This is a genomic window from Rhodoluna miladensis (SeqCode), assembly GCF_965234705.1.
GTDB classification, from domain to species: Bacteria; Actinomycetota; Actinomycetes; order Actinomycetales; family Microbacteriaceae; genus Rhodoluna; species Rhodoluna miladensis.
In genome coordinates this window covers 975439-1031811 of record NZ_OZ248465.1, presented here as the reverse complement: position 1 = coordinate 1031811, position 56373 = coordinate 975439, and the positions used below count along the sequence as shown (strand labels likewise).

Genomic DNA, 56373 nt, shown 5'->3' with positions numbered 1-56373 from the left:
GGCCTACATCCTGGAGCGCAATGAGCGGGCCAGATCTCAAGCGGCCAGTGAATCTAGAAGGCAGAACCTGCTTCGCAAGGAACTAGCCTGGCTTCGCCGAGGGGCCCCGGCAAGAACCACCAAGCCTAAGTTTCGTATCGATGCTGCTAACGAGCTGATCGCAAATGAACCGCCTCCAAGAGACAGTGTGAACCTGGCCAAGCTTGCAACCACTCGTTTGGGAAAAGATGTTTTGGATATCGAAAATCTATACTACTCAATCGATGGTTTGCAGCTGTTATCTGATGTGACTCTTCGCTTAGGTCCAGGAGATCGAATTGGACTGCTTGGTGCTAATGGTGCGGGCAAGACAACTTTGCTGAAGTTGATTCTCGGCTCCCTAACTCCCAGCAAGGGTCGAATAAAACTTGGCAAAACTGTAGTGCCAGCAATCTTGAGTCAGGAGGTTCGCGAGCTTGATGAGTTCGCCGATCAGCGGATTTTCGAACTTATCGCTCGGGAAAAGCGCACCTTTGTTGTTGACAAGAAGGAAGTTGGAATTTCCCAGCTGGTTGAGCAGCTTGGATTTACTAGCCTTCAACTACAAACACCAATTGGTGATTTGTCTGGTGGTCAAAAAAGACGACTTCAACTTCTAAGGCTGCTTTTTGGCGAACCAAACTTATTGATTCTTGATGAGCCCACCAACGATCTTGACACCTACATGCTTGCCCAGGTGGAAGACCTTTTGGATTCTTGGCCTGGGACATTGATTGTTGTAAGTCACGATAGGTATCTACTCGAAAGAGTCACCGACATGCAATACGCATTACTTGGCGATGGGGGACTTAGACATTTACCTCGTGGTGTTGATCAGTATCTTGAGCTGCGTAAATCAGGCGGGATACAGGAAGATACACCTGTCGCTAAAGCAACTTCCGGGGCGCAGGATAGGGCGAGCCAGAAAAATCTTCAGCGGCTCGAGCGGGCAATTGCCAAGGCAGAAGCTGAGGAAATTGAGGTTCGAGCGAATCTGGAAAAGCATGACCCGGCTGACTACGAGGGCTTAGCTGCCCTAGCTGCCAGAGCCAGTGAGCTAGCCACGAAACGGGACCAGCTCGAAGCTAGTTGGTTGGCTGAAAGCGAGAATCGGGCCTAAGGCCTCAAGGTTTCTGGCAGACTTAGGGGGTAATCGGGCCTTGCTTGATTGTGATCCGCCCTAGTGTAACGGCAGCACGGCGGCCTTTGGAGCCGTAGAGTTCAGGTTCGAATCCTGAGGGCGGAGCGAAAACCGATTGGGAGATGTTGATGTCAGCTAAAGGGCTTGTCTGCGTTGTACTTGCAGCCGGCAGCGGAACCAGAATGGTTTCCGCCACCCCAAAGGTTATGCACCAGTTAGCTGGGCGCACTCTAATTGGTCACGTTATGGCAACAGCCACTTCCCTTAAGACTTCGGGAGTCTATGTTGTGCTTCGTCATCAAAAAGAACTCATCAGCGAATACCTAACCAAAAGCTATCCAGCTGCCATTCAGGTAGAGCAGGACGAAATTGCAGGCACTGGTCGTGCGGTTGAAGTAAGTCTTTCAAAAATTCCAGCTGACTTTGCAGGCGATGTTCTGGTTATCAGTGGAGATGTTCCACTGATGGACACCCAAACACTTACCGACTTGGTCGCAGCTCACAGATCCGGAAAAGCCTCGGCCACTATTCTTACTGCTTTATTGGAAGACCCATCCGGCTACGGCAGAATCATTCGCGGAAGCGATGGCCAGGTTGCCAAGATAGTTGAGCACCTGGATGCTACCGAGGCAGAGCTTGCGATTTCTGAAATCAACGCGGGCGTATATATCTTTGACGCTTCTGACTTGCGACAGGCGCTATCTAAGCTTCAATCACACAACGCCCAGGGGGAGCGCTACCTAACTGACGTCGCTGCGTTGCTTGTTGAAGACGGCCATCCAGTGATGGCTGAGATAGTTTCTGATAACTGGTTGGTTCACGGCATCAACGATCGAGTTCAGTTAGCTGAAGTCGCCAAAGAACTAAACAACCGCATCTGCAAAGCTTGGCAGTTATCCGGCGTCACAATCTTGGACCCGGAGTCAACTTGGATTGATGTTCAAGTCACAATTGGCCAGGACGCAACCATTCATCCATCGACACATCTTCGGGGCCTAACTTCCATCGGGGCTAATGCTGAAGTTGGACCATCGGTAGTCATCGAAAACAGTACGGTCCATGAAGCGGCCAAAGTTGGCCCATTTGCTTACCTGCGAGCTGGAACCGACCTTGGCAAGAGCGGCAAGATTGGCTCCTTCGTTGAGACCAAAAATGCCAAGATTGGCACCGGATCTAAGGTTCCTCACCTGTCTTATGTGGGGGATGCTGAAATCGGCGAAGGCTCAAACATCGGAGCGGGAACGATTTTTGCCAACTACGACGGAGTGAACAAGCACACCTCCAAGATTGGCTCGTTCGTTCGAACAGGCTCGCAAAACGTCTTTGTTGCGCCCATTACGATTGGAGATGGAGCGTACACAGCGGCCGGCACAGTGGTTCGTAAAGATGTAGCTCCAGGAGAACTGGGAATGAATGTTTCACCACAGCGCAGCATTGCTGACTGGGTCATAAACAAGCGTCCTGGAACCACCTCCGCAGAAGCAGCTTCCAAAAACAAGTCCAAGTAGAAACTAGGAGCCCGCAGTTGACCATTAAGACCACCGGAGAAAAAAGACTGGCATTGGTTAGTGGAAGAGCCCATCAGGGACTTGCGGAAGAAGTGGCAGCACTACTTGGAACAACACTTGTCCCAACAACTGCATACGACTTTGCTAACGGAGAAACCTTCGTTCGATTTGAAGAAAGCGTCCGCGGTGTGGACGCTTTTGTTATTCAGTCTCATCCTTCTCCAATCAACCACTGGTTGATGGAGCAGTTGCTAATGGTCGATGCTCTAAAGCGCGCTAGTGCAAAGAGAATTACCGTCGTTGCACCTTTCTTTCCCTATGCTCGTCAGGACAAAAAGCACAAGGGACGTGAGCCAATTTCAGCTCGCCTAGTCACCGATCTTTTCAAAGCCGCTGGAGCGAACCGAGTGATGTCGGTTGATCTTCACTCACCTCAGATTCAGGGATTTTTTGACGGTCCGGTAGATCACCTTTGGGCTTTGCCTATGCTTGCTGATTTTGTGAAAGACAAATGGGGCAATGAAGAGCTGACAGTTGTTTCCCCAGATTCAGGAAGAGTTCGAGTGGCAGATATTTGGGCTGATCGCCTAGGTGCTCCTTTGGCCATCATCCACAAACGTCGCGACGCAAACGTGCCTAACAAAGTCTCAGTTCATGAACTAGTTGGTGAGGTTGAAGGCCGCACCTGTGTGCTAGTTGACGACATGATAGATACCGGCGGAACCATCGTGGCTGCCGCCAAAGCCCTAAAAGACAACGGTGCCAAGCGCGTTATCGTTGCAGCTACCCACGCGGTCTTGTCAGAGCCAGCTGTTGAGCGCCTCTCGGATGCTTCGGTGGATGCAGTGGTTGTGACCAACACCTTGCCAATTACCCCGGACAAAGAATTCGACAAGTTGACCGTTCTCTCGATTGCACCTTTGATTGCTAAGGCAATTTCTGCGGTATTTGGCGATGACTCAGTTACCTCACTCTTCCCTGGCCAGTCCTAAGCTCTCACTAGCTGGAGCGTCCCTAATTGGGATTGCTTCCATGCTTGGCGCTGGTGTTTTTGTGGTTTTTGCTCCCGCTGCAAAATTGTCGGGTTCTTACGTTCTGGTGGCAATTGCAATCGCCGGAATTGTCGCCGCGCTCAATGCCCGAAGCATGAGACAGCTTTCAAGAGTTTTTCCTAAGGCAGGTGGAACATATGCTTTCGGGCGTAGGTATCTGTCAGACACTTGGGGGTTTTTGGCAGGAGTTTCATTTATTCTCGGGAAAATTGGATCTGTTTCAGCAATTTCTCTGGCCGCAGCAGCATATATTTACCCGACCGCAAAAGTCCAGGTCGCGATTGCAGCATTACTGGTAATGACTGTCATTAACTTTTTCGGTATCAACCGAACGGCCATGGGAGCGCTAGTACTTAGCCTCCCAACTATCGCCTTGTTGCTTCTGGTGGGATTCACAGGCCTAGTTCAACCCGGCAGCACAATCGACACACAGCCTTCTTTGGTTGGAGTAATCTCAGCCGCCTCACTAATCTTTTTTGCTTTTGCCGGATACGCCAGGGTTGCAACATTAGGCGAAGAGGTAAGAGACCCATCAAGGAATGTGCCTCGATCAATAACTATCGGACTCATCGTTGTGCTCACTCTTTACCTGATGGTCGGTAATGCACTCTCGCTTGGACTTGGCCCAACGCTCGAAAACTCTGTGGCCCCTATCTTGGGGTATACGAATCAAGTGATGCCCTGGATTCCCAGTGAGGTAGTAATTGCTATCGCCGCTTCAGCATGCTTAGGCTCGCTGCTTTCATTATTGGCCGGTATCTCTAGGACTGGTGCGGCGATGGCACAAGACGGTGAAATCCCTAGGGTTTTTTCCAAAAGGAGCAAATCCTTCAATAGCCCTTGGGCGGCCGAAATGGCCATAGCGGCAATTTCAATTGTTTTAGTTAGTTCCGGCGATATTGTCTGGACAATCGGAATCTCATCTTTTTTGGTCCTTTGCTACTACGCCATCGCCAACCTTGCGGCATACAAGCAATTGACAACTGGGATGTTAACTTCAAAAATTCTGGCGCTAGCTGGACTAGCTTCATGCATTCTGCTAGCGGGTTTCGTGCCCCTGCAATCTCTATTGATTGGGATTGGGGGTCTATCCCTAGCCCTTGCATTGAGGGCTGGTTTGAAAAAGTCACGAGTTTCAAGCTAGACTCCAAATAACAACGGCGAGGGCTTCCTTGCGGAAGCCGTTATCGACGGGGTTTCTTCGGACCAGTTCCCAGATCCTCGCGTTCAACGCTTGAGTAGAAAAAAGAATTATCAAGTTCAATTAGGGCTTGCTATCTAGTAAAGGGAATGAAAATGGCAGAAAACAAACTAGTGGCTGAAGTTAGAACCAACTTTGGCAAGGGTGCAGCGCGTAAGTTCCGCGCCGCCGGTAAGACTCCAGCAGTTATCTACGGCCACGGCTCAGAGCCAAGGCATATCACACTTCCAGCTCATGAGGTTGCTCTTGTGCTTCGTCACAAGAACGCGCTGATTGATTTGGACATCGCAGGCTCAGCTCAGCTGGTACTTGTGAAGTCCGCAACCAAGGATGTTGTCACGCAGGTGATTGAGCACGTTGACCTAATTGAGATCAAGAAGGGTGAGCGCGTACACGTTGAAGTTCCAGTTCACGTTGTTGGCGAGTCCCTGTCTGGTACCACCATCGATCTTGAGCACAAGACTCTAAAGCTAGAAGTAGATGCAACCACTATTCCTGAGTACGTTGAAGCTGTCTTCAACAAGGAAGGTGCCGGTTTCCACTTGCTCGCCAAGGACATCGTCATTCCTGCTGGCGCCAAGCTAGAACTAAAGCCAGATGAGCTAATTGCTTCTGTTGTTGTAACCGCAGCTGGCAAGAACGAGGAACCAGCTGCTGCTGCAGCTGAGGCTGCTCCTGCGGCAGCTAAGGCTCCGGAAGCTAAAGCTGAGTAATACCTATTTAGTAGTTGGGCTCGGCAACCCCGGGCCCAACTACGCACTTAACCGTCACAACGTTGGGCAGATGCTGCTCGATGTTGTTGCGGCCAGATTCGGCGAAACCTTCAAGGCCCACAAGTCAAACGCACTGGTAGCTGAAGTTAAAATCATTGGTGGACCAAAGCTCATTTTGGCCAAGCCGCTATCTTTCATGAATCTTTCCGGCGGCCCAACTTCCTCTCTCATGAATTTTTACAAACTAGACCCTGAATCATTGATTGTTGCCCACGATGAACTAGACATACCGCCAGCTACTTTCAGATTGAAGCAGGGCGGCGGACACGGTGGCCATAACGGAACCCGCGACATCATCTCAGCCATTGACAGTAATGATTTTGCGCGTATCCGACTGGGAATCGGAAGACCACCTGGAACTATGGATGCAGCTGATTACGTCCTGAAGAATTTCTCGAGCTCAGAAAAAACTGAGCTTGCTGTGACTCTGGAGATCGCAGCTGACGCGCTTGAAGAAATGGCGCGCAATGGCATCGTGGCCGCCCAGGCAAAATTCCACGCACCAGGCGAGAGCGGTACTACTTAGACTTGAGCTTGTGAAAAAGCACGGGGTACTCGCGCGCCTGGGCCAGGGCTACCCGTTTGCAAAACTTCAGTCAAACCTTGAAAACTCAAGGATTTCCATCGTTGCACCTCAGAGTGCAAATTCTTTTTTGCTCACTTTGTTTTCTGAGCTCAAAGGCGATAAGCCCCCAATTCAACTGATCGTTGCATCAACAGGACGCGAAGCCGAAGACATTGAACAAGAACTTGCCTATCTAGATCCCGCAGCTGAGATTCTGCTGTTTCCATCTTGGGAAACACTCCCACACGAGCGGCTCAGCCCAAGCGCTGAAACGGTTGGTCGGCGCTATCAGACACTAGCCAGAATGCAAGAGTTGTCTTTGAAGGCACCGGTTCACCAGGTATACGTTTTGATTTCAATTCGTGCAGCCCTGCAGCCAATTGTTGCTGGCCTAGAAAAGTTCCCACCGCTATCGCTTGTTCAGGGCAAGGACTACCTGCTTCCTGAGTTATCGCTCAAGCTAGTCGAGCAGGCCTATCAGCGAGTGGACATGGTTTCACGTCGTGGGGAATTTGCAGTCCGCGGTGGAATTCTTGATATCTTTCCGACCACCGCTGAGCACGCGGTGCGGCTAGAGTTTTTCGGCGATGAGCTGGAGGAAATTAGAGAATTCTCTGTCGCCGATCAGCGCTCGTCAACCACGAAACTCGAGAAGTTAACTCTTTATCCCGCCAGGGAACTGATCATCACGCCTGCGGTGGCTTCTAGGGCAAGGGAGATGATGCACGAATTCCCAAACCTCTCCGCGATGCTGGAGAAAATCTCACTTGGAATGCCAGTTGAGGGCATGGAGTCTCTTGCGCCAGCTCTTGCCGATTCAATGGTTTCTATCTTTGATTACCTGCCAAAGAAGGTCACCGTTGTGTTGTTGTCACCAGAAAAAGCAGCTGCAAGGGCTGCGAGCCTGGTTGAAACTAACGAGGAGTTTTTGCACGCAGCCTGGGATGCAGCGATGGATGGAGCATCTGCACCAATTGATTTATCCGGCGGTGGTTTTATTGACTTTGCATCCTTCAGTCAGAAGATGGCAAAGTTTCAGCTTGTTACACTTTCGCCTTTTGGGGAAGATAGCGAAGAAGTTGTGAATCTAGGAATCCTTGAAGTTCCAAACTTCAAGGGGGTAGATGCAACGGCTCTGGAATGGGTAGCAACCCAAATTGACCAAGGTCACCTTGTTGTTATCTCCGCCCAAGGCCACGGAACCGCAGAGCGGCTTCGTGAGGTTTTCATTCATGGAAAGCTTCAAGCAGATCTGGTGGATGAATTTCCAACCGATCCAAAACCCAAGACAATCTATGTCATCCAGGCTCCGATCAAAAAGGGTTTTGTTTCGGAAAGCTCAAAACTTACCTTTCTAACCAACACCGAGTACTACTCAAAGAGCAGCTACGCCTCACCTCAGGTTCGAAAACTAGCTGTCAAGCGAGGCGCTGCCGTTGACCCGCTTACCCTGAAGTCCGGTGACTTTGTCGTTCACGAGATTCATGGAATTGGAAGATTTAAGGAACTGGTTCAAAGAACCAGCGGCATTGGTTCAAGGCAGCATCAGAGAGAGTATCTGTTGATTGAGTACGCGTCTCCAAAGCGCGGCTACCCAGAAGACACTTTGTTTGTTCCAACTGATCAACTAGACATGCTCACTCGCTACGTGGGCGGTGAAGCCCCTGTGATTTCTAAGCTTGGTGGTTCTGATTGGGCAAGAGCTAAGGGCAACGCGCGAAAAGCGGTTCGAAAGATTGCTATTGACCTAGTCAAGCTCTACTCGGCTCGAATGAACTCGAAGGGTTACGCTTTCGCATCGGATACTCCTTGGCAGCACGAACTCGAAGAAGCCTTTCAGTTCCAGGAAACACCTGACCAGCTGACAACGATCGACGAAGTCAAAAGGGATATGGAAAAGCCAGTACCGATGGATCGCCTGCTGGCGGGTGATGTCGGATACGGAAAAACCGAAGTCGCGGTGCGAGCTGCTTTCAAGGCAATTCAAGACGGCAAGCAGGTGGCCATGCTGGTTCCTACAACCTTGCTAGTAAGACAGCACACCGACACTTTCCTTGAGAGATTTGCTGGATTCCCAGTGAATGTAAAGTCGCTGTCGAGATTCCAGAGCGCTAAAGAAGTCAAAGAAACAATTGCCGGATTGGCAACCGGGGAAGTCGATTTGGTCATTGGAACTCATCGACTACTCTCAGATACCGTCAAGTTTCGAAACCTTGGACTGATAATCATTGATGAGGAACAGCGCTTCGGAGTAGAGCACAAAGAAAAGCTAAAAGCTATTAAGACCAACGTCGATATTTTGGCAATGAGCGCCACTCCAATTCCAAGAACTCTGGAGATGGCAATCACCGGTATTCGTGAAATGTCAACTCTTGCAACACCTCCTGAGGATAGGCATCCAATTCTCACCTTCATCGGTGGCTACAGCGAAAAGCAGGTGGCGGCTGCAATAAGGCGTGAGCTGATTAGAGAAGGACAAATTTTCTTTGTCCACAACCGAGTCGCAACTATTGAGAAAACTGCAAATGATCTTGCAAAGCTGGTTCCTGAAGCTCGCATCGCTGTGGCACACGGGCAAATGCCTGAAGCTGCTTTAGAGCAGGTGGTTGTTGACTTCTGGGAAAAGAAGTTTGATGTTTTGGTATCCACCACGATCATCGAAACTGGAATCGATATTCCAAACGCCAACACTTTGATTATTGATAGAGCTGAACACTTCGGCCTTTCGCAGCTTCACCAAATTCGAGGCAGAGTGGGCAGAAGTAGAGAGCGTGCCTATGCGTACTTCTTCTATGACCCTTCTAAGCCACTTAGTGAAACCTCACACGATCGACTGGCAACGATTGCCCAAAACAATGAACTTGGTGCGGGGATTCAAGTCGCCCTAAAGGATCTAGAGATTAGAGGCGCGGGAAATATGCTGGGCGGCGAGCAGTCAGGGCACATTGCAGGAGTGGGCTTTGATCTTTACCTTCGCATGATCGGCGAAGCCGTATCCGAATTCAAGGGCATCAAGCTCGATTCACCGGCAGAGCTCAAACTTGAGATACCAATCGATGCTCACATCCCCGATACCTATCTGGATTCAGAAAGATTAAGGCTCGAGGCCTATCACAAGCTCAGCGCAGCCTCTGGAGAAACCAGCACCAGAGCAATCCTGGATGGCATCCTTGCTGAGCTTGAAGATCGCTACGGGAAAGCTCCTGAGCAAGTGAAAAACCTGATCGAAGTCACCGAACTTAGACAGATTGCGAATCGCGTGGGACTAAAGGATGTGAACTTCCTGACAGCGGTTGCAAGAATCCAACCCGTAGAGCTTTCTGAGTCCGAGCAGGTCAAACTCAGCAGAGCATATGTCGGGCTAAAGTATTTGCAATCGGCAAATTCTCTGCAGTTGCCAATTCCGAAATCCGCTGATGGCGACGTGGTTTCGGGTAAAGAACTGATCTTGTTCGCCAGAGAAGTTTTTGAAGTGATTGCAAACCTTCAAAGGGAAGATAAGTAAATGACAAAAATTGATGAGCTAATTCAAACTGCTAGGCAGCTCAGGGCCCCGGGCGGTTGCCCTTGGGATGCAGAGCAAACTCACCAGTCCTTGGCTAAGTACCTCATTGAAGAAACCTATGAGCTTATAGATGCAATCGAGTCCAATGACCGTCAGCAAATTCTTGAAGAGCTTGGTGATGTTTTCTATCACGTTGTGTTTCACTCGGACCTTGCTGAGTCTGGTTCTCTTGGTGAGCCATTTAGCATTCAGGATGTCGCTGAGCTTTCAATTGCAAAGATGAAGGGTCGACACCCTCACGTTTTTGGAACAGCGGAAGATCTTGAGAAGTACAAAGCTGAAACCGGTGACGATGTAATGAAGAGCTGGGATGCTCACAAGATGAAGGAAAAGCCTGAACGCCAAAGCGTGCTGGACGGAATTCCTAATTCACTGCCTGCGCTACTACTTGCCGACAAAGTAATTGGTAAAGCCCAAAAGCTCGGCGTCTTGGAAACCGAGGCAACACCGGCCATTGTTGTAGAAGACGAAGATCAACTCGGAGGGTTGCTGCTCGCATTGGTTCTGTCAGCAAAGCATCAGGGCTTGGATGCTGAACGTGCTTTACGGGAAACGATTCGAGAACTTCAAGTTGAAATCAGAGCATTCGAGCTCAGCGATGAATTTGATGCTGGAGTAGTGGGTCAGGCTTAGCCCAACAAACCCAGAAGTATCCAGGCTTTTTAGCCCTGGTCTGCCAGACTTGGAACCATGGCATCGCAAATCAACCCACCTCGCGGTATGAGGGATTTTCTCCCAACAGAAAAGACCGTGCGAAATGATTTGCTCTCCAAGATTGTTGGTACTTACGCCTCCCATGGATTCCAAGAAATAGAAACCCCTGCATTAGAAGCCATTGAGCGACTTAGCTCAGGTGATGGCGGGGACAACGAGAAGCTGGCATTCCGGGTTCTAAAGCGCGGCGAAGAACTTGAAGCAGCCCTTGGCAAAGATGCCGATGAACTCTCGGACCTAGGTCTTAGATACGACCTGACTGTTCCACTAACTCGCTACTACGCAACCAACCAGGCAAAGCTACCAAAAGTTTTCAAGGCGATTCAGACTGGACCAGTGTGGAGGGCGGAACGACCTCAAAAGGGAAGGTACCGTCAATTTGTTCAGTGCGATATTGACATCATTGGCGACGCAACAAATTTCGCCGAAATTGAATTACTAAACGCGAGCCTAAACGCTTTATCTGCAATTGGAATCAAAGACGCGAAGATCCGAATCAATCACCGTGAATTACTGTCGCGTTCGATTGCCTCTTTGGGTGTTGCACCGACTGACTTTGGCAAGGCCATGATCACTATCGACAAGCTAGACAAAATCGGCCCTGAGGGAGTCGCACTAGAGATGAAAGAGCGCTTCGGTGAGAAAATTTCCGATGCAACATCTAGCTGGCTCTCTTCGTTATCAAGCGACCCGCAAGTCCCAACTGAGCTCAGTGAGATTTTTGAAGCTGTCGAGCAACTGCACCCGGGCAAGCTTAGGTTTGATCCAACTCTGGTTCGCGGCATGGGTTACTACACCGGCTCAATTTTTGAAATTGAACATCCAGCATCCGGTTCTTCGATCGGTGGCGGGGGACGCTATGACGGAATGGTTGGAAAGTGGCTCGGAACCGAAGTTTCCGCAGTTGGAGTATCAATCGGATTTGAAAGAGTTGCCGAGTTGGTTTCAGGATCTTCCGCCAGCTCTAAATCACTCGTTGTCATTTTCGACCCCAACGAGCAGCAGGCTGCACTTTCAGTTCAGGCTGAAGCAATTGCCGCTGGTTATCTTGTGAGGTTAGAGCCAACACCAAAGAAGTTGAACACTTTGCTGGATTCCTTAAAAGATCAGGGTATGGCTGAATTTGCAGTGCTCGAAGAGCCTAAAAAAGGCTTTCAGGGGCTCAAGATCAAGCCAATCGGCTAGGCACTTGGCTGTCCAAACTAAACTAGGACTAGAGCGAACGACGATGTTTCTTAAGGCCGATCGGCCACTATTTCAACTCTTCTAAGGAGAAACCACTTGTCACTTATCGAAGCTATTGGCGCCAGAGAAATTCTAGACTCCAGAGGAAACCCAACTATAGAGGTAGAAGTACTTCTCGACGATGATTCTTTTGGACGCGCAGCAGTTCCATCTGGTGCTTCAACCGGTGCCTTCGAAGCTCACGAGTTCAGAGACGGTGACAAGGCACGCTACCTGGGCAAAGGTGTCCAGCAAGCTGTTCTCAAAGTCATCGGGGAGATTGACGAAACACTAGTTGATTTTGATGCAACCGATCAGCGTCTTGTCGACACAGCCTTAATCGCACTCGATGGAACTGACAACAAGTCAAACCTTGGAGCTAACGCAATTCTTGGTGTTTCATTAGCTGTTGCTAAAGCAGCAGCAGATAGCAGTGGCTTGCCGCTTTACAGATACTTGGGTGGCCCAAATGCTCACACTCTTCCTGTACCTCTTATGAACATCATCAATGGAGGAGCTCATGCTGATAACGGCGTTGACATTCAGGAGTTCATGATTGTTCCTGTTGGTGCTCCGACTTTCTCTGAAGCCGTTCGCTGGGGTGCAGAGGTTTACCATTCACTCAAGGCATTGCTTCAGTCCAAAAAACTTTCAACTGGTCTTGGCGACGAGGGTGGCTTTGCTCCTGATCTTCCATCCAACCGCGCTGCACTCGAACTAATCTCTGAGGCAATCCAGAAAGCTGGCTACAAGCTAGGAACCGACTTTGGTCTTGCATTGGATGTTGCTGCTACTGAGTTTTTCAAGGATGGAAAATACCACTTTGAAGGCAAGGCTCGCACTTCAGCCGAGATGATCTCCTACTACGAAGAGCTAATCGCCTCGTTCCCGTTGGTTTCAATCGAGGATCCACTTGACGAGAACGACTGGGATGGCTGGGCTGCGATGACAGCAAAGCTAGGGGATAAGGTTCAACTAGTTGGCGATGACCTGTTTGTGACCAACCCAAAGCGTCTCGCGACCGGTATCGAGAAGGGCACCGCCAACAGCATTTTGGTCAAGGTGAACCAGATTGGAACCTTGACTGAAACTCTGGACGCGGTGGCAATGGCGCAGAGCCACGGCATGACCGCAATCATTTCCCACCGCTCAGGAGAAACCGAAGACACCTTTATTGCAGACCTAGCGGTTGCTACCAACGCAGGTCAGATCAAAACCGGTGCGCCTGCCAGAAGCGAGAGAGTGGCAAAGTACAACCAGCTTCTTCGCATCGAAGAAGAGTTAGCCGACGCCGCTTACTACCCTGGAGCCAAAGCCTTCAAAAACTTCCGCTAGGAATCCAAAATGAGAATCACCGGTCGGCTAAACAGCTACACGCTAGCCCTACTGGCAGTTATTCTCGTTGGAATTTTCACACTCGCCCCAAGCATTCAGATTTGGTACGAACAGCGTCAAGAGATCGCTGATTTCAAGGCCCTCGTTGAGCAGGCCAAGGTTGAGCTTGAAGATATGGAAGCCGAGCGACTTCGCTGGGACGACGAGGTATACATCAGAGCTCAGGCAAGAGACCGACTGTATTTTGTAATGCCGGGTGAAGTTAGCTTTCTAGTTATGGATGCCGATGGCATCGATGTGTCTGATACTTCAGGAACGGTTGGTGCGATGCTTGCCGAGAAGCGTAAGCGAAGTGGATTTAGTGCAGAAGTTCTTGCAAGCAAAAGAAATTGGGTTGACTCCTTTTTAGAATCCGCTTTACGCGCAGGACTTGAGCAGCCCAATCAGGAAATAAAAAGTGCCACTAACTAACGTCACTGAACAAGACATCGAATCTGTTTCTAATCAACTCGGTCGCCCAGCCCGCGACATCGTTGCAATTGCGGCCAGATGCGTTTGCGGTAACCCAGTTGTAGTTCAAACCAAGCCAAGGCTTGAAGACGGCACTCCATTTCCGACCGTTTACTATTTGACACTTCCTGCAGCAACTTCCGCTGTTTCAACTCTGGAAGCTACGGGACTGATGATTGAACTTCAGAACAGACTGACCCAAGAACCTGAATTGGCCGCGTCTTACGCGCTTGCTCACCAAAGCTATTTGGATGATCGCGCACAACTTGGCGATGTTGAAGAAATCGATGGCATCTCCGCAGGCGGAATGCCAACGCGTGTGAAGTGCCTTCACTCGCTTGTTGCGCATTCGCTGGCAAAAGGACCGGGGCTTAATTTGATTGGGGATCTAGCTCTAGAAGCTTGTAGTTGGTCACCGAGTCGGTGCGTATGCGAAAAATAGTCGCATCGGTGCTCGTAGCGCTGCTCGTTGCGTTAGTTCCTCAGGCAGCCTCGGCTGATCCAGTTAGAGATCGCCAGTATTGGCTCAACGATTACGGGTTCACCAAGGCTTGGGAGCAAAGCCAAGGAGCAGGAATAAAGGTTGCCGTAATTGATACCGGCATCGACGCTTCGCATCCAGCCCTTGAGGGAGCGGTTGTCGGAGGTATCGATGTCTCTGGCCTTGGTACACCAGATGGCCTAACTCCAGTTGGCCAAAACAGCTATCACGGAACTATGGTTGCCTCCTTGATTGCCGGGCGGGGCAATCCCGAGGATGACGGTGCAGGAATATTGGGGACTGCGCCAAAGGCTCAGTTGCTTTCGGTATCCATGGCTTTTGGAGTAGAGGGCGTTGATACCGACTCGCAAATTGCCGAGGGAATCATCTGGGCGGTAGATAACGGCGCGCGAGTTATCAACTTGTCTTTGACAAGAAACTCGGTGTCTTGGCCCAAGTCTTGGGATGAAGCATTTTTGTATGCGTTTGAAAAAGATGTGGTGATTGTTGCCGCGGTTGGAAACCGACTCGATGGCACCGAAGAAGTTTCAGCACCTGCCACGATTCCCGGTGTTATTGCTGTTGCAGGAGTGGATAAGAACGCCAACGCCAGTGAGCTTTCTTCAACCAGCGGCTTCACAATCGGAGTCACTGCACCCTCCGAAGAATTAGTTGCCGCTTATCCAGGCGGGGAATATCGAATCTGGTCTGGCACCAGCGGTGCCGCTCCGATTGTTTCCGGGATGGTTGCACTAATTAGATCTTTGTATCCGGATATGGATGCGGCAAATGTTGTCAATCGAGTTATTCAATCGGCCACTAAGGATGGATTTGAAAACTACTCGAGCACCTATGGCTACGGATTAATTGATGCGCAAGCCGCCTTGAATATCGAACTTCCAAACGTAAACGAGAACCCGCTTGGCTCGCTTTCGGAATGGATAAGGCTCTATCGCAAGCAAGCTCCTGAAGAGGCAAACCCTGGTGAGATTGTGACCCCATTCGATACGCCGGTAACTGAAATTGTCGGTGCCGCTGGCTACGAACAGAGCCTTTGGCTCCCGTTGGCTGGCTATGCTGGTGTAGGGCTGTTAGCCACCTTTTTGTATTTAGCCTTTCGGCCAAAAGCCAAGGGCCCAAGAAGCCACAAGCGAAAGTAGTAAATTAGACCAATGCCTAGAATTCTGATCGTCGGCGGCGGCTACGCCGGTTTCTACACCGCTCGCAAGCTCGAGAAGTACCTGCGCAAAAATGAGGCAGAGGTCACCATGATTGACCCGCTTCCATACATGACCTACCAGCCCTTCCTTCCTGAGGTTGCAGCCGGATCAATTGAGCCAAGGCACGCGGTGGTCTCTCACCGCAGGCACCTAAAGCGCACCGAGATTATCACTGGAAGAGTCACTGACGTTTCTCACAACAACAAAAAGGTGACAATCGAGGTTCCCGGCCTTGCCCCATTCGATCGCGAATACGATCACGTGGTTGTGACTGCTGGTGCAGTGTCTCGAACATTCCCGATTCCAGGAGTTGCCGAAGTTGCAATTGGAATGAAGACCATCGAAGAAGCCATCGAAGTCAGGCACAGAATTCTGATCAACTTTGACAAGGCTTCGAACTTGCCAGAAGGTCCTGAGCGTGCTCGCCTCATGACATTTGTTGTTGTGGGTGGAGGTTTTGCCGGTATTGAAGCTTTTGCTGAGATGCTCTCGCTTGCTACCTACCTGCTTCGCTATTACCCGAACTTGAAGTTTGAAGAAATCAACTTCCACCTGGTCGAGGCAATGAGTCGAATCATGCCTGAGGTTTCGCTAAAGACCAGCCACTGGGTAATCAAAAATCTTGAGGGCAGAAACGCCAAGATTCATCTCGATACCCAGTTGCTTTCAGCCGACCACGGAATGATTGAGCTTTCCACCGGTGAAAAGTTTGGAGCCGACACAATTGTTTGGACTGCTGGAGTTATGGCCAACCCAGTTGTTAAGCACACTGATCTTCCAACCGATGAGCGTGGTCGTATCACAGCGAATGCCGCTCTTCGAGTAGTCGATGGCGAGAGTGTGATTGAAGGTGCCTGGACTTGCGGCGATGTGTCAGCGGTGCCTGATCTTTCAGGTGATGGCGTTGGCGGTTACTGTGTTCCAAACGCACAGCATGCAGTTCGTCAAGGAAAACTGATGGCTAAAAACCTTGTTGCCGCTCTTCGAGGCGAAGGACTTAAAAATTACAACCACAAGAACATGGGAGCGGTTGCCGGCCTCGGTGTTGGCGTTGGCGTATTCCAATACCGCAACCTAGCGGTCACCGGTTTCCTAGCTTGGCTCATGCACCGCGGTTACCACGGTCTTGCTATGCCGATGTGGGAAAGAAAGATTCGCGTATTTAGTGGTTGGGTTTTGAATTTTGTTCTTCGTCGCGACGTAGTGTCAATCGACGCCGTTAAGAACCCTCGATTAGCCTTTGAAACCTGGGCCTCCAGAGCCAAGAACTAGACTCTGGTGATTGCGGCCCCCGTAGCCCAATGGCAGAGGCAGACGACTTAAAATCGTCACAGTATGGGTTCGAGTCCCATCGGGGGCACCTTGGAATTAGCTGAGAAGCTACACACAAATTGAAGTTTTTAGGCAGGTTTGGCTTACCCTTTTCAATAGGTAAAAATCTTGTAAGGGGTAACTTTGGAAATCGCACTATTGGTAGTTGCTGGCCTCGTAGTTCTCGTCGGGCTGTGGCTCTGGTCCACCTACAACGCGCTGGTTGCACTCAACGTTCGAGTTGACGAAGCCTGGAGCGATATCACAGTTCAGCTAAAGCGTCGCGCTGACCTAATCCCAAACTTGATCGAAACCGTTAAGGGTTACGCCTCTCATGAGCGTCAAGTATTTGAAGCCGTGACTGCGGCAAGAGCCGCAACTGTTTCTCCAGATGCTCTGGCTCACCCTGAGCAAGCCGGTCAAGCCGAGAACATGCTTCAGGGAGCCCTGAAGTCACTGTTCGCAGTTGCCGAGGCCTATCCAGTACTGCAGGCAAGTCAGAACTTCCTTCAGCTCCAGGCTGAACTCAGCGACACCGAAGACAAGATCATGGCTTCACGTCGCTTCTATAACGGCGGGGTTAGGGAGCTGAACACCAAGGTCTTGCAGTTCCCTCAGAATCTTTTTGTGAAATCCCTAGGTTTCCCTGAGCGTGAATTCTTCGAGGTGGCAGATAGCGCAAGCATCTCAGAACCTCCTAAAGCCACCTTCTAGTTTTATAGACTGACCTCATGTATTCAGCGATAGCTGCCAACAAGCGCAACACGATAATCATCGTGGTGCTTTTCGTTGCACTGCTTAGTGGGCTTTCAATCTGGTGGGGAACCGCCTCCGGCAATGGCTCATCAGCACTTTTCATCGTTGGCTTTGTTTTGGTTTACACAATCTTCCAGTACTACATGGCCGGCAAGATCGCCATCGGTCTTACAGGCGCAGTGGAGATTCAAAAAGCAGACAATCCTAGATTGTGGCGCATTGTTGAGAATCTTTCGATAGCTGAGGGAATTCCGATGCCAAAGGTTTACATCATCAACGACCCAGCCCCTAATGCTTTCGCATCGGGGCGCGACCCAGAACACGCCATTGTTGCCGCCACGACGGGACTACTGGTGATCATGGACGATAACGAGCTCGAGGGTGTTATGGCCCATGAGCTCGCACACATTCGAAACTATGACATCCGAGTTTCAACAATTGTCTTTGGGTTAGTAAGTGCTGTTGGAATTCTTGCGGACTTTGCTATCCGAGCAGCTTTTTTCGCGGGAGGCAGCAAATCACGTGATGGAGCCGGTGCAATCTTTTTGATCATTGGTGTGGTGGCTAGCGTGATTGCCTGGTTTATCGGTCCAATTGTCAGTGCTGCGGTATCGAGGCAGCGAGAGTACCTAGCCGATGCAACTGGGATTGAGATCACTCGTTATCCGGATGGATTGGCCAGCGCTCTAAACAAGCTGGGCGAGTATGGGCGGCCCATGCAAAAGGTCAGTGCCTCAATGGCTCACATGTTCCTAAATGACCCCATCAGGCCTGGATTCACTGAGCGGCTCTTTTCCACCCACCCTCCAATTCCACAGCGCATTGAGAGAATTCGCACCATGGGGACTAAGTTCTAGGGCTCAAACCTAACTAAACTTGGGGGCTAGATAGTTTTTTGAAAGGCCGCCAATGTCCAACCAGCCTCCGGTAGCTGTTCCTGCCCTGAGTGAGTTTGAGAAAGCTCTTGCCAACGTTAGACAAGTTGCGATTGAAACTCCAGTTCTGCACTCCCACTACCTCTCCAAGTTTGTTGGCCAGGAAGTTTGGCTAAAGTGTGAAAACCTTCAGCGCACCGGCGCTTACAAAGTTCGCGGCGCATTTAACCGCATGAGCAAGCTGAGCAAAGAAGAAAAGAAAAAAGGTGTAATTGCAGCCTCTGCTGGAAATCACGCTCAAGGAGTAGCTCTAGCTGCCAAGAAGCTGGGCATCAAGGCAACTGTGTACATGCCATTTGGCGCATCGCTACCAAAAGTTGCGGCAACCAGAAACTACGGTGCGAAAGTTGTTCTAGTTGGAGCAACCTTTGCCGAGGCCCTGAAGGCAGCTCAAGAGCAGGCTAAAGAAACTGGCGAAATATTCATTCCCCCTTTTGATCACATCGATGTGGTCTTGGGTCAAGGAACCGTAGGTCTAGAAATCATGGAGCAACATCCTGATGTTGCAACAATTGTTGTGGCAATCGGCGGCGGCGGTCTAGCTGCTGGAGTTGCAGTGGCGGCCAAGCTGACCGCTCAGGCCAGAGGCAAGAAAATTCGCATCATCGGCGTGCAAGCTGAAAACGTCGCGCCGTATCCAGTTTCCATCAAGGCTGGAAAGATCACCGAAGTGGTTGCAACCCCAACTATCGCTGACGGTATCGCTGTTGCAAAGCCAGGTCGAGTGCCTTTTGAGCTAATCAAGCAACACATCGACAAGGTTGTCACAGTCTCAGAAAATGACATTGCTCAGGCCATCTTGGTTTTACTTGAGCGTTCCAAGCAAGTAGTCGAACCAGCCGGTGCGGTAGCAGTTGCAGCACTGATGAACGGCAAAGCCAAAGCCAAGGGCAAGACCATTGCCATTTTGTCCGGCGGAAACATGGACCCGCTGCTACTTCAGAGAGTGATTCGTCACGGGCTATCTGCTTCGGATCGGTACACCAATTTCTCCGTGATGCTTCCTGACCGCCCAGGTCAACTTGCACTTACCGCTGAAGTTATTGCGGGAGCGCATGCAAACGTTGTTGAGGTGCTGCACACAAGACATGGAAATGGCTTGCAGATTAGTGAAGTTGAGTTGAACCTGTCGGTTGAAACCAGTGGTCACGAGCACCGAATGGAAGTTGTGAAGGCCCTAGAAAAAGCCGGGCTTCGCCCAAGACTCGAGAAGCCGAGAGAAGACTAAGCGTTCGCTACGCTAAGAATCTTTACTGAAATAGCTTTGCCATTAGGCAAAAACACCTGAAGTTCCTCGCCAACTTTCTTGCCGAGAATTGCACTGCCAATTGGTGAGTCCGGGCTATAAACCTCAACGCTGTCGTCGTTGATTTCTGCGCTTCCCAACAAAAACTTCTTTTCGCTTCCGTTTAGATTCACTGTGACTACCAGGCCTTGCTCAACTACACCGTGCGCTTTGGGGGCTTGCCCCACCTGAGCAGTTGCGAGAATCTCTTCAATGCGATTGATTCGGGCTTCGATCTTGCCCTGCTCTTCTTTGGCGGCATGGTAGCCACCGTTTTCCTTCAGGTCACCTTCTTCACGAGCTTCCTGAATCCGCTTGGCGATATCTCCTCGTGCAACTGTGATTAGGTGCTCGCGCTCGTCAGCAAGGCGGTCAAAGGCCTCCTGGGTAAGCCAGGTCGCTTCGTTAGGTTCAGACATAATCTCTAAAGCTTACTTTCAACGGCAGCTATCAACCAAGCCGGTTGTGCCAAGTTCTGTGGTGTTCACAACGGTTGAAACCACAACTGAGCGGTTTGCTGAGGGTTCTACAGCAATGGTTTTGAACCCAACCACGGCATAGCTTTGGCTAAGCACTTGGACATCGCACATCACTTTTTGGCCAAGTTGCCTAGTGACTTCAAAAACGACTTCGGTTGAGAATTCATTATTGACTGTGAAGCCAACATCTCGAGTGCCGATTTTTTGAGCATCGTCGATGGTGAAAATTAGAGCCCAAACTAGAAAGGCCACCAGAGCGATAGACCCAATGACTATTGCGAATACTCGGTCTTTTTTGCGGGTTGATCCAGCCCCGTATCGCTTCTCAAGAAGATTTTCACTCACGGCTTAAGGTTAACCGAGATTCGTAGTTCATACTTGAGTTATGAAACTTTTTGCGATCCTCTCGGAAACCCCTGCCCCCGGCGAAGTAATAATCGATGACACCTGGTACAGCCCAGGTGTGGTTGGCTTTCTAGCCACCTTCGGTTTGGCAGCAGCATCCCTGCTGATTATTTGGGACCTCGTTCGAAGGATCCGACGCGTTCGCTACCGTGCCGAAATTGCTGAACTGCTAGATCAGGAGCAGGCAGAAGCTTCAGAATCAAGCACGGGCTATGGCTTATCAAGTAAGCCCGATCGACCAGCACCGCCCGAAAAACCCGAACGCTAGTTCCTAACCGAAGGACCCCACAACTGGGGACAGGGAAATAAGTAGCACTGCGCTCCAGTGGCACATAAATGCCAGAGCGGTAAATGTGTGAAAAATCTCATGGAAGCCAAAGTGCCCGGGGAATGGATTAGGTCTTTTCATCGCGTAGAAGACCGCACCGAGTGTGTAGAGCAATCCACCGATCAAGATAAGTAGCATCATTGCAAGATTTGCCGCTAGAAGTTCCGGTAGGTAGACAACTGCTGCCCAGCCCATGGCGATGTATATCACGACGTATAGCCACCTCGGTGCACCAATCCAGAAGACCCTAAATCCAATTCCAAGTAGGGCAACCGTCCAGATTGCAATTATTAGCAGCAGACCCTTTTCTTGCGGTAGGGCCAGCAAGGTCACCGGGGTATAGCTACCGGCGATTAGCAAAAAGATGTTGGCGTGATCGAAGCGCTTGAGCGCAAGTTTTGCTTTCGGACCCCAGTTAAAGCGATGGTAAATAGCGCTGGTTCCAAACAGCAGTACCGAACCGGCGAAGAAAATAGCTGCTGCAACTTTGGCAACCAATCCATCGGCTACCACCAAAAGAACAATGCCTCCGGCGATGACCAGTGGAAGGATTCCGGTGTGGATCCAACCTCTCCAGGTGGGCTTGGTTTCAGCCACCGTTTCGGAGATCTCAGACAGGGGCAGATGCATCGGAGTCTCGTTGGATGGGCCGTTGGTCATGATTCAACCCTAGTTTGCTTTTCCAGCAGTAACCTTAAGAAGTGCGAAATCTGGTTTATCGACTCTATGAAGGGCGACTTGAGCGTCAGCTAGATAAGTCCAACATCCCTCAGCACATCGCAGTAATGCTTGATGGCAATAGACGCTGGGCGGGAAAGAAGAATGGCTCAAAAGCCAAAGAGGGTCACGTAGCTGGAGCACAGAAGATTTTTGACTTTCTTTCGTGGTGCGATGGTTTGCAAGTCCCAGTTGTCACTTTGTACCTGCTATCGACCGAGAATTTGAAAAAACGTGATTCCGAAGAGCTCAAGGACCTACTTGTTATCCTCACCGATCTTGCCCAAGAAATGGTGCGCCGAGGCAACTGGAAGCTGCGCTTAGTTGGCGATCGAAGCTCCCTGCCACCTAACTTCCTGAATGTGCTTGAGCAAAGCGAATTGGCTAGCCGTGACACTCAAGGTGCCCAAGTCAACCTTGCTATCGGATATGGCGGTCGCCAAGAAATAACAGACGCTATGCGTTCAATCGTTAGGGATTCAATCAGCCACGGATCCGATCTTGAGAAACTTGCAGACTCACTCACTCCTGAACTTATTGCCAAGCACCTCTACACCTCAGATCAACCCGACCCAGATCTGATTATTAGAACCTCAGGTGAACAAAGACTGAGTGGTTTCTTGCTTTGGCAATCCAGCAACTCCGAGCTTTACTTCGAGGAAGCACTCTGGCCTGATTTTCGCCGGGTGGACTTTCTTCGGGCGATCCGAGCTTTTACCCGCAGGCACCGCCGCTTCGGCGCTTAGGCGACCCTTGATTCGGGCGTGTTGTTAGCGCTCCAACTCCATCTGAGGATTTACCTTAAAGCTAAGCCTGAAACTATGGAGGAATAATTGCCTAAAGCCGAAGCTGCTTCAACCGCCAAGAACCAAACCAAGAACGACCAGGCGGTGAGAACCTTCGTGCTGGACACCTCAGTTTTGCTTTCCGATCCAAAGGCCATGTTCCGCTTCGAGGAACACGAAGTCGTCATACCAATCGTGGTGATCAATGAGCTTGAGAAAAAGCGCCACGATCCTGAAATCGGTTACTTCGCAAGAGTGGCCCTCAGGCACCTAGATGACCTTCGCCAAAAGCATCAGCGACTTGATTTTCCAATTGAGGTTGGCGACAAAGGAACCCTACGGGTTGAGCTAAACCACAGCGACCAGTCGGTACTGCCAACTGGATTCCAGCTTGGCGATAACGATTCGCGCATTCTTTCGGTAGCCATGAACCTCTCCAACGAGGGTTTCAACGTCACCGTTGTTTCAAAGGATCTTCCAATGCGAGTCAAGGCTGCAAGTCTTGGAATGCGGGCGGAGGAGTACCTGAACGAACTTGCTACCGATTCTGGCTGGAGCGGAATTAGCGAGCTAGCGCTAAGCGCTGATCAGATGGCAGAGCTTTACGACAATGAGGAAATTTCTCACCCAGAGGCCGCAAGTCTGCCGGTGAACAGCGGTCTAGTTATCTCCTCAGAAAGAGGACACGCACTCGGCCGCGTAACTGCAAACAAGAAGGTCAAGCTCGTGCGAGGAGATCGCGGAGTGTTTGGGGTTCAAGGAAGATCTGCCGAGCAACGTCTCGCCATTGATTACCTGTTGGATCAGGAAATTGGAATTGTCTCGATGGGGGGTAGAGCCGGTACCGGAAAGTCGGCCTTGGCGCTGTGTGCGGCACTGGAAGCGGTAGTTGAGAGACGCCAGCATAAGAAGATCATGGTCTTTAGACCCCTTTATGCAGTTGGCGGACAGGAGCTTGGCTACCTTCCAGGCACCGAGGCCGAAAAGATGAACCCCTGGGGCCAGGCAATCTTTGACACCCTAAGCGCACTGGTTTCCAAAGAAGTAATCGAGCACATCCAGGATCGTGGCCTGCTCGAGGTGCTTCCGCTGACCCACATTCGAGGACGGTCTCTACACGACAGCTTTGTGATTGTTGACGAGGCTCAGTCGCTGGAAAGAAACGTTCTGCTCACTGTTTTGTCCCGCATTGGCCAAAACTCCAGAGTGATCTTGACTCACGATGTGGCTCAGCGCGACAACCTCAGGGTCGGTAGGCACGACGGAATCGCTTCAGTGATTGAGACCCTCAAGGGCCAGTCACTGTTTGCTCACATCACCTTGACTCGCTCCGAGCGAAGTGCAATCGCAGCTTTGGTCACGGAGCTATTGGACCGGTAAGTGCTTGGGGATAACTTTCCCGAAGTAAGAACAGCATCAATACCCTGAGCGGGTGTTTGAAAATCTCTCCTCGTTGTTTTCGGCACTCGGTCTTGGCTATTTGGTTCTTACGGCTTGGCCCTTAGCCAAGACCGATATTCTTGAGCGGCGACTTCCAAACAAATACGTCCTGCCTGCTTTTCCAATCACTTGGCTCGGTCAACTATTGGCAGGTTTTACTGGAGCCGGATTTGTGAACATGCTTTGGGCACTTTTGGCTGGTGTTGTGACGTTCGGTCTTTCACTATTGATTAACCGACTCGGGCTTCTTGGCATGGGGGATGTCAAGCTGATGACAGTCATGGCACTTGCTCTAGGTTGGTTTTCACCACTTCTGCCGATAATCGCGCTAGGGATTAGTTTTCTAACTGCAGGAGTAGTTGCGTTCTGGCTATTGCTGAGGAAAAAGATAAAGCTTGGCGGATCAATGCCGCTGGGGCCATATTTGATTGCAGGTTTTTTAGGTGCGGTTACTTTGGCGGTTTGGTCATAGAAAGAACATCGAGAGCTGCATCGAGCTGCTCTAATGTAATCTCGCCACGCTCAACAAAACCTAAGGCGATAACTGCTTCTCGAACGGTAATTGACTTATCAACCGAGTGCTTAGCAATCTTCGCAGCAGCCTCATAGCCAATTACCTTGTTCAGCGGAGTCACAATTGCAGGAGAAGACTCAGCCAGAGCCCTTGCTCTTTCGGTGTTAACTTCAAGGCCCTCAATGGTCTTATCTGCCAAGACCTTTGATGAATTGGCAAGTAATCTAATGGATTCCAATAGGGCGTTGCCCATCACCGGAATTGCAACGTTAAGTTCAAAGTTTCCAGAAGCCCCTGCCCAGGCAACGGTCTGGTCATTTCCTATGACTCGTGCGCAAACCATCAAAACTGCCTCAGGAACAACTGGGTTTACCTTGCCGGGCATTATTGAAGAGCCTGGCTGCAGATCAGGAATGGATAGTTCTCCAAGCCCTGCGTTTGGTCCTGAGCCCATCCATCGAAGGTCGTTGTTGATTTTTGTGAGGCTAACTGCCAAAACTCTTAATGCACCGGATGCTTCAACGAGCGCATCTCTTGCTCCCTGGGCTTCAAAGTGATCGCGAGCTTCAGTGATTGGAAGCTTGGTCTGGTCGGCAAGAAGTTTGATTACCGCCTGAGGGAAACCCTTTGGTGTGTTGATTCCGGTTCCAACCGCCGTGCCACCGAGTGGAACTTCAGCAACTCGAGGAATTGAAGATTGAATCCGTTCGATGCCGTAGCGAATTTGGGCGGCATAGCCGCCAAATTCCTGACCAAGTGTCACCGGGGTCGCATCCATCAAATGAGTACGACCAGCTTTCACAACGCCAGTCCAGGACTTAGCTTTTACTTCAAGTTTCTTAGCTAGGTAATCCAAGGCTGGAATCAAATCGTTGATCAACGCTGAGGTCACCGCTAGGTGGACAGAAGTTGGAAAGACATCATTGGAAGACTGCGAAGCGTTGACGTGATCATTCGGGTGAACACTTTTACCAAGGTGCTTTGTTGCAAGAGTTGCAAGAACCTCATTCATGTTCATGTTTGAGGAAGTTCCAGATCCGGTCTGGTAGACATCGACCGGGAAGTGCTCATCTAGAGTCCCACCGATTACCTCATCGGCACTTTTTGCGATTGCGTTAGCTATTTCTTTATCGAGAACTCCAAGCGAAGCATTTGCCAAAGCGGCGGCTTTTTTGATTTGTGCCAGAGCAGCGATGTGGGCACGCTCCAGAGTGGAGCCCGAAATCGGGAAGTTCTCTACCGCTCTTTGGGTTTGCGCTGCGTAAAGAGCATTCTTGGGGACTTGAACTTCACCCATGGTGTCGCGTTCAATTCGGTATTCCACGAAAATCGAGCCTTTCTTAGGGCCTTAGTTGACGTTTCCAACGGTGACAAGCGGTGTCACCTTGCCAAGAGCAAGTTTGTACGTTGCTCCCACAACAGCTAATTTACCGCTTCTAATGGCGCTATCGATTAGCTTGGAACGGCTAACTAGCTCGGCCACAGTGTCTTTCACGTGCAAATCGGTGATTTCATCGATTGAGTTGGTACCGGCAAGCTTGGCCGCATCCACCGTGGGTTGGATTCTTCCAACTAAGTTTTGGATGAATTCCCCCGAAGTTTTCAGGGTCCCCGCATCAGATGCCATGGTTGCCTGAATCGCCCCGCAGCTGTCGTGGCCCAAGATCACAATTAGCGGCACCTCAAGCACCTCCACGCTGTACTCGAGAGAACCCAGGATAGTCTCGGCAATTACTTGGCCAGCGTTTCGCACAACAAACAGATCTCCAAGGCCAACATCAAAAATGATTTCTGCCGAAAGCCTTGAATCCGAACATCCAAAAAGAGCAGCAAATGGTTTCTGGCTCGCCGCTATTTCAGTTCGGTGTTCGACGTCTTGTCTTGGGTGCGAGGGGTTTCCTTCGATAAATCGCTGATTTCCCTCCATGAACTTTTTATATGCCTGGCTAGGTGTGGTAATCAAGTTATTGCCCTTCGATCTGCAGAGTTAACTTAAGTACAAAATCCTCAAACACTTCGGTGGGGGCAACCCCATAGACAAATACTGCGTTCTTGTCGTATTCCAAAACCATCATGTAGTCCTTGGACTTAGGTGGATTGTTTTCACGAACGCTCTCAAAAATCTGCCAGCTCTGGCCCGCAAGCTCAACTTTGCCGGTTGGCTTGTTTGACTCCAGCATTAGCTGTATCCAGGTTTGATTCACATCCAACCCCTGAGTCATTGCTAGGAATTCGCTGTTGGGACCCACAAAACCAACATACCAATTGGCAACACCATCTTGGTCCGAGGAACGGTAGCGAGCAGCATTGGAATACCAATCCACTGGAATACTCGGAATCAATAACTTGCCACTGGTCTCGGTTGCGGCTTGCTCCGCGATAGCAACATAGTCAACAGGTGCAACTCGGTTAGAGTCATCGCGCGGTACCGCTAGAACCAGAAGCACCATCACGCTAACGGTTGCCGCAAGCGAAAGCAGAAGGTTGTTTAGAGTTTGTCTGGCCCTTCGCTGTGCCGCAGCATCACTCATTCAGCAGAGCTCTTCTTAGTCTTCGCTGCTTTTTGGAGGGTAGCGCGAGCTCCTGATAGCCACTGCTCGCACTTGTCCGCCAGTGCCTCGCCGCGTTCCCAAAGCTGCATAGAAGTTTCTAAAGTGGCGGATCCGGCCTCAAGCTCGGCAACAACTTTGACCAGCTCATCACGCGCCTGCTCGTAGCTCATGCTCGCTACGTCTTTGTTGTTTTCAGTCATTGTGCCTCAAGCCTACTTTCAATCTGCGGTGGCTCCAAGATCGCCCCCAGAAAGGGTGATCTTTAGCTTCTGTCCCGTCTTTGCTTGTCTCGGTTCGGTCAAGACATGGCCATTGAGATCGCGCACAACCGCGTACCCGCGATCGAGAGTTAGCTTTGGGGATAGCGCTCTGACTTGACCCCTTAGCCCAGTGATTAGAAGCTGTTGTTTTTCTAAGGTGTTGTTTATCTGGCTAGAAAGACTTTGTTCAAGCTGAGAAATTTGGAGAGCTCGCTCGTCCACCAGCGTGAATGGATTAGCAAGAATCGGTCGAGAGCGTATTCCAAGAATTAGTTCAATTTGATTCTGAACAAAACCCACCACCCGAAGACTGATTCGCTCCAGTGCTTGCACTATTTTTTTGCGCTCTTCAATAACGTCCGGAACGATTAGCTTGGCGGCGTCGGTTGGAGTCGAGGCTCGAACGTCTGCAACTTCATCAGTTAGGGGCCTGTCGTTTTCGTGGCCGATGGCACTAACTATTGGTGTCTTGCAGTTTGCAACTGCTCGGACAACTTTTTCATCCGAAAAAACCAGCAGATCTTGGAAGCTCCCACCACCGCGCGCCAAAACAATCACATCAACTTCTGGGTCGGCATCCGAAAGCTCAATAGCCTTGATGATTTCCGGAGCAGCTTTGTCGCCCTGTACTGGTGTGTGTTGAACCTTGAAGCGAACCTCAGGCCAGCGGGCTTTGGTATTCTGCAGTACATCCTTTTCCGCATCACTATTCGCGCCGGTGATAAGCCCAATTAGGTTTGGTAAAAAGGGTAAAGGTTGCTTACGTTCTGCAAGCGTCAGACCCTCTTTGATTAACTGCTGACGCAGACGTTCAATTCGCTCCAGCAGTTCACCAAGGCCAACTTTTCGAATAGCCAAAACATCCATGCTGGTCTTTCCAGATCTTTCCCAAAAATCTGGGTGAACCAGAGCAACTACTCGATCTCCAGCAGATAATTCGCTAACAGCTGCTAACACGTCTGGTCTTCTGGAGTGAATTGAGAAGCCTTTGTCCGCAACTAGATCGCGCAGTTCCCCGAAGAAAACGTCCTTTTTAGGGCTTATCTGAGAGATCTGACCTTCGACCCAAACATTGCCAAGTCGCGTTATCCACTCTTTGAGAGTGTTTGTGAAATTGGCTACCGACCAGGGCGTTTGCTCGCTGGAAACTCTCGATTCGGAGGATTCACCTGATTGGATCTCCGACATGGCTATTCCTTAGGGAGGGCTGATTATCTCTCGTAGACTTGGGCTGTGACCCAAATAAACAATACCGCCCCGCGGCGCGTGCTTCTGGCCGCCCCAAGAGGATACTGCGCTGGCGTCGACCGCGCAGTTATCGCGGTTGAGAAGGCCCTCGATCACTATGGAGCGCCGGTTTATGTCCGCAAGGAAATTGTCCATAACAAGCACGTCGTCACCGGACTAGAAAAACGCGGAGCAATCTTTGTGAACGAAGTTGATGAAGTCCCAGAGGGTTCAGTTCTAGTTTTCTCAGCGCACGGAGTTTCACCTGCGGTTGTGAAGGCTTCGGAAGCGCGAGGACTAAACACTATTGACGCAACTTGCCCACTTGTCACAAAAGTGCACCGAGAGGTGCAGAGATTTGCGCAAGAGGAATATGACATTCTGCTTATCGGCCACGAAGGCCACGAGGAAGTAGAAGGAACTGCTGGTGAAGCACCAGATCACGTTCAGCTCATTGATGGAAAAGATGGCGTTGCAAACGCCAAGGTCAAAGATCCAAAGAAAGTAATTTGGCTTTCTCAGACAACTCTTTCAGTCGATGAAACCATGGAGACTGTTATAAAACTTCGTGAGAAGTTCCCAACTTTGCAAAACCCGCCTAGCGATGACATCTGCTATGCAACCCAGAACCGTCAGGTTGCCATCAAAAAAGTTGGAGCCGAATCTGATCTAGTTCTAGTAGTTGGATCTGCTAACTCCTCAAACACCGTTCGTCTAGTCGAAGTTGCTTTAGAGGCAGGGGCTAAGGCCGCTTACCGAATTGACTACGCCAGCGAGATCCAGGAGAAGTGGTTTGAGGGAGTAGAAACAGTAGGCGTTTCCTCGGGAGCTTCAGCACCAGAAGAACTGGTTGATCAGGTTCTTGAATACTTAGCCGAACGCGGCTACGGAGCCCCAACTGAGATCACAACCGCCGAGGAAGACGTTCAGTTCTCTCTTCCAAAGGAGCTACGCAAGGATCTCAAGAGCGCGGGTCAAGACACCAGCAACAAGGTCAAGCGCTCCTAGGAGCCAAAGTCTGTTTCTTTGTGTGGGTGACCACTTCGGTCATAAGTAATCCAAACACCAATCTGCTTACCTAAGTTGAATTTGCCGCTTCTCATTAGCGAACCATCTTTGCGATAGAACTTCCAGGAACCATGCATCTGGCCGTCTTTGTATTTCCCTGTGAACCTCGGGTTGCCGTTGTCGTAGAACGGGTCTCGCAACTTAGGCCGTCGCAGACTTTCCGGCTGATCCCAACTGAGCAGCAGCCTCAACAACTCGGGCAGCCATTGATGCCTCGGCTAGCTTGCCCCAGACTCTAGGGTCATAAGTCTTCTTGTTTCCAACTTCGCCGTCGATCTTCAGAACGCCGTCGTAGTTTGCAAACATGTGTCCGGCGATTGCCCTGGTGAATGCGTACTGAGTGTCGGTATCAATGTTCATCTTGATAACTCCGAAGCTCACGGCATCTGAGATTTCTTTAGCAGTTGAACCAGAGCCACCGTGGAATACCAGGTCAAACGGCAGGTTCTTGGAATATTTCTGTCCCACTGCTTTTTGAATTTCATCCAACAGTTCCGGGCGAAGCTGAACACTTCCAGGCTTATAGCTTCCGTGAACGTTTCCAAATGTTAGCGCTGTCAGGTAGCGACCGTTTTCACCGAGACCTAGGGCAGCGGCGGTAGCCATTCCGTCTTCGACGGTAGTGAACAGGTGCTCGCCCATTCCACCTTCAATGCCATCTTCTTCTCCACCAACAACTCCAACTTCGATTTCAAGAATTGATCCAACGTTTTTGCTCTTAGCTAGAAGCTCTTTAGCAATTTCTAGATTTTCGGTTAGCGGTACAGCAGAGCCATCCCACATGTGTGAATTGAAGAGCGCCTCTTGGCCCTTCTTTACTCGCTCAGCAGAAATTTCAAGAAGTGGACGCACGAAACCATCTAATTGGTGCTTGGCGCAGTGATCGGTGTGGAGTGCAACGGTGATGCCATACCCCTTGGCAGCTTCGCGAACGAAGGCGGCCATCGCTTGGGCACCAATTGCCATGGACTTTACGCTGGCACCCGACCAGTATTCGGCACCACCTGTTGAGACCTGAAGAATGCCGTCCGAGCCTGCCTGCTGAAGACCCTGCAAAGCGGCAATAGCTGTTGAGGAAGAAGACACGTTGATGGCGGGGTAGGCAAATTTCTGAGACTTGGCTCGATCGAGCATTTCTAGGTAAGCATCCGGTGAGGCTACTGGCATCTCTAGTTCTCCTTGTAAACGGCTGGTTCTTTTAGCTTGGCCGAAAGATCAACATCTTCGGTTAGAAACACCTCTGGCAGATTGTCAATGTTTTCTAGTCCGCTGGTTGGCTGGCCTACCTTTACGGCCCCCCACTGGACGGCAGTCATCGCACCCACAGGCACGTTGAATTCCACACCAATATCTTCGTGGCCTTCGGATAGTGGATTTTTTGTTATTGCCGCTAGGAATCCTGCCAAAGTGGCATCGCCAGCTCCAACAGTGTTTATTACTTTAACCGGAGTAGTTCGGGTGCCCCAAGCTCGGTTTTTTGTGACAGCTAGCATTCCATCGGATCCCAGAGACGCTAGTACACACTCAACACCGTGCGCGCAAAGCTCACGAGCAGCTTCAACCACATCTCCGTTGGTTAGTAAAGAGCGCTTAACAGCTGATGCCAACTCTTCGGCGTTTGGCTTCAAGATTGCTGCATCACCTTGTCTAACCCAGTAGGCAAGAGGCTCACCGGAGGTGTCAAGGGCCACGCGTACACCAAGTTTGGCCATTCGTTCAAAAATTGGATGTAGATCAACAAATGTTCCAGTTGACTGATCGATCGGGAGAGCACCTGCAACTACCAACCACTTCGCATCGTTGTCTTTAACGGTTTGCTCTGTCAGGTCAATAACACGCATCCACTCTTCATGAGTGAGGGGCTTAGGAGCCTCGTTGATTTTTGTGGTGGGTCCATCGTGTTCTAGGACTGTGGTTGAAACTCGAATGGTTCCTTCGATCCACATTGGAATCAAAAACTTCTTGGAACCAGTTCGCTCAAGAATTCCCTTCTCAGCGTTACCGATTGGCACAACACCGGGAGCTTCAATTCCAGCCAAATGCAATGCGCGAGCTACGTTGATGCCTTTACCGGCTAATTCTTCGCCCACTGAGTCGGCTCGGTTTACCGCACCTGAGTGAAGATTGGTGACGAAATATGTGCGGTCAAGAGTTGGTGCAGGAGTCAGGGTCACAATAGGTGACTTGGTGGTGTTGCCAGACATGCAGGTTCCTTTGCGGATTTTTCATTGGGTCCGGAGATCAGATTTTCCGGTGATTTTTCAGCTGCAAACACCTTTGTGAGCACTTCTAAAAAGTATAGCCAACGCCCTCAGGCCCCCAATTAAGGCCTCTGAGGCTTGGAAAAACCTAGTCTTTTTGGGTGTCTTTTTGTAGTTCGCTAGCGGTGATGCTATCCGGCGCAGATTCCAGCGGAGCTGGAGAAATGATCTCATCAGTACCCAACTGGTTTTCATCGAGGTCATTTAGCTTTCGAGCGGTCACTAAGACCCTGGATTCAAGAGATGAGATAAAGACGTTGTAGTCCTTCACGGTTGAAGTTATTGACCGTCCTAGTTTCTCAGCATGCTCAGCAATTTTCCCGATGCGCTCATAAAGTTCTTTTCCAAGCTTGATCATGGTTCGAACCGAACCTTCATCAGCGTTCTGACGCCAGATGTAGTTGATTGTTTTTAGAACCGAGAACAAACTAACTGGAGAAGCAAGTGCCACATTCTTCTTGAACGCATACTCCAGCAAAGCAGGATCAGCATCTAGTGCTGCCGACAACAACGACTCGGAAGGAACAAACGCAATAACAAAATCAGGTGATGCGTTTAGTCCAGTCCAATACTCTTTTCCAGAAAGTGCATCGATGTGAACCTTCATTGCTTTGACGTGAGCTGCGATGAGTTCTGATCTGCGCCTGGCGTCATCACCTTCGGCCAATTCCGAGATAGCCGAGGCTTCTTGGTAGGAATTGAAGGGAACCTTCGAATCAATCGCCAGGGATTTTCCACCAGGAAGATTGATAATCAAATCGGCTCGGCCAGATCCGCTGTCAGTGGAAAATGTTGCCTGTTCACTAAAGTCGGCATGCTTGATTAGCCCAGCAAGCTCAACTAACTTCCTAAGCTGGGTTTCTCCCCAAACGCCGCGAATGGAATTAGAAGACAAAGCCTGAGAAAGTGCCTGAGTAGTTTTTCTCAGCTGATCATCTGAGGCGATGGCGTTTTTTAGCTGTTCCTGAATTGTGCCGAACTGCTCGGTGCGCTCTTTCTCAAGGGCCTTCACCGAGATTTGCATTTGCTCCAATCGATCTTTTACTGGAGCTAGTTCGGCAATCAAACGAGACTCTTCGCGCTCTCTTGTTTCGCGCTGCTTCCGATCCTCTTCTGCTCGAAGCAAGGCGGCATTTAGCCCGGTGACTGTAGCTTCCGCACTGGCTAGTTGAATTGCCAAAGATGAGTCTGAGCTTTTGGAGCGAAAGCGAAGGGCAGCAACTAGTGCTCCAATAACGGCGCCAATAACTAGGCCTAAAGAAAGGTAAATGAGTTCCATGCTTAGAACTATGCCAGTAGCCAGCGACAAGATTGGACAAGGTCCCGTCTTGTTAGAGCTTCTTTAGCTTCAGCTTGGTGGCTACTAGCAGTTCCTCTAGATTCGTAGCCCCGTGGCGATCGGCGGCATGGATCACAATTCTCGAGCAGGCATCGCTGTCGGCCAGGGCATTGTGGTGGTCGAACTCCTCGTGGCCGATGGCGTAGGCAACCTGGTTTAGACGATAACTGTCCAAGTTGTAGGTCTTCCGCGAGATTGACACCGAACAGCTGTAGCTAATTTCTGGAAGCGTTGCCGAAACAGCTTCTGCAGCAGCACGCAGAACACCCATGTCAAAAGATGCGTTGTGCGCAATCAGGACGTCTTCTCCAATGAATTGAAGCATCTGGTCCAAAATCCTGGAAAACTCTGGGGCAGATTCAATCATCTTTGGGGTTATGCCATGCACCGCTATGTTGCCCTCGCTAAACCAGTTGTGAGCAGCAGGTGGTTGGAATAAGGACTCGAAGCTATCGACAATCTCGCCGTTGCGCACTCGAACCAGCCCAACAGCACAAGGGCTGGCGGGGGAGCCATTGGCTGTTTCGAAGTCGATAGCGGTGAAATCCAGAGACATGCTTAACAGTCTGCCAGTAGCTAGCGACAGGTAGGCTTGTATCCCGTGGCTCTAACAATCGGAATAGTGGGACTACCAAATGTTGGTAAGTCGACCCTCTTTAATGCACTGACCAAGAACAACGTTCTGGCAGCGAACTATCCGTTCGCAACCATTGAGCCAAATGTTGGTGTGGTGAATCTTCCCGATGCTCGCCTAGACAAGCTCGCAGAGCTTTTTGGAAGCGAAAAGATCCTGGCCGCACCGGTATCTTTCGTTGACATCGCCGGAATCGTTAAGGGCGCCTCTGTAGGCGAAGGACTTGGAAACCAGTTCCTCGCAACCATTCGAGAAGCCGATGCCATTGCCCAGGTAGTGCGCGGTTTCAGCGATTCTGATGTGGTTCACGTCGACGGCAAGGTCGAGCCTTCATCCGATATCGAAACAATCAACACCGAGTTGATTCTGGCTGATATGCAGACCCTTGAAAAAGCCAAGCCTCGCATTGAAAAGGAAGTTAAGGGCAAGAAAGCAGAGCCCGAGGCCCTGATAGCTGTTGATGAAGCGCTCGCGATTCTAAATTCAGGCCAGCCGTTATCCTCGAGCAAGATTGACCTGGATTCAATCAAGGAACTTGGGTTACTTACTGCAAAACCAATCATTTACGTCTTCAATGTTGACGAGGGTATCTTGACAGACCCAGCCAAGAAAAAGGCATTGGCCGACTTAGTTGCTCCCGCCGAAGCGGTCTTTCTAGATGCCAAGGTTGAATCAGAACTTATTGACCTCAGTAAAGAAGAAGCAGCGGAGCTTCTTTCCTCACTGGGACAAGACGAATCTGGTTTGGATCAGCTAGCCCGAATTGGATTTAGAACTCTAGGACTGCAGACATACCTAACTGCCGGACCTAAAGAAGCCAGAGCTTGGACCATCAAGCAAGGCTGGAGCGCTCCGCAGGCAGCTGGCGTTATCCATACCGACTTCCAGCGGGGGTTTATTAAAGCAGAAATTGTTTCCTTCGACGATCTTGTTGCAACTGGCTCGATGGCAGAGGCCAAGGCTAAAGGCAAGGTTCGCATGGAGGGTAAGGACTACGTCATGCAAGATGGCGACGTAGTGGAGTTTAGATTTAACGTTTAACTATGCAGCCACTGTACTTTTTAGAACGCACGTTCCCATTTCCCGTCGAAAGACTCTGGAGCGCTTGGACGAAATCCGCTGAACTCGAAAAGTGGTATTGCCCAGTATTTCTGAAAGTCATTCCAGGATCTGCCACCAGCGAGGCAGTCGTTGGAGGAAGGTGGGCAATAGCCGTTGATGTTTCCGACAACGGTTTTAACGCATACTTTTGGGGCACCTACTCCGTTATCGAGCTTCACCAAAAGCTGGTCCACGATTTGAACTATTCACAGGATGAACTCGAGTTTGCACTCAGAGAACCAGGCGCAGAAGCTCATCGAATTGAAATTGATTTCAGCAATACGGATGCTGGCACTGTGGTGCGCTTTTCACAGTTCGGTGAGATGGAACAGGAGCAAGCTGAGGCCTCTAAAGAGGGCATGGAAAGCTACTTTGACAACTTGGAAAGCTTTCTTTCAGTGGGGAAAATTGATTAGCAAAATCAGTTGAGCTGAAATTTCAACCGATGCTTTCCAAGACCGAAGTAATCTTCCAAGAGTCCGACCTGGACAAAACCGAAACTCTCCAATAGACCCTGCATGGCTTGGTTGCTCGGGGACGTCATGCAAGAAACGGCGACCATGTAGGGGCTTTGTGAAAGTTCAACAAAGAACCTTTCCATTAGGGCCTGACCCACGCCTTTACTCCGATGCGAACTAGTAATAGCCAGCGTTAGTAGCTCCCACTCGTTTGAACTGATTTTGTCTAGCTGAAGCATCCCGACAACAATGTTGTCTGCGATGGCAACAAACACGCCACCGTCTTCAACACCTGTTTCAATTTCTCCGGCCGGTGCTGGCTCTAGATCAGTGTTACCTTTGGGGAAGCATTCTGCGTCAAGTGCAATCAGCTCGGCCAGATCCGAAGGCACTGCGACTCTGACAATCAACTCCATGTCATTACAGTAGCAAGGGCAAAGAGCTGACCTTGGAGTCAATTCGCCGCTGGACTCGGTAGGGTACTTCTATGACCGCACCAGGAAGTGCCGTGGAGCATCCGGATAGAAACCTAGCTCTTGAGTTAGTTAGAGCCACCGAAGCCGCAGCAATTCGTGCGCATCCTTTTATTGGTAAAGGCCACAAAAACGACGCCGACAAAGCCGCGGTCGATGCGATGAGGGCCTTTCTTGGAACTGTGAATTTCGAAGGGCTTGTTGTTATCGGCGAAGGTGAGAAAGATAACGCGCCGATGTTGTTCAACGGCGAACTGGTGGGAACCGGAATTGGGCCAAAGTGCGACATTGCAGTTGATCCAATCGATGGAACATCCCTCACTGCGGCAGGGCGTCAGAACGCAATCTCTGTGATCGCAGTTGCCGATCGCGGAACAATGCTTGATGCCTCTTCCATTTTTTATATGAACAAACTCGTTACAGGCCCAGAAGGCGTTGGGGTTTGTGACATAAGAAAGCCTGTGGAAGAAAACATCAGGGCATTGGCAAAAGCTAAGAACAAATCCGTTTCTGAAATCGTTGTTGCCGTGCTAGATCGTCCAAGACACGAAGATCTGATTCGCGAGATTCGTGAAGCCGGAGCAGGAACGCGCTTGCTTTTGGATGGTGATGTGGCGGCTTCTATTCACGCCTCGAGCCGTGAGTCAAGAATAGATATGTGCCTTGGAGTTGGTGGCTCACCCGAGGGAGTTGTGACGGCTTGTGCGGTGACTGCGCTTGGCGGATTAATTCAGGGCATTCTTATGCCTCGAAATGAACAAGAAAAAGACATAGGAATTTCTCGTGGCTTAAAGATGGACTACGTCTATGAAGTCAACGAACTTGTTCGAAGCGATAACACATTCTTTATTGCAACCGGTGTCACAGACGGACAGCTGCTCGAGGGAGTCCGAAGAAAAGGGCCGATGATAAGAACTGAAAGCGTGATTATCCGCGGGCGAAGCGGAACCATCCGCCGAATTATTGCAGAGCACAAAGCCTCACGCTGGAGCTAACTCAGTTCAGGTTTAGTCTTCTAGAAAATCAATCACGGTTTGGTGTAGCAACTTGTTTGTGGCCAAGACACTAGACGTGGAGTCGGAAAATCCACCATCGAAGTCAGTCAGCATCCCACCGGCTTGCTCGATTATCGGCACCAGAGCGGCAATATCGTAAATCTTGAGATCGTGCTCGGCCACAACATCAACTGAACCCTCCGCAAGCAACATGTAGCTCCAGAAATCTCCATAAGCCCTGGTTCGCCAAACGACTTCGGAAAGTTTTAGCAGTTGTGGCAGGTAGTGACTTGATTGCCAAAGCTGCAGGTTGTTATAGCTCAGTGAGCAATTCTCGAGTTTGGAAACCTTCGAAACAGCTAGCTTTCTTTCACTACCGGTGACTGATTTGGTGTGAGCGCCGATTCCAGGAGCGGCCCACCATCTAGCGCCAAGTGCAGGTGCGGAGACAACCGAAACCGTTGGCTTATCGTCGATACTTAGGGCAATCAGAGTTGCCCAGACCGGAACCCCGCGAACAAAGTTGGCAGTTCCATCGATTGGGTCGATGATCCACTTTCTTGCGCTCTTGCCGCTGGAGCCAAATTCTTCGCCAACAATGGCATCACCGGGTCTTTTCAAGGCCAGCTGGGTGATTAGGGCCTGCTCCACGGACTTATCCGCATCAGTCACCGGAGACATGTCAGGTTTTGTTTCGATGTTTAGATCAAGTGCGCGAAAGCGAGGAAGCGATATTGCATCGGCGGCATCGGCTAGCTCAAGTGCTAGAGCGAGATCTTGATCGAAGGTGAACACCCTTACTAACTTAGCGAAGTCATAAGTCGGCGCAGAGAATCCACCCTGGATTCAGCCTGCGGCCCCAGTGCTCCGCTGGCAACGGCTTCATCCAATGCGCAATCAGGAGAATCGGCCAGGTGAGTACAACCCCTAGGGCAGGACCGGATTGTTTCCCAAAGGTCCTCGAATGAGCGCAGTAGGTTTTTAGGATCGATGTGACCAAGACCAAAGGATCGAATACCTGGGGTGTCGATAATCCACCCCTTTGATAACTTGATTGCTCGCACTGAAGTGGTGGTCTGTCGTCCTCGACCGGTGACATCGTTGACAACCCCAACGGCTCTATTAGCCGAAGGTGCAATTGCGTTTACCAGTGTCGATTTTCCAACTCCCGAGTGACCAACCAAAACCGTTACCTCACCAGCCAAAAGCTCATGGAGTTTTTCAAGATCAAACTCGTCGGATCGAGTCTGAACCACTGGGATACTCAATCCGGCAAAGCTAGCCAGAAACTCGGCTGGGTCCCGCAGATCTGTTTTTGTCACACAAATAATTGGCTTCATTCCTGCATCGAATGCAGCTGCCAAGTATCGATCGACAAGACGAGTTCTCGGTTCTGGGTTAGCCGCAGCAATCACAATCAAAAGCTGAGTGGCGTTTGCCACAATCACCCGCTCAACCTGGTCGCTGTCATCAGCACTTCTTCGAAGCAGAGTGGTTCTCGGTTCAATGCGCACAATTCTTGCCAGGCCGCCATCTTCCCCTGTGGTATCTCCCGTTAGTGCAACTACGTCTCCAACCACTGGTCCATCGGTGCGCAACTCTTTGGCGAGGGTGGCATTTAGTTGGATCTGAGAGTCCAGCAAAAGAACTTGATAGCGGTTTTTATCTACGCCAACTAATAAGCCAAGAGCCGCTCCGTCATGATCGGGTCTTATCTTTGTTCGCGGTTTATTGCCCTTGGGATTGGGTCTTACTCGAACATCGGTCTCATCAAGATCGTGCTCGCCAGGTTCGGGCTCGTAGAGCCAGCTCAAGTGCTACCCTTTAGCATTTGCTCCCAGAGCGAAACAAACTCAGGAATGGTCTTAGCAGTTACTGAGATATCTTCAATTTCAACCCCCGGAACTGCAAGCCCGATGATTGCACCAGCGGTAGCCATTCTGTGATCTTCGTAAGTTTTCCAAGTGCCGCCGTGGAGCTTTGCTGGCCTGATGACCATTCCATCTTCGGTTTCGGTGGCATCGCCACCGAGGGAATTGATTTCGCTAACGAGGGCCTTCAAGCGATCAGTTTCGTGTCCTCGAAGATGGGCAACACCGCGAATCTGGGATGGTGACTTCGCTAACGCAGCTAAGGCTGCAATTACCGGCGTGAGTTCACCGCCGGTGGATAGGTCAATATCTACGCCTTGAATTGTGCCAGTTCCAGTTATCACTAGGTCGTTGCCTATTCTTTCAACGCTTGCACCCATTTGCTGCAGTATGCCGTCGAAGTCATTTCCGACTTGGGTGGTTTTCTTGGGCCAGTTAGAAATTGTCACAGAACCGCCAGCCACCATGGCAGCTGCTAGAAACGGACCAGCGTTTGAAAGATCGGGTTCGATCCTTATTTCGCCGCCAGAAATTTCTCCTGGTTCAACTCTCCAGCTTGCAGGCCCGGTTTGAGATGCTTCCACGCCTCTGTTGCGAAGGCACTCAATTGTCATCTCGATGTGTGGCATCGAAGGTAAGTGATTGCCAACATGTGAAACAGTTAGGCCGTTTTTGAACCTAGCGCCAACCAGTAAAAGACCTGAAACAAACTGTGAGGATGCCGATGCATCAATCTCAATTGCGCCTCCCTCAACTTCTCCTTGGCCTTGGATAGAAAACGGTAGAGATTCCCCAGAGACTAAAACACCGAGAGAGCGAAGCGAGTCGATGGTGGTTTTCATTGGACGCTTGCGAGCTGCTAAATCGCCATCGAAATCAATCTGTCCGTTGGCCAGTGAAGCCAATGCTGGAACAAATCGCATGACCGTTCCGGCCAGTCCACAATCAATTGCTGCCGGGCCTAAAAGTGGCTTAGGAGTTACAACCACAGTGGTTCCGGAAACCTCAATGTGTGTGCCCAGTTTGCGAAGGGCTTCAATCATCAAGGAGGAGTCTCGAGAGACAAGACAGTCACGAAGGGTAGTTGGGCTTTCCGCGAGGGCTGAAAGAACTAACTCCCGATTGTTTAGGGACTTGGATCCCGGGAGGCTGATGGTTGCTGCCAGTTGATTTTGGGTGCTGGGAGCGGCCCAGCGGCGGGAATAGCTTTCATCAGTCATTGGTTTTAAAAGTAGCAGTAATGCAAAAACATTAGGAGTCCGCGGTGTCAGTAGTGCTAGAGCAAGCCGTAGCAGGCCGGTTGTTAGACTCTGAACCTATGACAATCCAGCCCAACAAGGCCTCCGAAGACAAGATTCGGGACTTTGAGCAGCAGGCAATCCCACTTATGCCCCAGCTTTACGGAGCGGCGCTTCGCTGGACCAGAAACCCCTCAGACGCCGAAGATTTAGTTCAAGAGGCCATGGCTAAAGCTTTTGTTGCCTGGGCTCAGTACCAGCAGGGGACCAACCTTAAGGCTTGGCTCTACCGAATCATGACCAACACTCACATCAACAGCTACAACAAAAAAGCCAAGGACCCTTCCAAGGGCGGCCTCGATGATCTCGAGGATTGGCAGCTGGGAGATGCAAAATCACTAACTGCAACAACCTCGCGATCAGCTGAACTTGAGGCATTGGATAATCTCCCATCCGAGGTAATCCGCAAGTCGCTTCTCGAAATCCCAGAGGAGTTTCGAATGGTGGTCTACTACGCAGTTGTGGATGGTCTGCCCTATGCGGAAATCGCGGAGGTTATGGGAACTCCGGTTGGAACTGTAATGAGCCGTCTTCACCGAGGCAAGAAATTGCTCCGAGTGCTACTTGCGGAATACGCCAGAGAACAAGGATATTTACCCTCAGAAACAAAAACGGAGAAAAGCTAATGGCAGAGTTTGACTGCGAAGAAACCAAGTCCTTGGTTCACGAGTATCTTCACAATGAATTACGTCCAGAGGACCAGAAGGACATCACCACCCACCTGGCGCTTTGTGATTCTTGCGAAGAAGAATACGATCTTGAGGTTTATCTCAATAAGGCAATTACTAGATCGTGCGATGAGGAACCACCAAAACAATTGGCTCAAAAAGTTCTGGACTTCATAAGAAAGTCTCAGTCACACTAACTTTGGGTTTCTTCCAATCCGAGCCATGGATACCAACCACGGTTTAGAACCAACCAAGCCATCAAGCCGTAGCCAGTTTGCGCTGGCATATTTCGTGCGGAAACTTCTAGTTCTGCGTTAAAGCCTTCGTGATCAACCAACGGGTGATAGAAATCCACAAACGGAACACTTCTTCTTCGGCAAACATCTTCATAGCCAGTGGCTAAGTGCTCGATCTCGTAGTTGAGGGCTTTATCAAAACTCGGTGGTGGGCCAACCACGAAAACTGAAATTTCATTGCGGCGTGCTTCATCAATGATGGTTGCGATGTTAAGTCTTGATCGAGAAACCGAAACTCCCTCACGTGCATCGGAATTTCCAAGTGCTAGCACTAGTCGATTGTCAGTTTCTGGTCGGAATCTTCTCTGGACTTCTCCGCCCCAGCGCTCCAGCAAGCTTGCGCTGGTCTCACCAGGAGAGGGCACGTTGTAAATGTCGATGATTGGATCTTCGATCGGGGTTCTGGCGATAACTCGTCCGACCCAACCAAGGGCCTTTACGTCACCGATAGCGGTAGTTGTCTCGTCGCCAAGAATGACGATGCGAGTTTCCGCTTTCTCAGCTTGCTCCATTTAGCTACAGCGCCAGCGCTCTTGTAATTAGGTCGGCTTGTTCTACCGCGTGACGCTTGGCAGAACCTGTCGCAGGCGAAGCACTTGCTGGTCTTGAAACCAGAGTTGCAACTTGACCGTCCATGTACTTAGGCAAGAACAGACCGATGTAGGTCCAAGGTCCTTGGTTCGCAGGTTCATCCTGTACCCAGTAGAGCTCGGCATTTGGATAGGAAGCGTAGGCTTGCTTGATTTCGTCTACCGGAGTTGGGTAGAGCTGCTCGATACGAACAACGGCAATGTTTCTCTCATTTCGCTTTTCAAGTTCAGCCATCAAATCCCAGTAGATTTTTCCTGAGCAAAGAATCAGGCGCTTAACACTTGCTTTGTCCAAACCTTGCACATCGTCAATAACCGGCTGGAATGACCCGGAAGTGAAATCAGCAACCGACGAAGAAGCGGACTTTAACCTGAGCATCGATTTAGGAGTGAAAACCACAAGCGGTCTTCTTGGTCTGGTGAACGCTTGTCTGCGCAGCAGATGGAAGTGTGAAGCTGGAGTGCTTGGCTGAGCAACAGTCATATTGTTCTCAGCACAAAGCTGCAAGAATCTTTCGATTCGCGCCGATGAATGGTCGGGTCCTTGACCCTCGTAGCCGTGAGGAAGCAGAAGAACCAAGCTTGAGTGTTGGTTCCATTTCTGCTCGGCCGAAGTGATGAACTCATCCACAATGGTCTGGGCGCCGTTTACGAAATCACCAAACTGCGCTTCCCACAAAACAAGTGCTTCCTTGTTCTCGATTGAGTAACCGTATTCGAATCCCATGGTTGCGTACTCACTCAACAGCGAGTCGTAAATCCAGAACTTAGCCTGAGTCTCGCTCAAGTTTCTAAGAGGCATCCACTCTTGGCCGTTGACTCGGTCGTGGAAGACAGCGTGGCGCTGAACGAAAGTCCCGCGCCTGGAATCTTGACCTGCAAGACGAACCGGGACGCCTTCCATTAGAAGGGATCCAAAAGAAAGCAATTCGCCAAAGCCCCAGTCGATGCCACCTTCGCGGCTCATTTCTAGTCGCTTGGCCAGAAGTTGCTGAAGCTTCGGGTGAACGCTGAATCCTGGAGGAGTGTTGGCGTGAGCGTCACCGATGAGCTCAATTACCTCTTTTGCCACAGCGGTTGGTCGGGAGATTTCAGGCTCATCGCTGGCTGTGGTTCCGATGCCTACTCGGCGAGGGATCAGCTCAATCGGAGCAGCCATTGCCTCATGCACTTCGACGAAGGCGTTTTCGAGCTTGGCTTGGAAATCCGAGTTGGCAGCTTCGAACTCAGCCTGAGTGATGTCTCCTCGTCCAACCAGGGATTCGAGGTAGAGGGTTCTCACCGAGCGCTTTGCTTCAATGAGGTTATACATCAGTGGCTGGGTCATCGAAGGATCATCACCTTCGTTGTGACCGCGGCGGCGGTAGCAAATCAAGTCAATTACCGCATCGTTTTTAAATTCCTGACGATACGCAAACGCTAGGTGCGCAACTCTAACAACGGCCTCTGGATCATCGCCGTTCACGTGGAAGATTGGAGCCTGAATTGATTTGGCAACATCGGTTGAGTAAACGGTCGATCGGGACTCGGATGGTGGAGTTGTGAAACCAACCTGGTTATTGATCACCAGGTGGATAGTTCCGCCGGTTTTGTATCCGCGAAGAGAAGCCATGTTCAAAGTTTCAGGAACTACTCCCTGGCCTGCGAAAGCTGCGTCGCCGTGAATTAGAACTGGCACAACCGGGAATTCATTTCGGGGAATAGCATTTAGGCGATCAAGTTTGGCGCGCACGATTCCCTCAAGTACAGGGTTAACCGCTTCCAAGTGAGATGGATTTGCAGCCAGTGAAACGTTAACCTTGTTTCCCTGAAGGCTCTCAAAGATTCCTTCGGTTCCTAAGTGGTATTTCACATCGCCTGAGCCTTGTACAGATTTGGTATCGGTGTTTCCTTCGAACTCTTTGAACACCTGACCGTAAGTCTTCCCAGCGATATTGGTCAGCACATTTAGTCGACCGCGGTGGGCCATTCCGATGCAAACTTCCTGGATACCTGCGTTGGCAGCGGACTGAAGTAGCTCGTCCATGGCAGCGATGGCACCCTCGCCACCTTCAAGACTGAAGCGCTTTTGTCCAACAAACTTGGTCTGAAGGAAAGTCTCGAAAGCCTCTGCTTCATTGAGTTTGTTCAGAATGCGCAGCTGCTCTTCGCGAGTTGGCTTGGCGTACGGCTTTTCTAACCGGTCCTGGAACCACTTGCGCTGGGTTGGGTCCTGGATGTGCATGTACTCAACGCCCACGGTGCGGCAGTAGGAATCTCGAAGAGTTTTCAGGATGTCGCGGAACGGGGCCTTGGTGGTTCCGCCAAAACCTGCTGTTCTAAACGTTCTATCTAGATCCCAGAGGCTTAGCCCGTGGTTCAACACATCTAGATCAGGGTGAGTGCGCTGCCTGTACTCGAGTGGATCGGTATCAGCCATCAAATGTCCGCGTACTCGGTAGGCGTTTATCAGCTCTTGAATTCTGGTGGACTTATCGCGGTCATCCGCACCTTCGCGGTCGAAGTCAGCAACCCAGCGAACTGGCTCGTATGGAATTCGTAGCGCCGCAAAGATCTGATCGTAGAAGCCATCTTCACCAAGAAGCAGTCCGTGAACAATCTTTAGAAACTCTCCGCTACCGGCACCTTGGATCACACGGTGGTCATAGGTCGAAGTCAGTGTAATTACTTTGCTGATTCCAAGTTTTGCCAGATGAGCATCGCTCATTCCCTGGAACTCGGCTGGGTAGTCCAACGCTCCGGCTCCAACGATGCAACCTTGGTTTTTTGTCAAGCGCGGAACCGAGTGAACAGTTCCAATTCCACCCGGATTGGTAAGCGAAATGGTTGTTCCTTGGAAATCGCTAGCTGTCAAAGTGTTTGTTCGAGCCTTTGCCACAAGTTCTTCGTAGGCGGTTAGGTACTCAGCAAAGTTCAGGCGCTGAGCGCGTTTGATGTTAGGAACCAAGAGTGCTCTTGAGCCATCAGGTTTTGGAATATCAATTGCAAGACCGAAGTTGATGTTGGCAGGCTGCACCACAACTGGCTTCTCATCAACAATGTCGTAGTAAACGTTTTGACTCGGGAACTTTTTTAGCGCCTGAATAATGGCAAAGCCAATCAAGTGCGTGAAAGAGATTTTTCCACCACGAGTTCGAGAAAGATGAGAGTTGATAACCAGACGATTATCAATCATGAGTTTTGCTGGCAGCGCGCGAACACTTGTCGCGGTTGGGATCTGCAACGACTGGTCCATATTGGTTGCCAGAGTCTTTGCCATTCCCTTTAGGGCTGTTACCTGGTCTTGAGCATCTTCCTCGGATGACTCGGGCACTATGGCGATTGATTCAGTGATCGGAGCCTGGGCTGGAATTGGCGCGGGCTTTGCCTCAACGCGAGTGGTCTTGGCAACCACCGGAATCGATGAAGTCATATCTGAAACTACGGGGGATTGACTAGTTGGAGCTGGGGTTACCGCTCCCTGTGTGGACTGGTAGTTTTCGAGGATTGGCCACCAGGCCTTATCGACGGAGTCTGGGTTTTGCTTGTACTTTTCGTACATCTCTTCTACTAGCCAAGAGTTGGCTCCGTAGTCGTCTTGCAATCCTTCACCGGACACGGAAAAACCCCTTATTTGTTGGCTTGAATGACTCCTATATCTTACGCTCTGCGAGCGATAGGGGTCTGGCCCTTGGTAACTAGCCGTAAATAGGGCAAATCTCTGTGGCTACTTACTTGGGCCACTTTCCTCGTTCGTACTGCTCAGGCCAATCCACTTCAATGCCCAATTCACTGGCGGCTCGAAGCGGCCAGTAGGGATCTCTGAGGCTAGCGCGGCCAATCAGGATTACATCCACCTGACCTGACTGCAAAATTTGCTCGGCTTGCTTGGCATCGGTAATCTGACCCACAGCACTAACCGGCTGCTTGATTCTTTCTGCAACATATTCTGCGAGTGGAACTTGATAACCCGGTCCCGAAGGAATCGTGACTCCAGTGATAATCCCTCCACTTGAAATATCGATAAGGTCAACACCTGATTCAGTTGCCCACTTCGAAACCTCGGCTGTTTGAACTTGGTCCCAACCACCCTCGGCATAGTCGGTTGCCGAAAGGCGCAAAAACAGCGGCATAGATTCAGGGATTGCATTTCTCACGGCCTTGATTGTTTCCATCAAAAAGCGAGCTCTGTTCTCTAACGACCCGCCATACTGATCGCTTCTATCATTTGCAAGAGGCGAAAGGAATTGGTGGATCAAATATCCATGAGCACCGTGAATTTCAACTGCGTCAAAACCAGCAGACACCGATCTTTTGGCAGCAGCAACAAATGCTTCAACGAGCTTTGCAATTTCATCGACGCTCAAAGCTCGAGGAGCTGCGTAATCGCCAAAGGCGACATTTGTTGATGAAACGCTTTGCCAGCCACCTTCGCTTATCGCGACTGAACCAACGCCGCTTGACTCCCGATGCACGGATGCTTTCCGACCGGCATGAGCAAGCTGCATCGCAACTTTCGAACCATGCGAATGACAGATATCAACAATCTTCTTCCAAGCCTTTGCCTGCTCGTCGTTCCAAATTCCAGTGCACCAGGGAGTGATTCGACCTTCGGGGCTAACGCCAGAGGCCTCAACAAATATCAGGCCTGCGCCGCCCACCGCCCTTGAACCGAGGTGAATCTCCTGCCAGGCGCCAGGCATGCCGTCCTTGTTCTCAGCCGAGTACATACACATCGGCGAGATCCAAATTCGGTTTTTTACCTCAAGGCCGCGAAGTCGGATCGATTCAAAGAGTTTTGGCATTGGCATTCCTTTTTTCAATAACTAGGGTTCCGAGGGCTGTGAAGAGACCTAAAACTACACCTAGTCCAATTGCGATATTCAAAGGAACAAGTGCTGTTAGGAAGCCAATAATTGCCGGTCCAGCTAGTACTCCAGCGTAGGTAATTCCAACTACTTTTGCCATGTTACGCCCGGTGTGAGTGTCCTCGCCGACTTCGGCTGAGTAAGCAAACATCTGCGGCACCACTCCTGCAATTCCAATTCCGGCAATCACCCAGCCAGCAAGTGCTACCGGAGAAGTTGTAGAAAGAACCACCACGCATGTTCCAACAGCTGAAACTAGAGAACCAAATCGAATAACAAATATTCTTCCGCGAGCAGCAACTACCTTATCGATTACCAACCGTGTGGTTCCCATTGCTCCTGTGTAAACAACGAGAGCAATTGCAGCCTGAGCATCAGAGGTACCAAGCACTCTTGCGTGATGAAGAGTGGACCAGTCCACACCTGTACCTTCGGCAATTGCTGCGGCCGCAGCCATTGCACCCAAGAACAAAACAAAACCAAGAACCTTTCTATTGGAAGCATTTTGTGCTTTGAGACGAGATTTTTCGGCTTGCTTGTCTGCAGCCTTAGTTCGTGTATTCAATTGGTGGTTCGGACTATCGGGAAGCATCCAGGTTCGCATTGAAATTGCGACCAGCAAAGTAGCAATGGCTGCGCCGGAGAGTGTGGTTTGCATTTCAAGCCTATTAGCCAAAGCAATTCCGCCGACACTGGCGCCGATCAATCCTCCGAAAGACCACATGGAATGAAAAGCCGAGAAAATTGGCCGCTGATAGGCCTTTTCAACATCAACCGCATGGGCGTTCATGGCTACATCAGTTGCTCCGACTCCGATTCCCAACAGAAACAATGCGATACCTAAATAGAGTGGTGTGTCAGCAAACCCTGGTAGAAAAAGCATCACGCCCATGAACGTGCCCGATAGGAAAGCTGCTGTCCGAGAACCCACCCGATCTATAAGATTTCCTACCATTTGTATAGCGGTAAGCGCACCGCCTCCAAAAACCAGCAGCAGTGTGCCAATTGCTGCATGGGAGATTTCAAACTTGTTTTCAACAAATGGAATGTGCACCGCCCAGAAGGTCACTGCGGCACCTGAGATTGTGAAATAGGCAAAAACTGCGAATCTTGCCTTTTGTAATGTGGACACCTGATGTCTCCTTCAAATCGACCTTCGGGCAGTAAGACCTATCTTAGGTAGCTAGGTTGGCGGGATTGGGTTGCTTTGACGGTTAGGACTTGGCCGAAAGCAGGCGCTTTAGAAGCTTGCCGACCTTATTGGCTTCGATCAGAAATCCGTCGTGACCGTAGTCGGATTTGATGACAAACAATTTGTTTCCAAAGAGCTTCTTTGGGACACTTTCTGCAATTACTTCCTGGCTTGGTACCGGGAACAATCGATCGCTATCAATACCCACAAGCAACATCTCAGCTTTGATTTTTTGAATGGCTTTTTTGATGGATCCTCGTCCACGAGCGATGTCGTGAGAGTTCATGGCCTCGACAAGAGTGAGGTAGCTGTTGGCATCAAATCTGCGGGTGAATTTGTTGCCGTGGAAATCTAGGTAGCTCTCAACCGCGAAGCGTCCACCGTCACCAAATGGATTTACCTTGGATTGCCAAGCGCGCTCAAAGCGCACATTCAATTCTTCGGGGGAGCGATAGTTCAAAAGCGCCATGCGTCTGGCCAGCGCAAGTCCACGGTAGGGACCTTTACCTGCAGCAGCGTCGTAGTAGTCACCTTCATTAAAGGCAGGATCTGCTTTGATCGCCTCGAGCTGAACTGAGTTCAATGCAATTTGATCGGCGTTAGAAAATGCAGGTGCTGCGAGAACCGCGATTTTTTCCATTGCTTCGGGATATTCGATTGCCCATTCCAGAACTTGCATACCACCCATGGAGCCACCGATGATTGCTTTCCAGCGTTTTATTCCAAGCTGCTTTGAAAGCTCAACTTGCGCAGTGACTTGGTCACGGATAGTTATGTAAGGAAAACGTGGTCCGTACTCCTTACCCTTCTTATCCAAAGACGTTGGTCCAGTCGAACCTTGGCAGCCTCCGAGCATGTTAGGAGCAACGACAAAGTACTTGTTTGTATCTATCGCGAGCCCTGGACCGATAACCCCATTCCACCAACCGGCGGTTGGGTGTGCCCTAGTTGCCGAGCCAAATGCATGAGAGTCTCCAGTTAGCGCGTGAAGAATCAAGATTGCATTTGACGCGTCGGGCTTTAGTTCGCCCCAACTTTCGTAGGCAATCTTGACGTCATCGAGCTTCTTGCCGCTTTCGAGCTTTACATCAAAAGAAGTTGTGAACTTGCGATCCCCTGCAGGGTCTCCATCGCGCCAGGCGCCTGAGGCCGGTGGTTTGCCAATGAGCTTTCTGGCCATTTCGTCCGTGATGAACTCAGATGGGATGCTGTCACCAGATACTTGAAATTCCATGATTGTGAAAAAGCCTAATGGTTAGCTGAGTGCATCAACAGCTAGTGAGGCCAGCAGCGCAGCGCCGTCTCCCAAGACAGAATCATCGAATACTGCCTTGTTGGAGTGATTGGTGGCAGCGTTGGTGTGATCGGTCCCCGGAGGGCATGCACCCATAAACACGAATGCTCCTGGAATCTCGCTCACAATCGATGCAAAGTCCTCGCCGCCCGCAATCGGTGTTGGGAGGTTGATGTATCGGCTAGCGCCAAACAGTTCGCTGGTTACTTTCTCTACCGAAGAGATTGCTTTAGGGTCATTCATCAAAACCTTTGTAGCTCTTGTGAATTCAACCGTTGCACTCAAGCCAAATCCGGTTGCAATAGAGTCGACAAGCTCCTGGGTGTATTGCTTTAGCTTGGTGGCATTTTCCTCGGAGAACACTCTGACAGTTGCGCCGAACGATGCAGTTTCAGGAATAACGTTTGTGGTTGCAGTATCTCCAGCTCTTACCCAACCGATGTTTACAATCACTGGATCAAACGCACTGAAGCGCTTTGTCACCATGGTTTGAAGAGAAGACATAATTTCGTTTAGCACGCTGATTGGATCCTTAGATAACCAAGGCATAGAACCATGTCCACCGCTACCGGTGACAGTTACAAGTAAGTCTCCGGCAGATGCCATCAAGGGCCCGCTTCGAGAGCCCATCATTCCAAGCGGGTAGGAGCTAAAGACATGCAGACCGTAGGCCCGAATTGGTTTAGATCCAGAAACCATCAGAGCTTGTTCTTCGATCATCACATCGGCTCCGTGATGGCCTTCTTCGCCAGGTTGGAAAAAGATGATCACTTCACCTTTAAGTTCTGACTTTCTTGACGCAAGGATCTTTGCGGCTCCAACTCCCATGGCCATATGCAAATCGTGACCACAGGCATGCATAAAACCATTAGTTGAGGCGTATGGAACTCCAGTTTCTTCAATTACCGCAAGGGCATCCATATCGGCACGCAACAATACGGTTGGCCCAGGAAGATCTCCTTTTATGTGCAGAACTGCAGAGGTGATGGATTTACCCAAAGTGATTTCGCCAAGAGGGGAAATTTCATCGAGGATTACCTTGAGGGTGTTTGGTAGTTCAAGTCCAAACTCAGGAATCTGGTGGAGCTTTCGCCTGAGGGCCTGAAGCTCAGGCAGCATTGATTGGGCCTGCTCAAGAATTGACTGGGTCATGCAATCATTGTGCCACCACGGAACCCATACCCTTTATACATGTTCTTTAGCTCCATGCATCCCTCTTGGCAAGCCAGGCTTTCGGCAAGTAAAGACTTGCTAACCGAGATCGAGGCTCAGCTAATCTCAGAGCCGCAGATCACTCCGCCACCGGCCTTGGTGATGCGCGCGTTCCAAGAACCGTTCGAGTCGGTAAAGGTTTTGCTGATTGGCCAAGATCCCTATCCCACCAAAGATGTTGCCTGCGGCTTGGCCTTTGCGGTTTCTAATGTAAGCAAGCAACCTCAAAGTCTAAAAAACCTAATGAAAGAACTGGCCACCGATTTACCTAAAGTTTCAAATTCCGGTCAATTAGATCGCTGGAGTAGCCAGGGTGTGATGCTGCTCAATTCCGCATTGACCACCATTGTTGGAGCCCCCGGTGCCCACGCCAAGATCTGGATTGGATTTACCAAGGCTGTTATTGGGCAACTGGATTCAAGTTCTCTGGTTTGTATAAGCCTTGGCGAGCATGCCAAAAAGCTAAGTGCGTTGATTGTGAAGGGGGAGGTCATCCAAGCCACTCACCCCAGTCCGCTTTCTGCCTCGCGTGGCTTTTTTGGATCACGGATTTATTCCAGAGTGAATTCGGCTCTTCAAGCAAAGGGCCTAGCCCCGATAGATTGGTCCTGTTAGGAGTAGCCGTGGGTCTTGATTCAACCTCTCGCTGGAGATTAATCAGGCGCTTTCGCGCTCGCGGATTCCGGGAAGATACCGACAGGCCTCTAACTCTTAGCATCAGGGCTGCCCAGCCGAAGGATTGCTTCGCGATCTGCGAGATCTATAACTTCTATATACAAAACTCAGTGGTGACTTTTGATGAGCAGATAATGCAGCTTAGTGCGTGGGAAGAAAAGCTCGAGTACCTAAACAAGCAAAAGCTACCGTTTATCGTTGCCGAAACTGAAACCGGCGAGATTCTCGGATTTGCCTATGTTGCTCCCTGGCGTCAAAAATCCGCCTATCGGAGAACTGTCGAAGACAGCATCTACTTGCGTGCAGCAGCAACTAGAAAACGAATTGGGACCAAGTTGCTGGAAGAGCTGCTTGCCCTTTCTAAGCAAGCCGGAGTAAAGGAAGTTGTTGCTGTGATTTCCGACAGCGGCGCTGAATCATCAGTGCGACTTCACGAGCAATTTGGATTCAAAAAACAGGGTCACCTTGCCAAGGTTGGCTTCAAGTTTGACCGTTGGCTGGGAACAATCCTGATGCAAAAAAGCCTCTGATAGGTTGAAGATATGAGCCTTCGGGGATGTTTGCTGTCTATTGCTATGACAGCTCTGCTAGTAAGCGGTGTCGCCCCTGCAGCTAGCGCCGCAACAGCCCAGTCAACCGAGAAAATTTCCGGAGTGCTGGTTCAGTATTCGGCCGGCGTTGAAGCCGTGGCACCAAACGGTGAACCAACGGGAGCAAACTTACTTCGAGGCAAAGTTGTCAGTGAAGATCTTGGTGGGGGACTTTTCGCTCTGAACTTTGTTGAGCCGATGGACAAAACTCTGGCAAAGATTTGGATCAAGCGCATGGTGCTTGATCGAAGAATTATCTGGGCTGAGCCAAACCTCGCTATCGAAAAGGCCTCGGCGAATATTTCTAATCGCCCAATTCTTACTCAGGCTCGAGCGGCATCAGGCCCAATTTCACTCGTTGCTAAACCGGCCGTTAGTGCAACCGCCAGTGACCAAGCCAGAGTGCGGCTTAGCTGGAAGACCCCATCCAAACGCTACGGGGCAAAGATTGTTGGATACCGAGTTCAGTACTCTTCCAACGGTGGCGCCAGCTACCAGACATTGATTTCTAACACCGGCAGCAGCGACACACGAGTATTTGTCAGCGATGGAATTCGGGCTGGAATCAGCTATCGATTCCGGGTGCGGGCCATAACCAACGATGGCTCCGAGCTCAACACTGTTGGCGCATCATCAAACACCGCTTCAGCAACAGTTAGAACTGCTCCGAAGCCTGTCTATGTCACCTCGGCGCCAAGAATCGGTCCTGGAAACGTCACATACCTCGAACAGTCAATTTCTGATCGGGGTGGATTCGCAGCCAGCGCGGTTAGATATCGAGCTGTTGCCACCGCAAGCGATATTGAATCGGTCGAGACTTCTTTATGCAACGCAACCAGGTGTCAATTCCCTGAGCTGCTGCCAGACACCACCTACACAGTTGAGGTCTTCGCAACCAATGAGCTAGGCATTTCAAGTTCGAATGCCACCGTACCGGCAAATGATTTGTACTTTCCGCTGCAGTGGTACCTCAATGGTAAAAATGGCGTTTCTATGCCAACGGCCTGGAAGTACTCAAAGGGCGATGGCTACAAAGTAGTTGCGGTGATCGACACCGGTATCAGGGCCCACCAGCAGATTGACAAGGCTCTCACTAGAAACGCCGACGGCAGTATTTACGGGTATGACTTTGTCTCCGAACTAGCAAACGCCGCTGATGGCGACGGTGAAGACTCAAACCCAAACGATGAGGGCGATTCCTCAGGTGGAAACAGCTTCCATGGAACTCACGTTGCCGGCATCATTGCTGCCGAGCACGATTTTCTTGGAACAGCGGGTATTGCCCCGAACGTAAAACTGTTGCCAATCAGAGCTCTCGGTAAAGACGGCGGGACAATCTCTGACCTCGTAAAAGCGGTCAACTGGGCAGCCGGAGTGAAAATAGCCGGTATCCCTCAAAACAAGTTTCCGGTATCGGTGATCAATTTGTCCCTCGGTGCGAAAGAGGTAGTTTCTTGCACCGGCGGCTACGCGTCAATTTTTGATGCGGCGATTGCTAAAGGCATCACCGTGATTGCTGCTGCAGGAAATGAGAGCAGAGCATCACTTTCATTCCCAGGTAACTGCAACGGCGTAATCACCGTTGTGGCTACTCAAGCGTTAGGGGATAGAGCAACTTACTCAAACTTTGGAAGCGGCACTTTGCTATCAGCACCCGGCGGTGAGTTCAACATCGGTTCGACCGAGTCTCCAGATTCACGCGGAGGAATTATCTCCTCCTGGGTTGATTCTGCGAACTTGCCTTCCTACCGTCTTTCTGAGGGCACCAGCATGGCCACCCCGGTAGTTTCAGGAATCGTCGCTTTGATGTATTCGATGCAACCCAACATCACCCCGGCAAGGGTAAGAGCAATTCTCCAAGACTCGGTTCGACCATTTGCCCCAACCTCTAATTGCGCAATCATTGGTGGTTGTGGTGCGGGAATCATCAACGCCCAACTAGCACTTGCTAGAACTAGTGCTCTGAAATAAACGGAAAACTTCAGTTAAATGAAAAGACCCGCAAGCAGCGGGTCTTTTTGTTTTTGGTGCGGAAGGTGGGACTTGAACCCACACGTCCTTTCGAACGCTGGAACCTAAATCCAGTGCGTCTGCCAATTTCGCCACTCCCGCGTTCCTCGAATAGTCTAACCATTTCCCGCTGTGGATAAATCCTCCCGCCAAAATTCGCCAATTGGCAAACTTGCCTTCCGCTAGAAATATCAAGGAGGTAGCTTGCCGGAACTGGTCTCTTCCCTTGCAACTCTGGCCAGGCGAAGAATCGTATCGGGGGATGTGGAAGTTTCCCGTGCCCTAAACGATGTCTTAGACGAAGCGGTTGAGGCTGAGCCAAACGGCGTTTTGGCAGCACAGGAGCCAAGGCTCAGAGCAGAGCTAGCTCAACAGCTATCGGCCTACGGACCACTACAACCACTTCTGGATGACCCCGATATAGAAGAGATATGGATCAACAGCACCTCTGAAGTGTTTGTTGCAAGAGCGGGAGTTAGCTCTGCCCTTGAAATGGGCATTGAGCAGGAACTTCTTCAGACCCTAATCGAAAAGATGCTTCGAAACACTGGCCGACGCCTAGATCGATCTTCCCCTTTCGTAGACGCCTCACTAGAGGATGGCTCCAGATTGCACGTTGTCATTCCAGATATAACCCGAAACACCTGGAGCGTAAACATTCGCAAGTTTCCAAACTGGGTCTATTCACTCAAACGACTTGTTGAGCTTGAATCATTGAGTGCTTCTCAAGCGCAATTCCTGAGTGGGCAGGTAAAGCTTGGAAAGAACATTCTGGTTTCTGGGGCTACTCAAGCTGGCAAGACAACACTTTTGTGTGCATTGCTGAACGAGGTAAGAGATTCGGAAAGAGTTGTCTCCGTTGAGGAAACTTTCGAGATTAGATATAAAGGCCTGGATTGGGTTGCGATGCAGACTAGGCAACCCAACCTCGAGGGCGTTGGTGAGATCTCGCTTCGAAGACTTGTCAAAGAAGCTCTTCGAATGCGTCCAGGTCGGATAGTGGTTGGAGAGGTCCGACAAGCAGAAAGCTTCGATCTCTTGATTGCTCTGAATTCAGGTTTACCTGGATTATGCACAATTCATTCAAACTCAGCTCAAGACGCAATTTCCAAACTGTGTACTCTGCCGCTTTTGGCAGGAGCAAACATAACTAGTGAGTTTGTGAATCCAACGGTCGGCTCCTGCATCGACCTAGTGATTCACTGCCGGATGCTGCCCACTGGCAAAAGAGTTGTCGAAGAGATCGCCACCGTTAGCTTCAATAACAAAACATTAGCTATTGATGTTGTGTCGGTCACAGCATGAAACCACTGCGCATGGCTTTGGAAGCTGCTGGCTGGTCGAGGCACTCTCCGATTCAGTTTTTGATTTTCGTGTTTGCAGCCTCGATTCTGCTAGCCAGCTGGGTTCAGTTGAGCTTTGAGGTGCCAGGACTAACAATATTTAGCTGCCTTGCAACCTTTGGGCTTAGCATCGAATCGCTTAGGTTTAGATCCAAACAAAGAAGTGACCAGCTGGCGCGGCTATGGCCAGAAGTTTTAGATTCACTTCACTCTGCAGCCAGCAGTGGTTTTGGAATTGTCGATTCACTGGAGCAAGTGGCAAGAAGTGGGCCTTCAAGAATTCAGCCAGTTTTCCAGGAACTGGTTGACCGGGTAGATTCCGGCGCGGGGTTAGATAATTCGTTGGATTGGTTTAAGTCGCAGTTCGGGCAGCTGCAGGCAGATCGATTAGTTGAACTGATTCGAATTGTGCATCGCTCTGGGGGAGTTGGATATCTAGATTCACTGCGTGAGCAGGCTTTGAGAACAAGATCTGAGATTGCGCTTTGGGGAGAACTTGAATCCAAGCAGGGCTGGGTGACAGGAACCGCCAAACTTGCAATTGTTGCACCTTGGATTATCGTTGCAACCCTTGCGGCTAGATCGGAAAACGTCGCAATCTATAACACCGTTGAGGGAACCGGAGTTCTGGTTGCAGGCCTCTTGGTTTCTTTAATCGCCTATCGACTTGTTGGCCTAATGGGCACACTTTCCAAACCAAGCCGGGTGCTTACAAATTGAATATCGAGTTTTTGCTCGCCGTTAGTTTTGGCTTCGGTGTTGCAAGTTTTTTCACCTTGGCGATGCAAAGTTCAAACACTGCGCTGGCCGTTCGCGTGAACGCCGCGATTACCCCTTTGCCACCTAGGCCTAGAAAGTTGCTTGGGCCGGGTAAGTTGCTGATCACCCAATTTCGATCTGATAAATCAGCGAAGTTAGAGCGCGCGCTGTTTGAGCTTCCAGAACTAATGGACCTCATGACAGTTAGTCTTCGGGCCGGCGATGGGGTCTATCGGAGCTTTGCAACTGTGATTCCAAGGTGCGACGGTGAGATTGCTCGGGAGTTTTCCAAAGCCCTAAAGGCGGTTGAATATGGCGCAGCCTTTGGTACAGAAATCAGGCGTGTGGCGGAAGCATTACCTCACCCGCAGGTAGCGGAGTTTGTAGCGAAGGTCTCGACCTCTCTCGAGCGGGGCACGCCTCTGGCTCAAATGCTTTCCGAGCAAGCACTCAGCGTTAGGGAGGAAATAAAGAGTCGATTGTTGAGGCAGGCAGGTAGGAATGAAACGCGCATGCTGATTCCGCTAGTTTTCTTGATTTTGCCGGTGACTGTTTTGTTTGCCATCTACCCAAGCCTTGAGCTACTGAACTTTGGATTCATCTAAGAAAAAAGGAGAAAAATGAAAAACAAATTGTTTCATGATGAGACCGGTGACGTACCCGGGTGGGTACTGATTACCTTGATGACTGCAGGGCTAGTAGTGGTGATGTGGTCTTTTGCAGGCCCTGCCCTGCAGGGAGTGTTTCAACAGGCGATGAACCGTGTGGTCAGCTTCTAGGCAGGAAGGTTCTGCAGTTACTGACTTTGTTTTAGTGGCATTTCCAATGTTGGCAATTTTTGTGGCAACTATTTCCATCACCCTTGGCTCATACGCGCGACTGGTTTTACTTGACTCAACCATTGAAGGTGCAAGGTTTGCCGCGCTAGCAGATCAGGACATAGCTTCTGGAATCGCAAAGACCAGGCAATTGGTAGTTGCCGCCCTAGGACCTGGCATGCGCGTAGATGTTGCAGGAAGCGTTTCGAGGTTCGGAAGCGTTGAGTCAGTGAGACTTGTTTCGACGCTAGGAATCAATCTAATTCCCGGTAGCAACTTT

58 protein-coding genes and 3 tRNA genes (2 of these 61 cut by a window edge) are annotated in these 56373 nt (G+C 50.4%); 37 read left to right on the top strand and 24 right to left on the bottom strand.

The window, feature by feature from the left end; all coding sequences use genetic code 11:
- The 19 genes from AC8GDC_RS05170 to ilvA form a co-directional block, all read left to right on the top strand.
- Positions 1-1138, top strand: the 3' portion of a protein-coding gene (locus AC8GDC_RS05170; protein ID WP_506557595.1) for an ABC-F family ATP-binding cassette domain-containing protein. It extends 626 nt beyond the left edge of the window; the window shows 1138 of its 1764 coding nt (coding positions 627-1764); the start codon falls outside the window, past its left edge; its stop codon occupies positions 1136-1138.
- Between the two features lie 54 nt (positions 1139-1192).
- A tRNA-Gln gene (locus tag AC8GDC_RS05165) sits at positions 1193-1264 on the top strand.
- 23 nt (positions 1265-1287) lie between these two features.
- The gene (gene glmU / locus AC8GDC_RS05160) at positions 1288-2667 is read left to right on the top strand and encodes a bifunctional UDP-N-acetylglucosamine diphosphorylase/glucosamine-1-phosphate N-acetyltransferase GlmU (protein ID WP_506557594.1); all 1380 of its coding nucleotides are present in this window, start codon (positions 1288-1290) and stop codon (positions 2665-2667) included.
- 17 nt (positions 2668-2684) lie between these two features.
- Positions 2685-3659 (top strand): ribose-phosphate diphosphokinase, encoded by a 975-nt coding sequence (locus tag AC8GDC_RS05155; RefSeq protein WP_506557593.1) that lies wholly within the window; start codon positions 2685-2687, stop codon positions 3657-3659.
- Positions 3622-4863 (top strand): APC family permease, encoded by a 1242-nt coding sequence (locus AC8GDC_RS05150; RefSeq protein ID WP_506557592.1) that lies wholly within the window; start codon positions 3622-3624, stop codon positions 4861-4863. The genes AC8GDC_RS05155 and AC8GDC_RS05150 overlap by 38 nt, the downstream gene beginning before the upstream one ends.
- A gap of 152 nt (positions 4864-5015) precedes the next feature.
- Complete coding sequence (locus AC8GDC_RS05145) at positions 5016-5633, top strand: 50S ribosomal protein L25/general stress protein Ctc (protein ID WP_506557591.1); 618 nt, start codon at positions 5016-5018, stop codon at positions 5631-5633.
- Positions 5626-6219 carry an aminoacyl-tRNA hydrolase gene (pth, locus tag AC8GDC_RS05140; RefSeq protein ID WP_506558473.1) on the top strand — a complete coding sequence of 198 codons (594 nt, stop codon included), beginning with the start codon at positions 5626-5628 and terminating at the stop codon, positions 6217-6219. The genes AC8GDC_RS05145 and pth overlap by 8 nt, the downstream gene beginning before the upstream one ends.
- A 10-nt stretch (positions 6220-6229) precedes the next feature.
- Positions 6230-9763 (top strand): transcription-repair coupling factor, encoded by a 3534-nt coding sequence (gene mfd / locus AC8GDC_RS05135; RefSeq protein ID WP_506557590.1) that lies wholly within the window; start codon positions 6230-6232, stop codon positions 9761-9763.
- Complete coding sequence (locus AC8GDC_RS05130) at positions 9764-10456, top strand: nucleoside triphosphate pyrophosphohydrolase (protein WP_506557589.1); 693 nt, start codon at positions 9764-9766, stop codon at positions 10454-10456.
- Positions 10457-10513: 57 nt separating this feature from the next.
- Positions 10514-11722, top strand: coding sequence for a histidine--tRNA ligase (hisS, locus tag AC8GDC_RS05125; RefSeq protein WP_506557588.1), 1209 nt, complete (start codon positions 10514-10516; stop codon positions 11720-11722).
- A 96-nt stretch (positions 11723-11818) separates the two neighbouring features.
- Entirely contained in the window at positions 11819-13096 is a 1278-nt protein-coding gene (gene eno / locus AC8GDC_RS05120; protein ID WP_506557587.1) for a phosphopyruvate hydratase, read from the top strand.
- A 9-nt stretch (positions 13097-13105) separates the two neighbouring features.
- Positions 13106-13567, top strand: a complete 462-nt coding sequence (locus AC8GDC_RS05115) for an FtsB family cell division protein (protein ID WP_506557586.1) — start codon at positions 13106-13108, stop codon at positions 13565-13567.
- The gene (locus tag AC8GDC_RS05110) at positions 13554-14048 is read left to right on the top strand and encodes a DUF501 domain-containing protein (RefSeq protein ID WP_506557585.1); all 495 of its coding nucleotides are present in this window, start codon (positions 13554-13556) and stop codon (positions 14046-14048) included. The genes AC8GDC_RS05115 and AC8GDC_RS05110 overlap by 14 nt, the downstream gene beginning before the upstream one ends.
- Positions 14036-15247: a S8 family peptidase gene (locus tag AC8GDC_RS05105; protein ID WP_506557584.1), complete on the top strand. Its 1212-nt coding sequence runs from the start codon at positions 14036-14038 to the stop codon at positions 15245-15247. Before AC8GDC_RS05110 ends, AC8GDC_RS05105 begins: the two co-directional genes overlap by 13 nt.
- 12 nt (positions 15248-15259) lie before the next feature.
- Entirely contained in the window at positions 15260-16579 is a 1320-nt protein-coding gene (locus AC8GDC_RS05100) for an NAD(P)/FAD-dependent oxidoreductase (RefSeq protein ID WP_506557583.1), read from the top strand.
- 15 nt (positions 16580-16594) lie between these two features.
- A tRNA-Leu gene (locus AC8GDC_RS05095) sits at positions 16595-16667 on the top strand.
- Between the two features lie 101 nt (positions 16668-16768).
- Complete coding sequence (locus AC8GDC_RS05090) at positions 16769-17332, top strand: LemA family protein (protein WP_506558472.1); 564 nt, start codon at positions 16769-16771, stop codon at positions 17330-17332.
- 17 nt (positions 17333-17349) lie between these two features.
- A complete protein-coding gene (locus AC8GDC_RS05085; protein WP_506557582.1) occupies positions 17350-18231 on the top strand; it encodes a M48 family metalloprotease in 882 nt (293 codons plus the stop codon).
- Between the two features lie 52 nt (positions 18232-18283).
- Positions 18284-19537 (top strand): threonine ammonia-lyase, encoded by a 1254-nt coding sequence (gene ilvA / locus AC8GDC_RS05080; protein WP_506557581.1) that lies wholly within the window; start codon positions 18284-18286, stop codon positions 19535-19537.
- Here ilvA and greA read toward each other — a convergent pair.
- A complete protein-coding gene (greA, locus tag AC8GDC_RS05075) occupies positions 19534-20013 on the bottom strand; it encodes a transcription elongation factor GreA (protein WP_506557580.1) in 480 nt (159 codons plus the stop codon). The genes ilvA and greA overlap by 4 nt on opposite strands.
- Before the next feature lie 18 nt (positions 20014-20031).
- Positions 20032-20418, bottom strand: coding sequence for a DUF4307 domain-containing protein (locus AC8GDC_RS05070; RefSeq protein WP_506557579.1), 387 nt, complete (start codon positions 20416-20418; stop codon positions 20032-20034).
- Positions 20419-20458: 40 nt separating this feature from the next.
- Between AC8GDC_RS05070 and AC8GDC_RS05065 the strand changes: the two genes are divergently transcribed.
- Positions 20459-20746 carry a hypothetical protein gene (locus AC8GDC_RS05065; RefSeq protein WP_506557578.1) on the top strand — a complete coding sequence of 96 codons (288 nt, stop codon included), beginning with the start codon at positions 20459-20461 and terminating at the stop codon, positions 20744-20746.
- Between the two features lie 3 nt (positions 20747-20749).
- On the opposite strand, the gene trhA is transcribed toward AC8GDC_RS05065, so the two are convergent.
- Positions 20750-21466, bottom strand: a complete 717-nt coding sequence (gene trhA / locus AC8GDC_RS05060; protein WP_506557577.1) for a PAQR family membrane homeostasis protein TrhA — start codon at positions 21464-21466, stop codon at positions 20750-20752.
- A 41-nt stretch (positions 21467-21507) separates the two neighbouring features.
- Here trhA and AC8GDC_RS05055 point away from each other — a divergent pair, with 41 nt between their 5' ends.
- The 3 genes from AC8GDC_RS05055 (at position 21508) to AC8GDC_RS05045 (ending at position 24220) form a co-directional block, all read left to right on the top strand.
- A complete protein-coding gene (locus AC8GDC_RS05055) occupies positions 21508-22269 on the top strand; it encodes an isoprenyl transferase (protein ID WP_506557576.1) in 762 nt (253 codons plus the stop codon).
- 87 nt (positions 22270-22356) lie between these two features.
- The gene (phoH2, locus tag AC8GDC_RS05050) at positions 22357-23688 is read left to right on the top strand and encodes an RNA 5'-3' helicase PhoH2 (RefSeq protein ID WP_506557575.1); all 1332 of its coding nucleotides are present in this window, start codon (positions 22357-22359) and stop codon (positions 23686-23688) included.
- 52 nt (positions 23689-23740) lie between these two features.
- Positions 23741-24220 (top strand): prepilin peptidase, encoded by a 480-nt coding sequence (locus AC8GDC_RS05045; protein WP_506557574.1) that lies wholly within the window; start codon positions 23741-23743, stop codon positions 24218-24220.
- On the opposite strand, the gene AC8GDC_RS05040 is transcribed toward AC8GDC_RS05045, so the two are convergent.
- From AC8GDC_RS05040 to xseA, 5 genes are read right to left on the bottom strand one after another with little or no spacing between them, the layout of a single operon-like run.
- A complete protein-coding gene (locus AC8GDC_RS05040) occupies positions 24198-25559 on the bottom strand; it encodes a class II fumarate hydratase (protein ID WP_506558471.1) in 1362 nt (453 codons plus the stop codon). The two genes, AC8GDC_RS05045 and AC8GDC_RS05040, sit on opposite strands and share 23 nt — an antisense overlap.
- Positions 25560-25610: 51 nt before the next feature.
- Positions 25611-26225 (bottom strand): carbonic anhydrase, encoded by a 615-nt coding sequence (locus tag AC8GDC_RS05035; RefSeq protein ID WP_506557573.1) that lies wholly within the window; start codon positions 26223-26225, stop codon positions 25611-25613.
- 1 nt (position 26226) lies between these two features.
- On the bottom strand, positions 26227-26793 hold the full coding sequence (locus AC8GDC_RS05030) for a DUF4245 family protein (RefSeq protein WP_506557572.1): 567 nt from the start codon (positions 26791-26793) through the stop codon (positions 26227-26229).
- Positions 26790-27014, bottom strand: coding sequence for an exodeoxyribonuclease VII small subunit (locus tag AC8GDC_RS05025; protein WP_506557571.1), 225 nt, complete (start codon positions 27012-27014; stop codon positions 26790-26792). The genes AC8GDC_RS05030 and AC8GDC_RS05025 overlap by 4 nt, the downstream gene beginning before the upstream one ends.
- Positions 27015-27032: 18 nt before the next feature.
- On the bottom strand, positions 27033-28262 hold the full coding sequence (gene xseA / locus AC8GDC_RS05020) for an exodeoxyribonuclease VII large subunit (RefSeq protein ID WP_506557570.1): 1230 nt from the start codon (positions 28260-28262) through the stop codon (positions 27033-27035).
- Between the two features lie 45 nt (positions 28263-28307).
- Between xseA and AC8GDC_RS05015 the strand changes: the two genes are divergently transcribed.
- Positions 28308-29309 carry a 4-hydroxy-3-methylbut-2-enyl diphosphate reductase gene (locus AC8GDC_RS05015; RefSeq protein WP_506557569.1) on the top strand — a complete coding sequence of 334 codons (1002 nt, stop codon included), beginning with the start codon at positions 28308-28310 and terminating at the stop codon, positions 29307-29309.
- Here AC8GDC_RS05015 and AC8GDC_RS05010 read toward each other — a convergent pair.
- The 5 genes from AC8GDC_RS05010 to AC8GDC_RS04990 form a co-directional block, all read right to left on the bottom strand.
- A complete protein-coding gene (locus AC8GDC_RS05010) occupies positions 29306-29509 on the bottom strand; it encodes a toxin-antitoxin system YwqK family antitoxin (RefSeq protein WP_506557568.1) in 204 nt (67 codons plus the stop codon). The genes AC8GDC_RS05015 and AC8GDC_RS05010 overlap by 4 nt on opposite strands.
- A gap of 1 nt (position 29510) precedes the next feature.
- On the bottom strand, positions 29511-30536 hold the full coding sequence (gene fbaA / locus AC8GDC_RS05005; protein WP_506557567.1) for a class II fructose-bisphosphate aldolase: 1026 nt from the start codon (positions 30534-30536) through the stop codon (positions 29511-29513).
- Positions 30537-30538: 2 nt separating this feature from the next.
- The gene (locus tag AC8GDC_RS05000; protein WP_506557566.1) at positions 30539-31573 is read right to left on the bottom strand and encodes a 1-phosphofructokinase family hexose kinase; all 1035 of its coding nucleotides are present in this window, start codon (positions 31571-31573) and stop codon (positions 30539-30541) included.
- Positions 31574-31718: 145 nt separating this feature from the next.
- Entirely contained in the window at positions 31719-32909 is a 1191-nt protein-coding gene (locus AC8GDC_RS04995) for a DNA recombination protein RmuC (RefSeq protein ID WP_506557565.1), read from the bottom strand.
- Positions 32910-32961: 52 nt separating this feature from the next.
- Positions 32962-33525, bottom strand: coding sequence for a 3'-5' exonuclease (locus AC8GDC_RS04990; protein WP_506557564.1), 564 nt, complete (start codon positions 33523-33525; stop codon positions 32962-32964).
- A gap of 45 nt (positions 33526-33570) precedes the next feature.
- Here AC8GDC_RS04990 and ychF point away from each other — a divergent pair, with 45 nt between their 5' ends.
- Positions 33571-34644 carry a redox-regulated ATPase YchF gene (ychF, locus tag AC8GDC_RS04985; RefSeq protein WP_506557563.1) on the top strand — a complete coding sequence of 358 codons (1074 nt, stop codon included), beginning with the start codon at positions 33571-33573 and terminating at the stop codon, positions 34642-34644.
- A 2-nt stretch (positions 34645-34646) separates the two neighbouring features.
- Positions 34647-35120: an SRPBCC family protein gene (locus AC8GDC_RS04980; RefSeq protein ID WP_506557562.1), complete on the top strand. Its 474-nt coding sequence runs from the start codon at positions 34647-34649 to the stop codon at positions 35118-35120.
- Between the two features lie 5 nt (positions 35121-35125).
- Here AC8GDC_RS04980 and AC8GDC_RS04975 read toward each other — a convergent pair whose 3' ends face one another.
- Positions 35126-35578 (bottom strand): GNAT family N-acetyltransferase, encoded by a 453-nt coding sequence (locus tag AC8GDC_RS04975; protein ID WP_506557561.1) that lies wholly within the window; start codon positions 35576-35578, stop codon positions 35126-35128.
- Positions 35579-35649: 71 nt separating this feature from the next.
- On the opposite strand from AC8GDC_RS04975, the gene glpX reads away from it, so the two are divergent.
- A complete protein-coding gene (gene glpX / locus AC8GDC_RS04970; RefSeq protein WP_506557560.1) occupies positions 35650-36630 on the top strand; it encodes a class II fructose-bisphosphatase in 981 nt (326 codons plus the stop codon).
- A gap of 12 nt (positions 36631-36642) precedes the next feature.
- Here the strand turns inward: glpX and AC8GDC_RS04965 are convergent, their stop codons facing one another.
- From AC8GDC_RS04965 to aroA, 3 genes are read right to left on the bottom strand one after another with little or no spacing between them, the layout of a single operon-like run.
- Positions 36643-37425, bottom strand: a complete 783-nt coding sequence (locus AC8GDC_RS04965; RefSeq protein WP_506557559.1) for an inositol monophosphatase family protein — start codon at positions 37423-37425, stop codon at positions 36643-36645.
- Between the two features lie 5 nt (positions 37426-37430).
- Complete coding sequence (gene rsgA / locus AC8GDC_RS04960; protein ID WP_506557558.1) at positions 37431-38444, bottom strand: ribosome small subunit-dependent GTPase A; 1014 nt, start codon at positions 38442-38444, stop codon at positions 37431-37433.
- Entirely contained in the window at positions 38441-39721 is a 1281-nt protein-coding gene (aroA, locus tag AC8GDC_RS04955; protein WP_506557557.1) for a 3-phosphoshikimate 1-carboxyvinyltransferase, read from the bottom strand. Before aroA ends, rsgA begins: the two co-directional genes overlap by 4 nt.
- A 98-nt stretch (positions 39722-39819) precedes the next feature.
- Between aroA and AC8GDC_RS04950 the strand changes: the two genes are divergently transcribed.
- The gene (locus AC8GDC_RS04950; protein ID WP_506557556.1) at positions 39820-40425 is read left to right on the top strand and encodes a sigma-70 family RNA polymerase sigma factor; all 606 of its coding nucleotides are present in this window, start codon (positions 39820-39822) and stop codon (positions 40423-40425) included.
- Entirely contained in the window at positions 40425-40664 is a 240-nt protein-coding gene (locus tag AC8GDC_RS04945) for a zf-HC2 domain-containing protein (RefSeq protein WP_506557555.1), read from the top strand. The genes AC8GDC_RS04950 and AC8GDC_RS04945 overlap by 1 nt, the downstream gene beginning before the upstream one ends.
- Here the strand turns inward: AC8GDC_RS04945 and AC8GDC_RS04940 are convergent.
- The 6 genes from AC8GDC_RS04940 to AC8GDC_RS04915 all read right to left on the bottom strand — a co-directional run bounded on the left by AC8GDC_RS04940 (position 40661) and on the right by AC8GDC_RS04915 (position 49838).
- The gene (locus tag AC8GDC_RS04940) at positions 40661-41275 is read right to left on the bottom strand and encodes a GDSL-type esterase/lipase family protein (protein WP_506557554.1); all 615 of its coding nucleotides are present in this window, start codon (positions 41273-41275) and stop codon (positions 40661-40663) included. The two genes, AC8GDC_RS04945 and AC8GDC_RS04940, sit on opposite strands and share 4 nt — an antisense overlap.
- Before the next feature lie 4 nt (positions 41276-41279).
- Positions 41280-44894: a multifunctional oxoglutarate decarboxylase/oxoglutarate dehydrogenase thiamine pyrophosphate-binding subunit/dihydrolipoyllysine-residue succinyltransferase subunit gene (locus tag AC8GDC_RS04935; RefSeq protein WP_506558470.1), complete on the bottom strand. Its 3615-nt coding sequence runs from the start codon at positions 44892-44894 to the stop codon at positions 41280-41282.
- 169 nt (positions 44895-45063) lie between these two features.
- A complete protein-coding gene (locus AC8GDC_RS04930) occupies positions 45064-46137 on the bottom strand; it encodes an NADH:flavin oxidoreductase/NADH oxidase (RefSeq protein WP_506557553.1) in 1074 nt (357 codons plus the stop codon).
- Positions 46121-47332, bottom strand: coding sequence for an MFS transporter (locus AC8GDC_RS04925; protein WP_506557552.1), 1212 nt, complete (start codon positions 47330-47332; stop codon positions 46121-46123). The genes AC8GDC_RS04930 and AC8GDC_RS04925 overlap by 17 nt, the downstream gene beginning before the upstream one ends.
- A gap of 82 nt (positions 47333-47414) precedes the next feature.
- Entirely contained in the window at positions 47415-48626 is a 1212-nt protein-coding gene (gene metX / locus AC8GDC_RS04920; protein ID WP_506557551.1) for a homoserine O-acetyltransferase MetX, read from the bottom strand.
- 21 nt (positions 48627-48647) lie between these two features.
- A complete protein-coding gene (locus AC8GDC_RS04915; protein ID WP_506557550.1) occupies positions 48648-49838 on the bottom strand; it encodes a M20 metallopeptidase family protein in 1191 nt (396 codons plus the stop codon).
- A 39-nt stretch (positions 49839-49877) separates the two neighbouring features.
- Here AC8GDC_RS04915 and AC8GDC_RS04910 point away from each other — a divergent pair, with 39 nt between their 5' ends.
- Genes AC8GDC_RS04910 through AC8GDC_RS04900 form a run of 3 tightly spaced genes read left to right on the top strand, consistent with a single transcriptional unit; the run spans position 49878 to position 53134 of the window.
- Positions 49878-50513: a uracil-DNA glycosylase gene (locus AC8GDC_RS04910; RefSeq protein WP_506557549.1), complete on the top strand. Its 636-nt coding sequence runs from the start codon at positions 49878-49880 to the stop codon at positions 50511-50513.
- A gap of 8 nt (positions 50514-50521) precedes the next feature.
- Positions 50522-51103, top strand: a complete 582-nt coding sequence (locus tag AC8GDC_RS04905) for a GNAT family N-acetyltransferase (protein ID WP_506557548.1) — start codon at positions 50522-50524, stop codon at positions 51101-51103.
- A 45-nt stretch (positions 51104-51148) separates the two neighbouring features.
- Complete coding sequence (locus tag AC8GDC_RS04900) at positions 51149-53134, top strand: S8 family serine peptidase (RefSeq protein ID WP_506557547.1); 1986 nt, start codon at positions 51149-51151, stop codon at positions 53132-53134.
- A 54-nt stretch (positions 53135-53188) separates the two neighbouring features.
- On the opposite strand, the gene AC8GDC_RS04895 is transcribed toward AC8GDC_RS04900, so the two are convergent.
- A tRNA-Leu gene (locus AC8GDC_RS04895) sits at positions 53189-53275 on the bottom strand.
- Positions 53276-53377: 102 nt separating this feature from the next.
- On the opposite strand from AC8GDC_RS04895, the gene AC8GDC_RS04890 reads away from it, so the two are divergent.
- The 5 genes in view from AC8GDC_RS04890 to AC8GDC_RS04870 are tightly spaced (at most 46 nt apart) and all read left to right on the top strand, a layout consistent with a single transcriptional unit that may run on beyond the window.
- On the top strand, positions 53378-54478 hold the full coding sequence (locus AC8GDC_RS04890) for a TadA family conjugal transfer-associated ATPase (protein WP_506557546.1): 1101 nt from the start codon (positions 53378-53380) through the stop codon (positions 54476-54478).
- Positions 54475-55236 carry a type II secretion system F family protein gene (locus tag AC8GDC_RS04885; RefSeq protein WP_506557545.1) on the top strand — a complete coding sequence of 254 codons (762 nt, stop codon included), beginning with the start codon at positions 54475-54477 and terminating at the stop codon, positions 55234-55236. The genes AC8GDC_RS04890 and AC8GDC_RS04885 overlap by 4 nt, the downstream gene beginning before the upstream one ends.
- Positions 55233-55880, top strand: coding sequence for a type II secretion system F family protein (locus tag AC8GDC_RS04880; protein ID WP_506557544.1), 648 nt, complete (start codon positions 55233-55235; stop codon positions 55878-55880). Before AC8GDC_RS04885 ends, AC8GDC_RS04880 begins: the two co-directional genes overlap by 4 nt.
- Positions 55881-55895: 15 nt before the next feature.
- The gene (locus AC8GDC_RS04875; RefSeq protein WP_506557543.1) at positions 55896-56054 is read left to right on the top strand and encodes a hypothetical protein; all 159 of its coding nucleotides are present in this window, start codon (positions 55896-55898) and stop codon (positions 56052-56054) included.
- Between the two features lie 46 nt (positions 56055-56100).
- Positions 56101-56373, top strand: partial view of a hypothetical protein gene (locus tag AC8GDC_RS04870; RefSeq protein WP_506557542.1) — the 5' portion only. Its footprint extends 42 nt past the window's final position; the window shows 273 of its 315 coding nt (coding positions 1-273); the start codon lies at positions 56101-56103; its stop codon lies beyond the right edge, outside the window.

Excerpts from the sequence above, each read along its gene's own strand:
- AC8GDC_RS05000 (WP_506557566.1), bottom strand. The coding sequence starts at position 31,573 with ATGTCTGGCAACACCACCAAGTCACCTATTGTGACCCTGACTCCTGCA.
- AC8GDC_RS04975 (WP_506557561.1), bottom strand. The coding sequence starts at position 35,578 with ATGGAGTTGATTGTCAGAGTCGCAGTGCCTTCGGATCTGGCCGAGCTG.
- xseA (WP_506557570.1), bottom strand. The coding sequence starts at position 28,262 with ATGTCGGAGATCCAATCAGGTGAATCCTCCGAATCGAGAGTTTCCAGC.
- AC8GDC_RS05025 (WP_506557571.1), bottom strand. The coding sequence starts at position 27,014 with ATGACTGAAAACAACAAAGACGTAGCGAGCATGAGCTACGAGCAGGCG.
- AC8GDC_RS04980 (WP_506557562.1), top strand. The coding sequence starts at position 34,647 with ATGCAGCCACTGTACTTTTTAGAACGCACGTTCCCATTTCCCGTCGAA.
- AC8GDC_RS04990 (WP_506557564.1), bottom strand. The coding sequence starts at position 33,525 with ATGTCTCTGGATTTCACCGCTATCGACTTCGAAACAGCCAATGGCTCC.
- AC8GDC_RS04995 (WP_506557565.1), bottom strand. The coding sequence starts at position 32,909 with ATGGAACTCATTTACCTTTCTTTAGGCCTAGTTATTGGCGCCGTTATT.
- hisS (WP_506557588.1), top strand. The coding sequence starts at position 10,514 with ATGGCATCGCAAATCAACCCACCTCGCGGTATGAGGGATTTTCTCCCA.
- AC8GDC_RS05105 (WP_506557584.1), top strand. The coding sequence starts at position 14,036 with ATGCGAAAAATAGTCGCATCGGTGCTCGTAGCGCTGCTCGTTGCGTTA.
- AC8GDC_RS05030 (WP_506557572.1), bottom strand. The coding sequence starts at position 26,793 with ATGAGTGATGCTGCGGCACAGCGAAGGGCCAGACAAACTCTAAACAAC.
- AC8GDC_RS04950 (WP_506557556.1), top strand. The coding sequence starts at position 39,820 with ATGACAATCCAGCCCAACAAGGCCTCCGAAGACAAGATTCGGGACTTT.
- metX (WP_506557551.1), bottom strand. The coding sequence starts at position 48,626 with ATGGAATTTCAAGTATCTGGTGACAGCATCCCATCTGAGTTCATCACG.
- AC8GDC_RS05100 (WP_506557583.1), top strand. The coding sequence starts at position 15,260 with ATGCCTAGAATTCTGATCGTCGGCGGCGGCTACGCCGGTTTCTACACC.
- AC8GDC_RS05065 (WP_506557578.1), top strand. The coding sequence starts at position 20,459 with ATGAAACTTTTTGCGATCCTCTCGGAAACCCCTGCCCCCGGCGAAGTA.
- trhA (WP_506557577.1), bottom strand. The coding sequence starts at position 21,466 with ATGACCAACGGCCCATCCAACGAGACTCCGATGCATCTGCCCCTGTCT.
- AC8GDC_RS05145 (WP_506557591.1), top strand. The coding sequence starts at position 5,016 with ATGGCAGAAAACAAACTAGTGGCTGAAGTTAGAACCAACTTTGGCAAG.
- AC8GDC_RS04900 (WP_506557547.1), top strand. The coding sequence starts at position 51,149 with ATGACAGCTCTGCTAGTAAGCGGTGTCGCCCCTGCAGCTAGCGCCGCA.
- AC8GDC_RS04930 (WP_506557553.1), bottom strand. The coding sequence starts at position 46,137 with ATGCCAAAACTCTTTGAATCGATCCGACTTCGCGGCCTTGAGGTAAAA.
- aroA (WP_506557557.1), bottom strand. The coding sequence starts at position 39,721 with ATGACTGATGAAAGCTATTCCCGCCGCTGGGCCGCTCCCAGCACCCAA.
- fbaA (WP_506557567.1), bottom strand. The coding sequence starts at position 30,536 with ATGCCAGTAGCCTCACCGGATGCTTACCTAGAAATGCTCGATCGAGCC.
- greA (WP_506557580.1), bottom strand. The coding sequence starts at position 20,013 with ATGTCTGAACCTAACGAAGCGACCTGGCTTACCCAGGAGGCCTTTGAC.
- AC8GDC_RS04915 (WP_506557550.1), bottom strand. The coding sequence starts at position 49,838 with ATGACCCAGTCAATTCTTGAGCAGGCCCAATCAATGCTGCCTGAGCTT.
- AC8GDC_RS04875 (WP_506557543.1), top strand. The coding sequence starts at position 55,896 with ATGAAAAACAAATTGTTTCATGATGAGACCGGTGACGTACCCGGGTGG.
- glpX (WP_506557560.1), top strand. The coding sequence starts at position 35,650 with ATGACCGCACCAGGAAGTGCCGTGGAGCATCCGGATAGAAACCTAGCT.
- AC8GDC_RS04945 (WP_506557555.1), top strand. The coding sequence starts at position 40,425 with ATGGCAGAGTTTGACTGCGAAGAAACCAAGTCCTTGGTTCACGAGTAT.
- AC8GDC_RS05115 (WP_506557586.1), top strand. The coding sequence starts at position 13,106 with ATGAGAATCACCGGTCGGCTAAACAGCTACACGCTAGCCCTACTGGCA.
- AC8GDC_RS05085 (WP_506557582.1), top strand. The coding sequence starts at position 17,350 with ATGTATTCAGCGATAGCTGCCAACAAGCGCAACACGATAATCATCGTG.
- AC8GDC_RS05130 (WP_506557589.1), top strand. The coding sequence starts at position 9,764 with ATGACAAAAATTGATGAGCTAATTCAAACTGCTAGGCAGCTCAGGGCC.
- AC8GDC_RS04940 (WP_506557554.1), bottom strand. The coding sequence starts at position 41,275 with ATGGAGCAAGCTGAGAAAGCGGAAACTCGCATCGTCATTCTTGGCGAC.
- ilvA (WP_506557581.1), top strand. The coding sequence starts at position 18,284 with ATGTCCAACCAGCCTCCGGTAGCTGTTCCTGCCCTGAGTGAGTTTGAG.
- AC8GDC_RS04885 (WP_506557545.1), top strand. The coding sequence starts at position 54,475 with ATGAAACCACTGCGCATGGCTTTGGAAGCTGCTGGCTGGTCGAGGCAC.
- glmU (WP_506557594.1), top strand. The coding sequence starts at position 1,288 with ATGTCAGCTAAAGGGCTTGTCTGCGTTGTACTTGCAGCCGGCAGCGGA.
- AC8GDC_RS04935 (WP_506558470.1), bottom strand. The coding sequence starts at position 44,894 with ATGTACGAAAAGTACAAGCAAAACCCAGACTCCGTCGATAAGGCCTGG.
- AC8GDC_RS05150 (WP_506557592.1), top strand. The coding sequence starts at position 3,622 with ATGACTCAGTTACCTCACTCTTCCCTGGCCAGTCCTAAGCTCTCACTA.
- AC8GDC_RS04910 (WP_506557549.1), top strand. The coding sequence starts at position 49,878 with ATGTTCTTTAGCTCCATGCATCCCTCTTGGCAAGCCAGGCTTTCGGCA.
- AC8GDC_RS05040 (WP_506558471.1), bottom strand. The coding sequence starts at position 25,559 with ATGGGTGAAGTTCAAGTCCCCAAGAATGCTCTTTACGCAGCGCAAACC.